The sequence below is a fragment of the Kocuria marina genome (assembly GCF_000786655.1).
GTDB classification, from domain to species: domain Bacteria; phylum Actinomycetota; class Actinomycetes; order Actinomycetales; family Micrococcaceae; genus Kocuria; species Kocuria marina_A.
This window is the reverse complement of record NZ_JROM01000039.1, coordinates 1-56480: the sequence shown is the minus strand read 5'-3', so window position 1 is coordinate 56480 and position 56480 is coordinate 1. Positions and strand designations below refer to the sequence as shown.

55 protein-coding genes (1 of these 55 running past the window's edge) are annotated in these 56480 nt (G+C 69.4%); 27 read left to right on the top strand and 28 right to left on the bottom strand.

All coding sequences use genetic code 11. The features are described 5' to 3' along the window. Positions 1–1808, top strand: partial view of an MFS transporter gene (locus AS25_RS15525; RefSeq protein ID WP_084118109.1) — the 3' portion only. The gene continues 298 nt to the left of window position 1, outside the view; the window shows 1808 of its 2106 coding nt (coding positions 299–2106); its start codon lies off the left edge, out of view; it ends in the stop codon at positions 1806–1808. Positions 1809–1884: 76 nt separating this feature from the next. Here the strand turns inward: AS25_RS15525 and AS25_RS08960 are convergent, their stop codons facing one another. Together AS25_RS08960 and AS25_RS08955 are read right to left on the bottom strand one after the other, a co-directional pair. Continuing rightward, positions 1885–2064: a hypothetical protein gene (locus AS25_RS08960; RefSeq protein WP_035964446.1), complete on the bottom strand. Its 180-nt coding sequence runs from the start codon at positions 2062–2064 to the stop codon at positions 1885–1887. A gap of 128 nt (positions 2065–2192) precedes the next feature. Then, positions 2193–3077: an SDR family oxidoreductase gene (locus AS25_RS08955; protein ID WP_035964444.1), complete on the bottom strand. Its 885-nt coding sequence runs from the start codon at positions 3075–3077 to the stop codon at positions 2193–2195. Between the two features lie 103 nt (positions 3078–3180). Between AS25_RS08955 and AS25_RS08950 the strand changes: the two genes are divergently transcribed. Further along, positions 3181–3678 (top strand): hypothetical protein, encoded by a 498-nt coding sequence (locus AS25_RS08950; RefSeq protein ID WP_052160859.1) that lies wholly within the window; start codon positions 3181–3183, stop codon positions 3676–3678. Next, positions 3672–3863 (top strand): hypothetical protein, encoded by a 192-nt coding sequence (locus AS25_RS15295; RefSeq protein ID WP_035964442.1) that lies wholly within the window; start codon positions 3672–3674, stop codon positions 3861–3863. The genes AS25_RS08950 and AS25_RS15295 overlap by 7 nt, the downstream gene beginning before the upstream one ends. Before the next feature lie 124 nt (positions 3864–3987). Here the strand turns inward: AS25_RS15295 and AS25_RS08940 are convergent, their stop codons facing one another. From AS25_RS08940 to AS25_RS08930, 3 genes are read right to left on the bottom strand one after another with little or no spacing between them, the layout of a single operon-like run. Continuing rightward, positions 3988–4614, bottom strand: coding sequence for a MarR family winged helix-turn-helix transcriptional regulator (locus AS25_RS08940; RefSeq protein ID WP_253270529.1), 627 nt, complete (start codon positions 4612–4614; stop codon positions 3988–3990). Further along, positions 4611–5282, bottom strand: a complete 672-nt coding sequence (locus AS25_RS08935; protein ID WP_035964440.1) for a CE1759 family FMN reductase — start codon at positions 5280–5282, stop codon at positions 4611–4613. Before AS25_RS08935 ends, AS25_RS08940 begins: the two co-directional genes overlap by 4 nt. 31 nt (positions 5283–5313) lie before the next feature. Then, positions 5314–6492: an LLM class flavin-dependent oxidoreductase gene (locus AS25_RS08930; RefSeq protein WP_035964437.1), complete on the bottom strand. Its 1179-nt coding sequence runs from the start codon at positions 6490–6492 to the stop codon at positions 5314–5316. A 165-nt stretch (positions 6493–6657) separates the two neighbouring features. On the opposite strand from AS25_RS08930, the gene AS25_RS08925 reads away from it, so the two are divergent. From AS25_RS08925 to AS25_RS08900, 6 genes are all read left to right on the top strand, one after another. After that, positions 6658–7137 carry a transporter substrate-binding domain-containing protein gene (locus tag AS25_RS08925; RefSeq protein ID WP_035964477.1) on the top strand — a complete coding sequence of 160 codons (480 nt, stop codon included), beginning with the start codon at positions 6658–6660 and terminating at the stop codon, positions 7135–7137. Further along, the gene (locus tag AS25_RS08920; protein WP_084118108.1) at positions 7134–8132 is read left to right on the top strand and encodes a cation diffusion facilitator family transporter; all 999 of its coding nucleotides are present in this window, start codon (positions 7134–7136) and stop codon (positions 8130–8132) included. The genes AS25_RS08925 and AS25_RS08920 overlap by 4 nt, the downstream gene beginning before the upstream one ends. Before the next feature lie 62 nt (positions 8133–8194). Next, positions 8195–8953 carry a LamB/YcsF family protein gene (locus AS25_RS08915; protein ID WP_035964436.1) on the top strand — a complete coding sequence of 253 codons (759 nt, stop codon included), beginning with the start codon at positions 8195–8197 and terminating at the stop codon, positions 8951–8953. Continuing rightward, positions 8950–10752: a 5-oxoprolinase subunit B/C family protein gene (locus AS25_RS08910; RefSeq protein ID WP_253270528.1), complete on the top strand. Its 1803-nt coding sequence runs from the start codon at positions 8950–8952 to the stop codon at positions 10750–10752. The genes AS25_RS08915 and AS25_RS08910 overlap by 4 nt, the downstream gene beginning before the upstream one ends. Beyond that, entirely contained in the window at positions 10749–12551 is a 1803-nt protein-coding gene (locus AS25_RS08905) for an acetyl/propionyl/methylcrotonyl-CoA carboxylase subunit alpha (RefSeq protein WP_035964434.1), read from the top strand. Before AS25_RS08910 ends, AS25_RS08905 begins: the two co-directional genes overlap by 4 nt. After that, a complete protein-coding gene (locus AS25_RS08900; RefSeq protein WP_035964433.1) occupies positions 12548–13210 on the top strand; it encodes a GntR family transcriptional regulator in 663 nt (220 codons plus the stop codon). Before AS25_RS08905 ends, AS25_RS08900 begins: the two co-directional genes overlap by 4 nt. 18 nt (positions 13211–13228) lie before the next feature. Here the strand turns inward: AS25_RS08900 and AS25_RS08895 are convergent, their stop codons facing one another. The 3 genes from AS25_RS08895 to AS25_RS08885 all read right to left on the bottom strand — a co-directional run bounded on the left by AS25_RS08895 (position 13229) and on the right by AS25_RS08885 (position 16886). Continuing rightward, a complete protein-coding gene (locus AS25_RS08895) occupies positions 13229–14482 on the bottom strand; it encodes an NRAMP family divalent metal transporter (RefSeq protein WP_084118107.1) in 1254 nt (417 codons plus the stop codon). A 269-nt stretch (positions 14483–14751) separates the two neighbouring features. Further along, positions 14752–15255, bottom strand: a complete 504-nt coding sequence (locus AS25_RS08890) for a DUF4870 domain-containing protein (protein WP_035964427.1) — start codon at positions 15253–15255, stop codon at positions 14752–14754. Between the two features lie 56 nt (positions 15256–15311). Next, a complete protein-coding gene (locus AS25_RS08885) occupies positions 15312–16886 on the bottom strand; it encodes a DUF3533 domain-containing protein (RefSeq protein ID WP_035964426.1) in 1575 nt (524 codons plus the stop codon). Between the two features lie 95 nt (positions 16887–16981). On the opposite strand from AS25_RS08885, the gene AS25_RS08880 reads away from it, so the two are divergent. Both AS25_RS08880 and AS25_RS08875 read left to right on the top strand, forming a co-directional pair. Continuing rightward, the gene (locus AS25_RS08880) at positions 16982–17677 is read left to right on the top strand and encodes a TetR/AcrR family transcriptional regulator (RefSeq protein WP_052160858.1); all 696 of its coding nucleotides are present in this window, start codon (positions 16982–16984) and stop codon (positions 17675–17677) included. After that, entirely contained in the window at positions 17650–18048 is a 399-nt protein-coding gene (locus AS25_RS08875; protein WP_035964418.1) for a KUP/HAK/KT family potassium transporter, read from the top strand. Before AS25_RS08880 ends, AS25_RS08875 begins: the two co-directional genes overlap by 28 nt. Before the next feature lie 92 nt (positions 18049–18140). Here the strand turns inward: AS25_RS08875 and AS25_RS08870 are convergent, their stop codons facing one another. From AS25_RS08870 to AS25_RS08860, 3 genes are all read right to left on the bottom strand, one after another. Continuing rightward, positions 18141–18803, bottom strand: a complete 663-nt coding sequence (locus AS25_RS08870) for a CPBP family intramembrane glutamic endopeptidase (RefSeq protein WP_035964416.1) — start codon at positions 18801–18803, stop codon at positions 18141–18143. A 4-nt stretch (positions 18804–18807) separates the two neighbouring features. After that, positions 18808–20265, bottom strand: a complete 1458-nt coding sequence (locus tag AS25_RS08865) for a tryptophan-rich sensory protein (RefSeq protein WP_035964415.1) — start codon at positions 20263–20265, stop codon at positions 18808–18810. Between the two features lie 300 nt (positions 20266–20565). Continuing rightward, positions 20566–21021, bottom strand: coding sequence for an Lrp/AsnC family transcriptional regulator (locus AS25_RS08860; protein WP_035964414.1), 456 nt, complete (start codon positions 21019–21021; stop codon positions 20566–20568). A 452-nt stretch (positions 21022–21473) separates the two neighbouring features. Between AS25_RS08860 and AS25_RS08855 the strand changes: the two genes are divergently transcribed. The 3 genes from AS25_RS08855 to AS25_RS08845 are packed head-to-tail and all read left to right on the top strand — an operon-like array spanning position 21474 to position 25315. Further along, the gene (locus tag AS25_RS08855) at positions 21474–22676 is read left to right on the top strand and encodes a thiamine pyrophosphate-dependent dehydrogenase E1 component subunit alpha (protein WP_035964412.1); all 1203 of its coding nucleotides are present in this window, start codon (positions 21474–21476) and stop codon (positions 22674–22676) included. After that, the gene (locus tag AS25_RS08850) at positions 22676–23686 is read left to right on the top strand and encodes an alpha-ketoacid dehydrogenase subunit beta (protein ID WP_035964409.1); all 1011 of its coding nucleotides are present in this window, start codon (positions 22676–22678) and stop codon (positions 23684–23686) included. The genes AS25_RS08855 and AS25_RS08850 overlap by 1 nt, the downstream gene beginning before the upstream one ends. 3 nt (positions 23687–23689) lie before the next feature. Then, positions 23690–25315 carry a dihydrolipoamide acetyltransferase family protein gene (locus tag AS25_RS08845; protein WP_035964408.1) on the top strand — a complete coding sequence of 542 codons (1626 nt, stop codon included), beginning with the start codon at positions 23690–23692 and terminating at the stop codon, positions 25313–25315. 114 nt (positions 25316–25429) lie between these two features. On the opposite strand, the gene AS25_RS08840 is transcribed toward AS25_RS08845, so the two are convergent. Continuing rightward, on the bottom strand, positions 25430–26494 hold the full coding sequence (locus AS25_RS08840) for a polyprenyl synthetase family protein (protein WP_035964406.1): 1065 nt from the start codon (positions 26492–26494) through the stop codon (positions 25430–25432). Between the two features lie 32 nt (positions 26495–26526). Then, positions 26527–27135: a LysE/ArgO family amino acid transporter gene (locus AS25_RS08835; RefSeq protein ID WP_035964402.1), complete on the bottom strand. Its 609-nt coding sequence runs from the start codon at positions 27133–27135 to the stop codon at positions 26527–26529. 134 nt (positions 27136–27269) lie between these two features. Between AS25_RS08835 and AS25_RS08830 the strand changes: the two genes are divergently transcribed. Continuing rightward, the gene (locus AS25_RS08830) at positions 27270–27884 is read left to right on the top strand and encodes a malonic semialdehyde reductase (RefSeq protein WP_052160857.1); all 615 of its coding nucleotides are present in this window, start codon (positions 27270–27272) and stop codon (positions 27882–27884) included. A 6-nt stretch (positions 27885–27890) separates the two neighbouring features. Here the strand turns inward: AS25_RS08830 and AS25_RS08825 are convergent, their stop codons facing one another. Continuing rightward, on the bottom strand, positions 27891–28364 hold the full coding sequence (locus tag AS25_RS08825; protein WP_052160856.1) for a MarR family winged helix-turn-helix transcriptional regulator: 474 nt from the start codon (positions 28362–28364) through the stop codon (positions 27891–27893). 17 nt (positions 28365–28381) lie between these two features. On the opposite strand from AS25_RS08825, the gene AS25_RS08820 reads away from it, so the two are divergent. The 3 genes from AS25_RS08820 to AS25_RS08810 all read left to right on the top strand — a co-directional run bounded on the left by AS25_RS08820 (position 28382) and on the right by AS25_RS08810 (position 31849). Beyond that, on the top strand, positions 28382–29914 hold the full coding sequence (locus AS25_RS08820; protein WP_052160855.1) for a CoA transferase: 1533 nt from the start codon (positions 28382–28384) through the stop codon (positions 29912–29914). Between the two features lie 128 nt (positions 29915–30042). Beyond that, positions 30043–31038 carry a type IV toxin-antitoxin system AbiEi family antitoxin gene (locus tag AS25_RS08815; RefSeq protein ID WP_052160854.1) on the top strand — a complete coding sequence of 332 codons (996 nt, stop codon included), beginning with the start codon at positions 30043–30045 and terminating at the stop codon, positions 31036–31038. Beyond that, positions 31016–31849: a hypothetical protein gene (locus tag AS25_RS08810; RefSeq protein WP_052160853.1), complete on the top strand. Its 834-nt coding sequence runs from the start codon at positions 31016–31018 to the stop codon at positions 31847–31849. Before AS25_RS08815 ends, AS25_RS08810 begins: the two co-directional genes overlap by 23 nt. Before the next feature lie 139 nt (positions 31850–31988). On the opposite strand, the gene AS25_RS08805 is transcribed toward AS25_RS08810, so the two are convergent. Both AS25_RS08805 and speB read right to left on the bottom strand, forming a co-directional pair. Further along, positions 31989–33173, bottom strand: a complete 1185-nt coding sequence (locus AS25_RS08805) for an aminotransferase-like domain-containing protein (RefSeq protein WP_035964400.1) — start codon at positions 33171–33173, stop codon at positions 31989–31991. After that, positions 33170–34207 (bottom strand): agmatinase, encoded by a 1038-nt coding sequence (gene speB / locus AS25_RS08800; protein WP_035964397.1) that lies wholly within the window; start codon positions 34205–34207, stop codon positions 33170–33172. Before speB ends, AS25_RS08805 begins: the two co-directional genes overlap by 4 nt. 214 nt (positions 34208–34421) lie before the next feature. On the opposite strand from speB, the gene AS25_RS08795 reads away from it, so the two are divergent. The 3 genes from AS25_RS08795 (at position 34422) to AS25_RS08785 (ending at position 38530) form a co-directional block, all read left to right on the top strand. Then, a complete protein-coding gene (locus AS25_RS08795; RefSeq protein ID WP_035964396.1) occupies positions 34422–35867 on the top strand; it encodes a sodium:solute symporter family protein in 1446 nt (481 codons plus the stop codon). After that, positions 35864–37597: a thiamine pyrophosphate-binding protein gene (locus tag AS25_RS08790; protein ID WP_035964393.1), complete on the top strand. Its 1734-nt coding sequence runs from the start codon at positions 35864–35866 to the stop codon at positions 37595–37597. Before AS25_RS08795 ends, AS25_RS08790 begins: the two co-directional genes overlap by 4 nt. 420 nt (positions 37598–38017) lie before the next feature. Then, positions 38018–38530 (top strand): nucleoside deaminase, encoded by a 513-nt coding sequence (locus tag AS25_RS08785; RefSeq protein WP_035964391.1) that lies wholly within the window; start codon positions 38018–38020, stop codon positions 38528–38530. A gap of 185 nt (positions 38531–38715) precedes the next feature. Here the strand turns inward: AS25_RS08785 and AS25_RS08780 are convergent, their stop codons facing one another. Genes AS25_RS08780 through AS25_RS08770 form a run of 3 tightly spaced genes read right to left on the bottom strand, consistent with a single transcriptional unit; the run spans position 38716 to position 39707 of the window. Beyond that, complete coding sequence (locus tag AS25_RS08780; protein ID WP_035964389.1) at positions 38716–38937, bottom strand: hypothetical protein; 222 nt, start codon at positions 38935–38937, stop codon at positions 38716–38718. A 16-nt stretch (positions 38938–38953) separates the two neighbouring features. After that, positions 38954–39160 carry a hypothetical protein gene (locus tag AS25_RS08775; RefSeq protein ID WP_035964387.1) on the bottom strand — a complete coding sequence of 69 codons (207 nt, stop codon included), beginning with the start codon at positions 39158–39160 and terminating at the stop codon, positions 38954–38956. 4 nt (positions 39161–39164) lie between these two features. Next, positions 39165–39707: a phospholipase A2 family protein gene (locus AS25_RS08770; protein WP_035964385.1), complete on the bottom strand. Its 543-nt coding sequence runs from the start codon at positions 39705–39707 to the stop codon at positions 39165–39167. Between the two features lie 161 nt (positions 39708–39868). Here AS25_RS08770 and AS25_RS15045 point away from each other — a divergent pair, with 161 nt between their 5' ends. Beyond that, the gene (locus tag AS25_RS15045; protein ID WP_052160852.1) at positions 39869–42385 is read left to right on the top strand and encodes an alpha/beta fold hydrolase; all 2517 of its coding nucleotides are present in this window, start codon (positions 39869–39871) and stop codon (positions 42383–42385) included. Positions 42386–42562: 177 nt separating this feature from the next. Here AS25_RS15045 and AS25_RS08760 read toward each other — a convergent pair whose 3' ends face one another. Further along, a complete protein-coding gene (locus tag AS25_RS08760) occupies positions 42563–43903 on the bottom strand; it encodes an acyltransferase family protein (RefSeq protein WP_035964380.1) in 1341 nt (446 codons plus the stop codon). A 465-nt stretch (positions 43904–44368) separates the two neighbouring features. On the opposite strand from AS25_RS08760, the gene AS25_RS08755 reads away from it, so the two are divergent. Genes AS25_RS08755 through AS25_RS08745 form a run of 3 tightly spaced genes read left to right on the top strand, consistent with a single transcriptional unit; the run spans position 44369 to position 47710 of the window. Beyond that, a complete protein-coding gene (locus AS25_RS08755) occupies positions 44369–45862 on the top strand; it encodes a sensor histidine kinase (RefSeq protein ID WP_253270527.1) in 1494 nt (497 codons plus the stop codon). A gap of 1 nt (position 45863) precedes the next feature. Next, positions 45864–46520: a response regulator transcription factor gene (locus AS25_RS08750; RefSeq protein WP_035964377.1), complete on the top strand. Its 657-nt coding sequence runs from the start codon at positions 45864–45866 to the stop codon at positions 46518–46520. An 8-nt stretch (positions 46521–46528) separates the two neighbouring features. After that, positions 46529–47710, top strand: a complete 1182-nt coding sequence (locus AS25_RS08745; protein ID WP_156960943.1) for a DUF4097 family beta strand repeat-containing protein — start codon at positions 46529–46531, stop codon at positions 47708–47710. Positions 47711–47785: 75 nt separating this feature from the next. Here the strand turns inward: AS25_RS08745 and AS25_RS15290 are convergent, their stop codons facing one another. After that, entirely contained in the window at positions 47786–48022 is a 237-nt protein-coding gene (locus tag AS25_RS15290; protein WP_253270531.1) for a hypothetical protein, read from the bottom strand. Here AS25_RS15290 and AS25_RS14260 point away from each other — a divergent pair. Beyond that, complete coding sequence (locus tag AS25_RS14260; protein WP_437123712.1) at positions 47909–48232, top strand: transposase family protein; 324 nt, start codon at positions 47909–47911, stop codon at positions 48230–48232. The genes AS25_RS15290 and AS25_RS14260 overlap by 114 nt on opposite strands. Before the next feature lie 186 nt (positions 48233–48418). On the opposite strand, the gene AS25_RS08730 is transcribed toward AS25_RS14260, so the two are convergent. Beyond that, on the bottom strand, positions 48419–49483 hold the full coding sequence (locus tag AS25_RS08730; RefSeq protein WP_035964371.1) for a 2,3-butanediol dehydrogenase: 1065 nt from the start codon (positions 49481–49483) through the stop codon (positions 48419–48421). Between the two features lie 210 nt (positions 49484–49693). Between AS25_RS08730 and AS25_RS08725 the strand changes: the two genes are divergently transcribed. Continuing rightward, complete coding sequence (locus AS25_RS08725; RefSeq protein ID WP_035964369.1) at positions 49694–50929, top strand: cytochrome P450; 1236 nt, start codon at positions 49694–49696, stop codon at positions 50927–50929. Positions 50930–51047: 118 nt separating this feature from the next. Here AS25_RS08725 and AS25_RS08720 read toward each other — a convergent pair whose 3' ends face one another. The 6 genes from AS25_RS08720 to AS25_RS08695 form a co-directional block, all read right to left on the bottom strand. After that, positions 51048–51242, bottom strand: coding sequence for a hypothetical protein (locus tag AS25_RS08720; protein WP_035964360.1), 195 nt, complete (start codon positions 51240–51242; stop codon positions 51048–51050). A 120-nt stretch (positions 51243–51362) separates the two neighbouring features. Next, positions 51363–52310 (bottom strand): NADP-dependent oxidoreductase, encoded by a 948-nt coding sequence (locus tag AS25_RS08715; RefSeq protein WP_052160850.1) that lies wholly within the window; start codon positions 52308–52310, stop codon positions 51363–51365. A 44-nt stretch (positions 52311–52354) separates the two neighbouring features. Then, a complete protein-coding gene (locus tag AS25_RS08710) occupies positions 52355–52783 on the bottom strand; it encodes a cupin domain-containing protein (RefSeq protein ID WP_052160849.1) in 429 nt (142 codons plus the stop codon). Between the two features lie 114 nt (positions 52784–52897). Continuing rightward, the gene (locus AS25_RS08705) at positions 52898–54826 is read right to left on the bottom strand and encodes a heavy metal translocating P-type ATPase (protein WP_035964358.1); all 1929 of its coding nucleotides are present in this window, start codon (positions 54824–54826) and stop codon (positions 52898–52900) included. 213 nt (positions 54827–55039) lie between these two features. Continuing rightward, on the bottom strand, positions 55040–55279 hold the full coding sequence (locus tag AS25_RS08700; RefSeq protein WP_035964356.1) for a heavy-metal-associated domain-containing protein: 240 nt from the start codon (positions 55277–55279) through the stop codon (positions 55040–55042). Between the two features lie 115 nt (positions 55280–55394). Beyond that, positions 55395–56219 (bottom strand): Crp/Fnr family transcriptional regulator, encoded by an 825-nt coding sequence (locus tag AS25_RS08695; protein WP_084118103.1) that lies wholly within the window; start codon positions 56217–56219, stop codon positions 55395–55397. Between the last annotated feature and the right edge of the window lie 261 nt (positions 56220–56480).

Below are 56480 nucleotides of genomic sequence, written 5' to 3'. Positions count from 1 at the left end.
GGGCGGCCGTGATCGTGGCCGCCGCCGCGCTGAATGTTTTCCCGCTGCTGCTCGCGGGCATGGGATTGCTGGGCTCCGGGATGGCCCTGAACCTGCAGTCCCGCTTCGCCGCGACCGACGTCGCTCCCGCGCGTACCCGCGCACGCGACCTCTCGCTCATCGTGTGGTCCACGACCGTGGGCTCCGTGGTGGGCCCCAATCTCTTCGGGCCCAGCGAGACACTCGGGCGGGTGCTGGGGCTGCCCCAGTTCACCGGCGGGTTCGTGATCGCACTGTGTGCCCAGGTGCTGGGGGCCATCGTGTACTTCATCGGATTGCGCCCGGACCCGCTCAAGGTCGCCCTGTCCCGCGGTGAATCGGTGGCCTCCACACCCAGCCCGGCCGGCGGGTTTACCCTGTTGCGCACCGTCCCCGCGGCTCGGCGCGCGGTGCTCGTGGTGGCCCTGTCCCACGCGGTGATGGTGGGTCTCATGTCCATGACGCCCGTGCACCTCACGACCCACGGGGCCACGCTGTCCGTGGTGGGGCTGACCATCTCCCTGCACGTGGCGGGGATGTATGCCCTTTCCCCCGTCTTCGGCTGGCTCGCGGACAAACTCGGTCGCGCCGCCACGGCGCTCGCCACCCCGGCGTTCGCGACCGGTGCCGCGGCAGCGCCGTCGAAGATCGCGTTCAACACCGCCGGGATCGACGCCGCCCTGGCCAACCTCGTGCGCGACGGCGCCGTGGGCGTGACCACCTCGGTCGTGGGCCCGGGCGGGACCTATCTGAGCGCCGCCGGCAAGCGGGACCTGCAGAAGGACAGCGCCCGGCCCCAGGACCGCGCGCGGATCGCCTCGATCACCAAGGCGATGATCGCGGTGCTCGTGATGCAGTGCATCGAGGCGGGGCAATGGACTCTGCGCACGACCATCGACCAGGTCACCCCGGGGCTCTACCCGGGGCGCGGCGGCGTGACCGTGGCGCAACTGATGAACCACACCTCGGGCATGCCGGACGGGATCTACTCCTTGCTCCCGGACCGGGAGTGGTACACGTGGACCATGCAGGACCTCGAGGCCGCGGTGGTCCCGTACCACTCCGAGCAGGAACTCGTGGAACTCAGCCGCAGGCTGCCGTGGGAGTTCGAGCCCGGGACCGGCTGGTCCTACTCCAACGTCGGGTATGTGGTGCTGTCCATGTTGCTCGAGGCCGCCACGGGGTCGCGCATCCAGGACCTCGTGCGGGACCGGGTGTTCAAGCCCGCCAAGATGCAGCAGTCACGGCTCGAGGAGTCCACGCTGGTCCGAGGCCGCTACCTCCTGCCGTACGGCAAGTTCCAGGCCGGGCTGGCGCCGCTGCCACTGGTCAACCCGTCCATCTTCTCCGGCGCGGGCGGGGTGTACGCGACCGCGGAGGACATCACCGACTTCACCGGCGCCCTCATGACCGGACGGCTGCTGCGCAAGGACCTCGTGGACGCCATGGTCACTCCCGTGGGCGCGGCTCAGCAGGCGCGCTACGGCTACGGTCTCTACCTCATCAACGGTCCCTGCCGCACCGCGGCGGGCACCCCCGAGGTGCTCATCGGTCACGACGGCGCCGGGTTCGGCACCCGTGCGGTGTCCTTCACCACGCGGGACGCCTCCCGCCGGATGGCCCTGGCCTACACGGGCCGCTCCTACGTGGAGGAGGGTCCGGACCCGGATGCGGCCATGAACGCCGCGCTCATCGCGGGCTTCCGTGCCACGTGCCCGACGAGCGCCCCGACCACACCGGCTTCCGGCAAGGGGCCGGCCTCCGGCGGCGCGGGCTCGCTGCGGTTGTAGCGCCGAGCAGGCCGTAGTACCGCGCCGACCGTTGTGTCACGCGGCCGTGGTTTCACGCCAAGGGGTGCATCGGGCCTCAGCGACCGGTGCGCTCCCGGTGTTTGCACCCGGGCCAGCAGCACGGGCGGCGCTTGCCCTCGTGCATTTCCTCCTCGGTGCGCCGGATCCGCCGCTGCCGGGTCTCCGGCTTCTTGGCGTCCGTCACGTTCGTCGCGTTCTCCGCGGACGACGCCGCAGTCCGGGTCGTGTCGGTCATGGTTCTTTCCCTGCGCTGTCACCTGTCGCCGTGGATCCCCGGCACGCAGCAGCGTGCCACGCAACGGATCGAAGACGTCCACTACTCAATTCATGAATATCCGGGGCGACGCCCCGCCCCCACCGGGCTCACGCCAGGTAGAACCCACCGTCCGAAGTGAGGACCTGGCCGACGATCCATGCGCCGTCGTCCGTGGCAAGCCAGCCGATGAGGTTCGCGGGATCGCTCGGCGCCCCGAAGCGGCCGAACGGGGTGCCGTCGATCAACTCCTGGATCTGACCGAGTGGACGGTCCGCGGCATCGGGGGACAGGTACCCGGTGTCCACCGGTCCGGGGTTCACGGTGTTGAGCGCGATGCCGAGTTCGAGCAGCTCCGCGGCCACGGTCGCGGTGACCCCGGCGAGCGCGGCCTTGCTCGTGGCGTACGCGACCTCGCCGCGCATGGGCCCGTGCCCCTGTCCCGAGGTCATCCAGAAAACCCGCCCCGTCGGTGCGGTGAACCTCCGCTCGCGGTCGCCCCGGATGCGTTCTCCCGGCCGCGCCGGAGCGGTCGGGGCGTCGGCCTTGAGGAGCGCGAACGCCCGGGTCAGCAGCAGCGTGGAGCGGGTGTTGGTCTGCCAGAACGCGTCCAGCGCCTCGGGGGTCATGTCCAGGATGGAGCCGTCCCCACCGCTCCTGGCGTGGTTGCACACGAGGATGTCCAGCGACCCGGTGAGCTCGCTCGCGGCATCGATGAGAGGTCGGATCCGTCCGGGGTCCCGCAGATCCGCGCCCATCTGCCCCAGCCGCGCACCCTCGGTGAGTTCGGCCCGCAATGCGCTCACGACGCCGCTCAGATCGTCCGCGCCCCATGGCTGGTCCTCGTCGTGCGGGCCGTAGTGGTGGATGAATACACTCGCGCCCAGCCGCGCGAAGGTGCGGGCAACGGCGAAGCCGATGCCGCGGCGTCGTGACACCCCGGTGACCAGCGCCGTTCGACCGCGCAGGGGCAAGGTTCCGGGTGAAGCCGTCATGAATCCAGTCTGCCAGCGCCGCTTACTGAGACCGGATCGATGGATTGTCTCAATAAGACTCCTACTGAGACAATCAGGATCAGCAGCTCCATCAAGGAGCACCATGGCCACCTCCAACTGGCCCGCGATCGGCCACGAGAGCCACCGCTGGGTCCACCGCGACCCCATGGCATCCCATCGCGCGCGGATCCGCAACATGGGGGACTTTGCCGCCACGGTGGTCCCCCGGATCTCAGCCCTGACCCCGGACCTCCCCCACGACGTGTTGGCGTCCGCGCACGATGCCACGGCCGCCATGGTGGCGTTCGATCGAGAGTCGGAAGGGCTCGCCTCGTTACCGTTCGCCGCGGTCCTCCTCCGCGGTGAGTCGGCCACGAGCTCGCAGATCGAGAATCTCACCGTCCGGGCCCGGAAGTTGTCATTGGCCGCGGTGGGCGCGCGCATCGGAGGGAACGCGGAGCTGGTGGCCCGCACCGTGAAGGCCATGCGCGCCGCCATTGCCGCGGCCTCGCATCTGGATTCCGACGCCGCGTCACGGCACCGCTGCGCGCGGTCGCCGACCTGTGCTGCTCCGAACCGGCGTTCACGGCGGGAATGGTAGAAAACCTCGCGGGCATTTCCAAAGCCACGGCCTACCGCACGGTCGATGCGCTCACTGACGCCGGGCTGTTACGACAGGAGCCGTCCATCAAGGTGCGGGGCCAGAAAGCGTGGGTGGTCCCGGCCGTGGTGAAGGCCCTGGAGGACTTCGCCGATCGGGCCGGGCGCAGGACGTTCGGCTCCTGACCCCGGAACGGCGTGATGCCGCCCCACTGCATCACAGGATCAACTCCTGCACAGCGGGGCGGCATCCTTCATGGGCGACTTCGGGATCATGGCCGCCACCAGGGCGATCCCGAGGTGGCCGGGGCTAACCCAGCAGCCCACCCACCCGGCGCATGAGGTCGGCCAGGCGAGCGGCGTCGTCGTCCTGGAGTGCGGAGAAGAAGAGCTCCTGGACGTCCCGCGCGTGGGCGGGGCGCAGTGCGCGGAAGGCGCGCAGGCCCTCGGCTGTGAGCACCGCCTCGAAGCCGCGGCCGTCGCACTCCACGCGACAGCGTTCCACCCAGCCGCGCTTGCCCAGCACACCGATCTGGTAGCTCAACCGCGACGGCGAGAAGATCAGGCGGTGCGCCAGCTCACCCATGCGCATCCGATGCTCGGGCGCGCTGTAGAGCAGCAGGAGCAACTGGTAGTCCATGAGCGAGCAACCGTGATGCTTGAGCCGCTCCTCGATCCGGGCGGTGAGCAGCGCGGTGGTCTCGAAGTAGACCTGCCACGCGTCCCAGTCCTGCCGGGACGCGTCCGAGATACCCGCACGCGCCGCATCATCGAGGGATTCCGCGCCACCGATGCATGCCGCGCCGGTGGTGTCCGCGCCGTCCGAACCCGTCACGGGCTCGGACGGCGCGGTCTCGGCTTGCGCGGTCTCGACGTGCGCGGACCCGGACGGCGCAGCCTTGGACGAAGCAACGGCGCGGGTGGCCGTGTCGCTCACGATCCCACCGAGGCCAGCAGGCTCGCGAAGTCGGGGACGTCACTGAAATCGTCCTTGACCTCGCGGCGCAGACCCGGCCGAGCGGCGTCGCCATGGGAGGCGCCGTCCGTGGAACCGGCACTGCCCTGCGAGCCCGCGAGCAGCATGGTGCCGAGCGAGGCGCCCACGCGGTCGATCCGGCGCTGCAGGTCGTTGTGACCCCAGTCCTCGGACGCCGCGTAGATGCCCAGGGGCAGCACGAGGGCCTTGAGGTAGCTCAGCAGCGGCCGCATGGCGGTGTCCAGCACGAGCGAGTGCCGCGGGGACCCGCCCGTGGCGGCGACCACGGTGGGCAGGTTCTCGAGTGCGGACTCGTCGATCACGTCGAAGAACTGCTTGAACAGCCCCGAGTAGGACGCCTTGTACGTGGGCGACGCCGCGATCAGGCCGTCCGCGGTGAGCACGGTGTCGATCGCGTCCTGCACGGCGCGCGAGGCCACGTGGGTGATCATCATGTCGGTCAGCCCGTGGGCCAGATCGCGCAGCTGGATCACCTGGATGTCCACGTGCTGCCCGGCGTTCTCGACCGTGGTGCTCGCGGCCTGGGCGATCGCCTCACCCAGGCGCGTGGTCGTGGAGTCCTCCGACAGTCCCGCGGTCACCACCGCGAGGGTCAACCGATCGGTCATGGTGTCCTTCTCTCTGACTTGGTACGTGAACTTACTTGGCGTTCTCGTGGTCGCGCTGCGCGGCCTCCGCCTGCTGTGCGCGATCCTTCGCGGCCTGCGAATCCGGGCCACCGCCGGGGATCGGGTCCTTGCCCGCGGCGTGGCGCGCCACGAGGGACTCGTGGGTGGGGGCTTCGGGCACGTGGGCCGGGCGAGCGGCGTCGAACTCCTTGCGCAGCACCGGGATGACCTCCTCGCCCAGGATGTCCATCTGCTCGAGGACGGTCTTGAGCGGCAGTCCGGCGTGGTCCACCAGGAACAGCTGGCGCTGGTAGTCGCCCGCGTACTCGCGGAAGGACAGGGTGCGCTCGATGACCTGCTGCGGGGACCCCACGGTCAGCGGGGTCTGCTCGGTGAAGTCCTCGAGCGACGGGCCGTGACCGTAGACCGGCGCGTTGTCGAAGTACGGCCGGAACGTGCGCCTGGCGTCCTGCGAGTTCTTGGCCATGAACACCTGACCGCCCAGACCCACGATCGCCTGGTCGTAGGACCCGTGGCCGTAGTACTCGTAGCGCTGGCGGTAGAAGTCCACCATGCGCTCGGTGTGCTCCTTGTTCCAGAAGATGTTGTTGTGGAAGAACCCGTCACCGTAGAACGCCGCCTGTTCCGGGATCTCCGGGGAGCGGATGGAACCGTGCCACACGAACGGCGGGACGTCGTCCAGCGGGCGCGGCGTGGCCGTGAACCCCTGCAGGGGCGTGCGGAAGCGGCCCGAGTAGTTCACGCTCTGCTCGCGCCACAGCCGGTACAGCAGCTGGTAGTTCTCCACGGCCAGCGGAATGCCCTGCCGGATGTCCTTGCCGAACCACGGGTACACGGGCCCGGTGTTGCCGCGACCCAGCGTGAGGTCCACGCGCCCGTCCGCGAGGTGCTGGACGTACGAGTAGTCCTCCGCGATGCGCACGGGGTCCGTGGTGGTGATCAGCGTGGTGGCGGTACCCAGCTGGATTTTCTCGGTCTGCGCCGCGAGGTGGGCCATGAGGATCGGCGGGTTCGCGGGCGCCACGAACGGCGGGTTATGGTGCTGGCCCGTGGCGAACACGTCCATGCCCACCTCCTCCGCCTTGCGGGCGATGGCCACGGTGGCCTTGATCCGCTCGTTCTCGGTGGGGGTCCTGCCGGTGGTGGGGTCCTGGGTCACGTCCCCGATGGTGAAGATGCCGAGTTGCATGTCGGCCTCCTTGGCTTGTGGTCCACGACGCCGCAGCGCGGGTGCCGCGGCTCCGTTCCGTCGGTCTTTCAAATTTGAACTACCTACATAATGCACCCCCGCGGAGATTTATTCCAGGGAAAATATCCGGGTGTGGCGAACGGCACTCGGGCCTACAGTGGTGCCATGAGATCACCCATCGGGCGGCTGGTCGCTCTCCTGGTCCTGGCTCTCGCGCTGGGCGGGTGTGCGGGGCATTATCCCGCGGACCCGCACGGGACACTCGAGCGCGTGACCGACGGGGAACTCCGCGTGGGTGTCTCGCACAGTCCCCCGGAGACGGATCTCGGACCCAACCCACCCACGGGCACCGAAGTGGATCTGGTGCGGCAGTACGCCGAGACCGTGAATGCTCACGTCACCTGGACTCCCGGTGGTGAGGAGGATCTGGTCAAGCAGCTGAAGAACGGCCACCTGGACCTGGTCATCGGTGGACTCACGGAGGACAGCCCGTGGGACACGGAGGTGGGCATCACTCGCGGTTACGCAGAATCCACCGACGAGTTCGGCGACACCCGGAAACACGTCATGGCGGTACGCAACGGGGAGAACGCATTCCTCTTGGACCTCGAAGCATTCCTCGCCGGCCACGGAGGCAGATCGTGAGCGCGCAACACCACCCGGTGGACGACGAGCAACTCTCGCCGGAGATCACCCGAGCGCTCACCCGGGTCGTGCGCCTGGAATGGCTCACCATCGGGACCCTCGCGGTCACGGTGACCCTTGTCTTCCTCGTGCTGGGGAACTCGCAGGCCATGAAGACGGCCTGGGTCGAGGACCTGTTGTCCTTCATCCCGCCCATTGCGTTCCTGATCGGCGTACGGATCACGCGCCGCCCGGCCACCGCGAAGCACCCCTTCGGCCATCACCGCTCCGTGGGGATGGCCCACCTGGTCTCGGCCACCGCGCTGCTGGTCATGGGGACATATCTGATCGTCGACTCGGGCAGCAAACTCATCACGGCGGAGCACCCGTCCATCGGCGGGATTCAGCTGTTCGGCACCACGGTGTGGCTCGGCTGGTTGATGATCGGGGTCCTGGTTGTCACGGGCATCCCGCCGGTGATCCTGGGGCGCATGAAGTTGAAACTCGCGACGCCCTTGCACAACAAGGTGCTCTTCGCGGACGCGGACATGAACAAGGCGGATTGGATGACCTCCGCCGCGGCCACCGCGGGTGTGATCGGGATCGGCCTGGGGTGGTGGTGGGCGGACGCCGTGGCGGCCATCGTGATCGCCGTGTCCATCCTCAGGGACGGGATCACGAACCTCCGCGCCGCCGTGGCCGGGCTCGCGGATGCCCGTCCCACCACCGTGGACAACAAGAAGCCTCACCCGCTCAACGCGGACGTGGACGCCTTCCTCCGACAGCTGGAGTGGGCGCGCGTGGGTGCCGCACGCGTACGCGACGAGGGTCAGGTGTTCCAGGTCGAGGGATTCGTGGTTCCCCGCACCCCGGACGTCGCGACTCCCGATCGGCTGGACGCCGCCCGCAAACAGCTACTGGCCCTGGACTGGAAGATTCGCGACGTGGTGCTCATCCCCGTCAACACGCTTCCGCGGGTCCTGGAGGCCGAGGAGTTCGAGGGTCATTCGCACTAGATTGTTGAACAATCCTCCCGCGTGCGGCATTCTGGAACTCGGTACTGAGACGGAGGTCACGCATGACGGTCATCGATCTGAACAGCGACGTGGGCGAGTCGTTCGGCAACTGGCACATGGGCGACGACGCCGCCATCTTCCGTTCCGTCTCCTCCGCCAACGTGGCCTGCGGGTTCCACGCCGGGGACCCGGGCACCATGGGACAGACGTGCCGGGACGCGGTGGCCGCAGGAGTCACCGTGGGCGCCCACGTGGCCTACAGGGACCTGGCCGGTTTTGGCCGACGGTTCCTGGACTGCTCCCCCACCGAACTCGCCGATGACGTGCTCTACCAAATGGGTGCACTCGAGGCGATGGCGCGCTCGGCCGGCACGACCATCGAATACGTCAAACCCCACGGGGCGCTGTACAACACGATCGTCCACCACGAGGCACACGCGCAGGCGGTCGTGGACGCGGTCAAGGCGTTCGGCGGTGACCTTCCGTTGCTGCTGCTGCCCGGTTCCGTGGCCCTGGACAAGGCCGAGCGGGCGGGACTGCGCGGGGTGGCCGAGGCATTCGCCGACCGCGGGTACACCCCCGAGGGCACGCTGGTCTCCCGCCGCGAGCAAGGCGCTGTGTTGCACGACGCCGCCCAGGTCACCGAGCGCATGATCCGCCTGGCCGAACACGGCACGCTGACCGCGGTGGACGGCTCCACGGTGCATCTCGCCGCCGAGAGCATTTGCGTGCACGGGGATACCCCCGGGTCCGCAGCCATGGCCGCCGAGGTCCGCGCGGGTCTGGAGCGCGCGGGCATCACGATCCGGTCGTTCGTGTGAGCGGCCGCGACTCGACGACGCACGGTCCGGGCGCCGCCCACGACGGCACGGGCGTGCCCTCCCCGGCCACTCCGCGAGCCGCCAACGTGACGCGGAGCGGATCCGGCGCGCCGCGCACCGCACCCCGGGACCGAGCCACCGCGCCTGCCACGTCCTCGTCGGCAGCACCCGACACGGCCACCCCGCCGCGGACGGGTCTGCGCTGGGCCGGCACGCGGGCCTTCCTGATCGAGTGCCCCTCGCTCGAGCACGTGATGCGGCTGCATGCCCACCTGAGTGCCCACCCGTACCCGGGTCAGCTCGATGTCCTGGCCGCCGCGGAGACCGTGTTGCTGACCTTCACAACTCCCGCCGCGGCGCGGAGGGCCGCGAGCGACGTCGTCGACATCCGGCTCGATTCCACCGAACCGGCCGCGGGTAAGGACGTGGCAATCGACGTGGTCTACGACGGCGAAGATTTGGCCGCCGTGGGAAAGCTGACCGGGCTCGGCGAGCGCGGCGTGATCGAGGCGCACACGGGAGCCGACTGGACGGCGGCGTTCGGCGGGTTCGCGCCGGGATTCGCGTACCTTGTGGCCGACGGCGATCCGCTCGAGGTGCCGCGCAGGGACTCGCCCCGCACTGCGGTGCCGGCCGGGTCCGTGGCGCTCGCGGGACGCTTCTCGGCCGTCTACCCCCGGCGTTCCCCCGGGGGTTGGCAGCTGATCGGTCACACGGACGCGCCGCTGTGGGACGTGGACCGGGAAGAGCCCGCCCTAATCCGACCGGGTGACACCGTGCGCTACCGGGCGGTGCGCGAACTCGTGACGGTGTCCTCAGAGACGGCACTACCCGCGTCGCGCCGGGAGCGGAAACACGCCCTGATGATCGAGGATCCCGGGATGCAGTCCCTGCCCCAGGACCGCGGCAGACCCGGCCGAGGCGACCTGGGCGTGGTGGCCTCCGGCGCGGCGGACCGCGCGTCGGCCGAGCAGGCCAACCGGCTGGTGGGCAACTCGCCCGAGGCCGCCGTGATCGAGACGCTGCTGGGTGGACTGTCGGTCACGGCCCGCGGGCACCACGTACTGGCCCTCAGTGGCGCGCCCACTCCGGCCCGGATCGAGGGACCCCTCGGCGGACGCGCCGTCACGTGCCACGCTCCGTTCGCCCTGTACGACGGCGAGCGCCTCACCCTGGGAGCCCCGGACAGAGGCCTGCGCACCTATCTGGCAGTGCGAGGTGGGATCGACGTACCCGAGGTGCTGGGGAGCCGCTCCTCGGATGCGCTCTCCGGGATCGGACCGGACCCGTTGAGCGCCGGTGACGAGCTCCCGGTTCTCAAGGCCGCCGCGGGCCGGACCGTGGGGTTGCCCGAACCGCCGGCGGTCACGCTTCCCACCCCCGGGGAGACCGTCACCCTGCGGGTGAGCCCGGGGCCCCGTGACGATTGGTTCACACCGGAAGCACTCGAGACGTTCACCTCGCGGGACTGGGTCGTGAGTGAGCAGTCCAACCGCGTGGGGGTGCGCTTCGAGGAACCCCCTGATGATCCGCCCTTCGAGGGCCCGCCGCTCGAGCGTTCCCGCGAGGGCGAACTGGCGAGCGAGGGCGTGGTGGCCGGTTCCCTGCAGGTCCCCCACTCGGGGGTTCCCGTGCTCTTCCTGGCCGACCATCCCGTGACGGGCGGCTATCCCGTGATCGGGGTCGTGCTCCCGGAGGACCTCCCCCTCGCCGCGCAGCTACCCCCGAGCAGCGCGGTCCGCTTCACGTTCACCGATCCGCCCCACCCCGCATCCGACACCGCAGGAGACACACCATGAAGAAGGTCCTGATCGCCAACCGCGGGGAGATCGCGGTGCGGATCGCGCGGGCGTGCGCGGACGCCGGCCTGACCTCGGTGGCCGTGTACTCCGAACCTGACGCCGCCGCCTTCCACGTGCATATGGCCGACGAGGCCTACGCACTGCCCGGTTCCGCCTCCGCGGACACCTACCTGCATATCGACCGTCTGCTCGCCGTGGCCTCCCGTTCCGGCGCGGACGCCGTGCACCCGGGCTACGGGTTCCTGTCCGAGAACGCGGACTTCGCGCAGGCCGTGGCGGACGCCGGCCTCACCTGGATCGGTCCGTCCGCCCGGGTCATCCGCGAGCTGGGCAACAAGGTCACCGCCCGGGCCATCGCCGTGCGCGCCGGCGCTCCCCTGGTTCCCGGCACGGACGGTCCCGTGGACGACGCCGCGGCGGCCCAGTCATTCGCCGAGGAGCACGGACTGCCCATCGCCATCAAGGCCGCCTTCGGCGGTGGTGGTCGTGGGATGCGCGTGGCCAGGACCATGGACGAGATCGACGCGGCGTTCGAGGCGGCGGTGCGCGAAGCGACGTCGGCGTTCGGGCGGGGCGAATGCTTCGTGGAGCGTTTCCTGGACAGGCCCCGCCACGTGGAGGCCCAGGTCGTGGCAGACGCCCACGGTTCCGTGATCGTGGTGGGCACGCGTGACTGCTCACTGCAACGGCGGAACCAGAAGCTCGTGGAGGAGGCCCCTGCGCCGTTCCTGACCGATGAGCAGCGCACGACGATTCACGAATCCGCGCGCGCCATCTGCCGGGAGGCCGGGTACACCGGGGCGGGCACGGTCGAGTACCTCGTGGCCCCGGACGGGCTGATCTCCTTCCTGGAGGTCAACACGCGGCTGCAGGTGGAACACCCCGTCACGGAGCAGACCGCGGGCGTGGACCTCGTGCGGGAACAGTTCCGCGTGGCCGACGGGTTGGCGCTGAGCCTCACCGAGGACCCGTCACCGAACGGGCATGCGTTCGAGTTCCGACTCAATGCGGAGGACCCGGCCCTCGGGTTCCTCCCCACTCCCGGCGCGGTGGAGGCGTTCGAGGCGCCCACGGGCTCGGGGGTGCGCATGGACACCGGCGTGCGTTCCGGGTCCGTGGTGCCCGCCGAGTACGACTCCCTGCTGGCCAAACTCATCGTGTGGGGCGAGGACCGGCAGCAGGCCCTCGTACGCTCGCGCGCCGCGCTGCGGGAGCTCGTGATCCGCGGGGTGCCCACAGTGGTCCCGTTCCACCGGGCGGTCCTGGAGGAGCCCGCGTTCACGTCCCCGGACGGGGTGGGGGTGTACACCACGTGGATCGAGGACGAGTTCACACGCAAGCTGGAGGCCTCCCCGTACGTGGCGCCCGGGGCCGGCGAGCGCACCACGGTCACGGTGGAGATCGACGGGCGCGCCCATCAACTGGGCCTGCCCGCAGACCTTGCCGCCGCCCTCCTGGGTGGCGGATCCGTCGCAGGTTCCGGGTCCGCTTCGGCATCCCGGGGCGCCGAATCGCGGTCCGGTGAGACCGCGGGAGCGGGGGCAGAAACCGGGGCGTCGTCGTCGCCCAATGCGGACTCGGCAGGAACGAGCCTGGTGGCGCCCATGAACGGGACGGTCGTGACGTGGGCCACGCAGGACGGCGCCGAGGTGGCCGAGGGCGACACCGTCCTCACGCTGGAGGCGATGAAGATGGAGACGCCCGTCCGCGCTCATCGCTCCGGCACGTTGACTCGGGCGGACCTGGCGGAGGGGTCCGCCGTGCGTAAGGGGCAGACGCTGGGAGAGATCGCGTGACGGCCGTCGAGCCGCGCGAGAACGCCCAGGCGAGTGCCCAGGCGAGCGCGCACGCGGCCCGGCAGTTGCGCGCCCGCATCTCGGACGGCCAACTGCCCCCGGGAGCGAAACTCTCGGAACAGGCCGTGGCCCGGGAGCTGGGGGTCTCGCGCAACACCTTGCGCGAGGCGTTCACCATGTTGGCGGCGGAGCGCCTCGTGGATCGGATCGCGCACCGGGGTGTGTTCGTCGCACAGCCCGACGCCGACGACGTCCGCGACCTCTACGCCGCCCGCTGTGTCTTGGAGCCGGGCACCATGCTGTGGGGTGCGCCCGATCCGCAGTCGCTGTCCCGGCTGAGCGCGCTCACCACCTCGGCGCTCGCCGCCCGGAATGCCGGGGACGTGACGGCCATGGCGGATGCGAACCAGGGCTTCCACCGGGAGCTCGTGGCGTCGTCCGGTTCGGCGGAGCTGGTCGCGGTCATGGATCGGTTGTCGGCGCGGATGCGGCTGGTGTTCCACGCGATGTCCACGGATCCGCAGTTCCACGCGCGCTACGCGGTGCGCAATACCCAGGTGCTGCGATCCCTCGAGTCCGGCGACCGTGACCGGGCCGTGCACCTACTCAGGGAGTCCCTGACCGCGGCACGGGACGAAATCCTCGCGCACCTGACCTGACGGGTCGGGTGGGCGGGATCAGGACCAGAGCTTCGCGAGGCCCGCCAGGGAGTTCCACGCGAGATACACCGTGAGCAACCAGGCGAGGACACCCACCAGGAGCAGCCACACCGGGTAGCGGTAGCCGTGCAACAGATCCCTGCGGCGCCATGCGACCCACAACAGGATGGCGAAACCGACGGGCAGGATCAGGGCGTTGAACGCACCGGCGAAGATGAGCAGGGTCTGCGGTGCTTGGCCCAGGAAGAGGTAAACCACCGCGCACACCGCGATGAAGGCCACGGTGAGCAGGTTCCGGGTGCGCGGCTTGCCCTGGGACGAGGTCACGAAGGAGATGGACGTGAACGCGGCCCCGATGACCGAGGTCAGCGCCGCGGCCCACAGCACCACACCGAAGATCCGTACACCGATCTCACCGGCCGCGGCACCGAAGGCCTCCGCCGCCATGTTGTCGCTCGTGAGGGAGACCCCGCCGGCCACCACCCCGAAGATCGCGAGGAACAACAACACACGCATCACGCACGTGACCAGGATGCCCAGCACAGAACTGCGCGTGATCTCCCGGACGCTCTCCACACCGGTGACTCCCGAGTCGATCATGCGGTGCGCGCCGGAGTACGTGATGTACCCGCCCACCGTGCCGCCGATCAGCGTGGTGATCACCAGGACGTCGATCCGCTCCGGCAACACCGTGTTCTTCAGCGCCTCCCCCACGGGCGGAGCCGCCACGATGGCCACGTACAGCATGAGCAGGATCATGACGGCGCCCAACAGCACCACGATGCGGTCCAGCGCGAGTCCCGCGCGCTTCGAGAGGAAGATCAACACGGCGATCGCGGCGGAGATCCCCCCGCCGATCTTGGGATCCAGGCCCAACATGGCGTTGAGGCCCAGACCGGTTCCCGCGATGTTGCCGATGTTGAAGACCGCACCGCCCAGGAAAACCAGCGCCGCGAGCACCGCCCCGGCACCGGGCAACACCCTCCCGGCCAGTTCCTGCGCCCGGCGACCCGAGATCCCGATGACCCGCCACACGTTCAGCTGCACGGCGATGTCCACGAGGATCGAGATCAGGATGGCGAACGCGAAGGCAGCGCCCAACTGCACCGTGAAGACGGTGGTCTGGGTGATGAAACCGGGCCCGATGGCACTCGTGGCCATGAGGAACATGGCCCCCAACAGGGCACTCCGGTGCCCGGCGGAGCGCCTGGGCGTTTTCCCGCCCCCGGTCACGGACTCGCCGGGCTGCGGGCTGGGACTGACAGAGGACATGCTTCCATCCAAGGGTTCACGTGAGCGGGGGCACATTCGTGCAATGAAGGCAGCCTATAGGTTGTTCAACAATCTGCCCAGCGAACTGTCGGACAACTGACGGCGCGGCGGCAATATCCGAGGCATCCCCAGACCATGCCCGAGATTCTGGGTAGCGAAAAGCCACTTCGGACGGACCGAAGTGGCTTCTCGATGCCTCGATTTCCCTTAACGGCTTCGCGCTGCCCCAGCAGTTGAGGAGCGGCTCACGCTCCGCGGGTGCGGCGCGCTCAGCGCAGGATCGGCAGCTGCATGGGATAGCGGTACACCACGCCCCGGCCGGCCCTGACCGCGGCCATGATGTGGCACACGAGCAACAGGACCCAGTACGCGGCGATCAGCAGCAGCCCCAGGGGCGAGAGGATCACCGTGAACAGCAGGATCCAGCCCACCAGGTTGACGAGCCACATGGTCACGTTGAAGTTGAACGCGCCCGCGGCGGCCGACCGCAGGAACGGGCTCTTGTCCTTGTAGACGAACCACACGATGAGTGGGCCCAGGAAGCCGAGCCAGCCCACGGAGACGATCGCGGCGATCGGGCCCGCGAGGTGGGTCAGCACGGCCACGGTGCGCTCGTCGTCCCGGGGCCCGGAGGAACCCGCGCGGTAGCCGTTGGGACCCTGGGCGTGCGGGCCGCCCTGCGCGTACTGCTGGCCGCGGGGGTCGGGCCCGCCGGGGCCCGTGGGTCCCTGCGAGCGGTAGTCGGGACGCGGTTGCTGCGGTTCGTAGCTCATGTCATCTCCGTGGTGTCCGAGCCGGGAAGGCTCACTGGTCGTGTCCTGGCTCCAGCCTAGGCGGAGGCGCCGTCCGGCACGGAGGGGTTATCCGCAGTCTCGGGGAGGGGTTTCTCCCTGTCGGATGCCGCGGCACGGGCGCTGTGTTTGCCGCCGCCGGCAGAGCCGCGCAGACCCACCCACTTGTCGTAGCCCCAACCGCCCAGCACACCCACGAGCAGAGCGAGCGCGAGCATGACGAACAGTCCGATGACCCCGGTGGTGAGACCGGCCTCCGGGATCGCGTCGAAGAACAGCGCGGAGCGGATGGACGTGAAGATGTGATGCAAGGGCTCGATCGGGGCGATCGCACGGAAGAATCCGGGAACCGCCTCCAACGGGACCACGGCGCCCGCGGAGGGCAGGCCCATGAAGACGAGGTAGGCCAGGCACAACAACATGCCCACGCTACCGCCCACGGAGATCAGGGCCAGGGCGATGGCCGAGACCGTGGACATCGCGAGCCACCCGAGCAGGAACACGAGCAGCCCGTGAGGAACGGGCATGCCCACGGCGGAGGCCACCCACATCATGAGCGCGGACGCGGGCAGTGCCGCGACCACGAACGTCAGCCACTTCATGAGAAAGCCCACCGGGCGGGGCAGCACGGCGCGTTCGTAGTCCTTGAAGAACGGGCCCATCTCGAAGGGCGCCATGCCCATCCGCGCATCCATGAGCAGGTTCAGGGCAACGGACCCGGAGAACCCCACCACGAGCAGGAGGATGGAGTAGTAGAAGGCGCTCATCCCCAGCGCAGTACCCTCCTGGAGGTCGTTGTACGGCTTGGAGACCATGGACACCGGGTCGGCCAGGGTCTTCTTGGCCACGGAACTGACCGTGGGCGAGAGATTCTGGGCGATCTGCTCCGCGGAGCCCTCCTGGGCCTTCTGCACCTGCTGCGCGAACTGCTGGACCTCGGGGCCGCCCTGCGCGGCTTGGCGCTGTAGCTGCTGGGATTGTTGCTGCTGGGACTGCTGAAGTTGCTGCAGCACCTGGTTGTATGCCTGTTCCTCGGCGGGAGCCACAGATTCCGAGAGCTGCTCGCCGAGCTTCTTGCTGGCCTCGCGCACGCCGGGCTCGACCGCCCCCGTGGCCAGTCGGGTGCCCAGGGAACCGGCCTGCGGGTCCGTGTAGACCGTGACCTCGGGGCGCGCGGCGTTATCCCGGGTGAGGGACCCCTCGATGAGACTCACGGTGTCCTCGGAGAAGGACTCGGGCACCACCACGGCGGCGTAGAGCTCACCGCGATCCAACTGTTCCCGTGCCTCGTCGATGCTGAGCTGCCGGAGGTCGATCTTGTCCTCCTCCGCGGCCTTGTCCGCGAACTTCTGGACGAGGTCCTTGCCCAGGTTCTCCTGGCTGGCCTTGCCGTCGGCCTGGGGCACCTCCGCGCCCTTGTCCTGGTTGACCACGGCAATGGGGAACTCCTTGAAGTGCTTGTCCGGGCTGGACAGGCCTCCCAGGTAGAGGGCGGTGCCGATCACGCCCACGGCGATGATCGCGAGCATGGGCAGCAGCCAGAACCCGACCTGGCCGAAAGGCCGTCCGAGTCGGGCCCGGAGGGAGTGGGCGGGAGCGTGTTTGGGTGTCACAGGTTTCTCCTGGCGCGAGGAATGCACGACGTGTCTGGGGGTTCCTCATCACGATACACTGATGTATCGAGATGTGAAGACGAGGCGATGGATACGTGAGCAACCAGACAGACGCACCCGCTGCACCCGCTGCGGACCTCTCGGAGGGCACGCGGCCCGTCACGAATGACCCTGCCACACAGCAGGCCGCGCGGGACAGGCGTTCCCGCAGCGCCACGCGGCTCAAACTGATCCGCAGCGCCCCGGCCGTCTTCGCGCGGCAGGGGATCGACGGCGCCTCGGTGAGCGACCTGTGCGCGGCCGCCGGTTTCACGCGCGGTGCGTTCTACTCCAACTTCGAGTCCAAGCGGGAACTCGCGATCCTCGCGTTCGAGGACCTCGCCACCCAGCTCGTGGACACCCTCGGCACGGAGCTGGACCACTGGCTCGGCTCGGGACTGGACGTAGAGGACGTGGTCACCCGCATCATCGAGGGCGTCACGGACCAGGTGGCCAACGTGAACCAGCAGGCCCTGCGCGTGGAGCTGTCCCTCGCGGCGTTCCGCTTCCCCGAGGTGCGCCAGCAGATGGCACCCATCCGCGCGCGGGTCTACCACGCCATCGAGCAGGCCCTCGTGCGGGTCGCGCAGACCCAGCGCCTGGAGTTCCTGGTCTCCCCCGGGGACGTGGCCCGCATGCTGCTCACCAGCTACTCGGGCCAGCTCGCGGACCACATGGCCATGGGCGGCTCCGGGCACGGCGCGCAGCAGGTGATCCCCACCATGTGGCTCGCGTTCACGCGCCCCGCCTGATCCCCGACCCCCTGCTCCTCGGGGTGCTCGTCCTGTTGGTGGTGTTCCGCAGTTCCGAACAACTGGCGATCGTCTACGGATTGACCGTGACGGGCACGTTCCTGCTGACCACCACGCCGTTCTTGGTCTACGCGCACCCCAACACGGTCTCCACTCCCCTCGCGCTGAGCGAGAACGCCCAGTTCAACCGGGTCATCCACGAGAAGGTGTTCATCGCGCACGGTTCCCGCCAACGTCCCGCACATGGCACCTCAGGACGCAGTCACGGTGGATCGCACGGGTGCGGAGTCCGATCACATCACCCAGTTGACCCTGCACTACGGGTTCCTGGACGACCCGGACGTCCCCGCCGGCCCGCGGATCGCGCGTGACCAGGGGGTGGACATCGACCCGGACATCGCCCCCGGAAGTCCCACAGCCGCGGGACGACCGGGGGCGATCGAACGCGAGCCGGATGGACCGGTCACACCACGAACGGCAACACGAACAACATGGTGAGCGACCAGATCAGGTGGGTCACGATCCCGGGGACCAGAGAACGCGTGCGCTCCCGCAAATACCCCACGAACGCGCCGAGTGCGGCGGCAGCGAGCGCAAGCAGGGGGATGCCGGCCAGGGAGGTGACCGCGGTGTAGGCGATCGTGGTCACGAGGATCCGGCGCCCCCGCGGGAGCACGCGCCACAGCGCGCCGCGGTAGTAGGTCTCCTCCGCGACGCCGTTGACCGCGGTGGTCAAGGCCACCATGAACAGGCTCCCCACGCGGGCGTGGTTGAGCAGTTCGTGGACGGGCCCGGCCAGGAAGGGCACGAACCGCACCATGAAACCGCCCGCGATGAACAACGCCGCCAGCAGCAGACCTCCGATCACCGCGTCCCGCAAGCCCTTGGGGGTGACCTTCCAGGGCAGACGCTCCCCCGTCATCCGCACGGCGATCGAACTGCCCATGATGTACACCCCCGCGAGAATGAAGGTCGCGGGGGTGAACCACGGGTCCCCGGCGGGGATGCGCAGGGACCACGCGAGACCCGCGGCGGCCAGGAGACCCGTGATGATCACGACCCACACCGTGCGCTTACGCGTGGCCTGGGTGACGTCCCCGTAGGGGCTGACCCGGTGCTCGCTCACGTCATCACTTCCTGCGCGGATTGAGCGCTCGAATGGTGTTGGTCAGGACGGCGGCGAACGCGGTCCAACCCGCGTACGGGCTCAGCACGGCACCCTTCTCGGGGGACACCTTAGCGCTGCGGCGTACGAGGTCCGCGCTGCTGAGTGTCAACAGGACAGACTCCACGGAGGACGCGGTGAGCTGCTTGCGGTGGAAGAACAGGAAGCTCCACCCGGCGTTGAGCACCAGGTTGGTCCCGAGCGCGGCGATGTAGGCGCGCTTGTCCTTCTCCTGCTTCTTCTCCCCGAGATCCGCGATGGACAGCGCACCCACCGCGGCGATGTCCGCGTACAGCGCCGTCCACGCCACGGGGAACAGCCAGGCCGGGGGCTGGAACCGGGGCTTGCGCAGTGTGCGGTACCACCGCGAACCGGGGTCGGTCGCCAGGGAACCGGCCACCGCCGTGGCCGCCACGGCCCCCGCGGTGGTCAGGAAGACGCGGCGCCACCGGCCGAGGTCCTCGTTCTTCACAGCGGCGCGTACCGCGTCCGCGAAGGACGTGTGCCCGCCCTCCGGGGCGCCGATGTAATCGTCCAGGTCCCGTTCGTGCAGCACGGTGTCGTGCTGGAGGCTACCGATCAGAGGCCGCGCGAGCCGGGAGCTGATGGGGGTCGCCAGCCCGATCCAGTACGCCGCGAGCTCGGCGGTGGTCACGGGCGCGGTGACGATGAAGCGCCCGGCCTTGCCCACGGCCCGCGCGTACTGGTCCAGCATGCCCGCGTACTCAATGGCGTCCGGACCGCCCACGTCGAACGTGCGGTTCACGTCCGACGGCAGGTCCGCCGCCCCCGCGAGGTAGTGCACCACGTCCGCCACGGCGATCGGCTGGATCCGGTTGCGCACCCACTTGGGGGCGATCGCACCCGGCAGTCGCTCGGAGAGGTGACGGATCATGATGAAGGACGAGGACTCGTCCCCGATCACCACGCCCGTCTGCAGCGCCGCGGTGGGCACCCCGGAATCCATGAGCGCCTGCCCCACCTCCACGCGCGAACGCAGGTGATCGGACAGTCGCTCGACCGGCTCGTCCGTGGGGTGCAGTCCCCCCAGGTAGACGATCCGCTGCACATGGGCGTCGTGGGCGGCCCGCGCGAACGTCTCGGCCATCTCCACTTCTTCCTGCACGAAGTTCTCGGAGTCGCCCATGGAGTGCAGCAGGTACCACGCGACGTCCACGTCCCTCAGTGCGCGGGCGACGTCGCTCGCGTCCGAGGCGTCCCCCTCCACCACTTCCGCGCGGCCGGGTTCGGCGCTCTGCCCATCGGGGACAACGGCGTCACCCCAGGGGAGGTCGCGCACCTTCTCCGCGCTGCGGCTGAGCAGGCGCACCCGCCACCCCCGCTGCAACAGTTCCTGGGCCACCTGGCCGCCGATGTATCCCGTGGCTCCCGTGACCAGGGCGAGCCGTGTGGTCTCAGTCATGCGAACTCCCAACCGTGAACGATCCGTGGATGACCGCGGCGGCCACCCCATCCATGTCGATCGTATGCTGAGCATCCGACGCTGAGAGAGGGGTGGGCGCGAACCGCGGCGAGTCCGGACCGCTCGGCCTGCGGTGGGGCAAATTCCGGCCACCGGATGCACTCTCAGGCACGCCGAAGCCACGAATCACCCCTGAAAGTGGCTTGGAAATGACTCAGAGTGCGCCGCGTGGCTTCACCGTGCCTCGATGTTCAGCACACGGTCGGACCTCGCCACCACGGACACCCGACGCCGGGCCCGTCACCCCCGCACGTCCACGTCCTCGAAGATCAGGAACGTCTGCGTGTCCACGACCTCCGGCATGGGCTGGATGCGGTCGAAGATCACCTCCCGCAGTTCCGCCGTGCCCCGGGCGCGCACGAGGAGCATGACGTCGAACGTGCCACCCACCAGTGCGATGTGCTGCACCTGGGGGATCTTGCGCAGCTTCACGCACAGGGACGGCCACGTGTTCTGCTTCAACCGCACCGTCACGTACGCCGAGGCCTCCAGCCCCGCCCGCGCGGGATCGATCACCGCGGTGTAGCGCAGTACCACGCCCTGTTCGTGCAACCGGCGGATGCGTTCGTAGGCGTGCGCGCGGGAGATGTGCACCTTGGCCGCGAGCGCGGTCACCGATTGCCGCGCGTCCCGCGAGAGTTCGTCCAGGATCCGGCGATCCGTGTCGTCCAGTTCGGGGCGCTCCCGCTCCGCCATCCGGTGCTCCTTCTCCTTCATCATGCCCCGCTGCCCTTCGCCACGAGCCCTTCGCCATGAACCCTGCGCGCCGTGTCCATGGGCCCCGCGGCCCTTCGTGGCGGCCCGCGCTCCGTGACCACGGGCCCATCGCCCCGTCACCGAGCGACCCGCGCCCCGTCGTCGTGAGCGCCTCGGTCCGGGGACGACGACGCTGCCGGACCGAGCGCCGTCGTCGTCTGGTCGTGAGGCGGTAGACGAAGCAGCATGACGCACGTCACTAACGACCATATTGTCCATGAGAGCGCCTCAGAATCACAGTTCGTCCACGAATTCCCCCCGGTGTGGAGACGGAGCGGGCGAATTCTTCATACTGTGCGGACGACGTGTCCGTCCCGCCCTTCGCCGCGCGCTGCCGCAGAACGAAGTGCCGGGCACCACCGAGTTCCACACAGAGAAGAAAGGGACGCACCATGAGCGAGCCCACCCCCGCCGATGGCGAATCCGCCGCCCAGGAGCACACCCCGCCCGTGAATCCGGCGGTGGAGGCCTCCAAGAACTTCGGGATCACCCCCGAGCAGTACATGCTGCCCGCGAGCAGCGAGATCCGGCTGCTGAACCCCGACGGCAGCGCGGTCCCGGAGTCCGAGCAGGGTCAGGAGCCCGGCCACGAGTACCCCATGCCGGACACGGACCGGTTGCTCACCGCGTACGAGAAGCTCGTGGTGGGCCGGCGGATCAACGATCAGAACATGGCGCTCGTGCGTCAGGGTCGCATGGCGGTCTACCCCTCGAGCCACGGCCAGGAGGCGTGCCAGGTGGCCGCCGCGCTGTGCCTCGAGGACGACGACTGGCTGTTCCCCACGTACCGCGATTCGGTGGCCGTGATGTCCCGCGGGGTGGATCCCCTGGAGGTCATGAGCACCTACCGCGGGGACTGGCACGGCGGCTACGACCCCCGGCAGTATAAGGTCTCCATCCAGGCCACTCCCCTGACCACCCAGTTGCTGCACGCCGTGGGCGTGGCCCACGCGGCCAAACTGCGCGGCGAGAACACGGTGACGCTGGCCATGTGCGGTGACGGGGCCACGTCCGAGGGGGACTTCCACGAGGCGCTGAACTTCGCGGCGGTCTTCCAGCTGCCCGTCCTGTTCCTGGTGCAGAACAACGGGTACGCGATCTCCGTGCCGCTGTCCTCGCAGACGCGCGCGCCGTCCCTGGCCCACAAGGGCGTGGGCTACGGGATGGCGAGTGAGCGCGTGGACGGCAACGACCTCGCGGCGTTGCTCTCCGTGCTGGGCCGCGGTGTGGAGCTGTGCCGCCAGGGCGGCGGTCCGCTGCTCGTGGAGGCCATGACCTACCGCATGCAGGCGCACACCAACGCGGACGACGACACCCGCTACCGCGAGCGGGACGAGGTCAGCGAGTGGGTGGCCAAGGACCCGATCACCCGCATGCAGCGCTACCTCTCCGATCAGGGCGCATTGGACGACGCCGCGTCAGAGCGGATCTCGGAGCACGCCGAGGCCATGGCCAAGCGGTTGCGCGAGGCCATGGCGTCCAAGCCGGAACTGGATCCCCAGGACCTGTTCCGCTTCGTGTACCACGAACCCACGACCCAGTTGCGCGAACAAGCCGCCCAACTGGCCGACGATCTCTCCCGAGAGGAGGCGTGATGAGCGTTTCGAAAGTCAGTTTCGCCAAGGCGCTGAACACCGCGCTCGCGGACGCCATGGAGGCGTCCCGGGAGGTCGTGGTCTTCGGTGAGGACGTGGGGACCCTCGGCGGGGTCTTCCGCATCACGGACGGATTGACCGCGCGCTTCGGCCGTGAGCGCTGTTTCGACACCCCGCTCGCGGAGTCCGGGATCATCGGCACCGCGGTGGGCATGGCCATGAACGGCATGCGCCCGGTCGCGGAGATGCAGTTCGACGCATTCGCGTACCCCGCGTTCGAGCAGGTGGCCTCCCACGTGGCCAAGATGCACAACCGCACCCGCGGCAAGCTGTCCATGCCCCTGGTCATCCGCATCCCCTACGGCGGAGGCGTGGGCGGTGTGGAACACCACTGCGACTCCTCCGAGTCCTACTACGCGCACACCCCGGGGCTGAAGGTCTTCACCCCGGCCTCCGTGACGGACGCCTACGTGATGCTGCGCGAGGCGATCGACTCGCCGGACCCCGTGGTGTTCTTCGAACCCAAGCGGTTGTACTGGTCCACCGCGCAGGTGGACCTGGACGAGCTGCGCTCGCAGTACGAGAACGGGACGTTGCCGCGCCGGGAGGGCCGCGCCGTCGTCGCCCGCGAAGGCAGTGACGCGACCCTGATCAGCTACGGCCCGTCGGTGCCCGTGTGCCTGGCCGCGGCCGAGGAAGCCGCCCGGGACGGGATGTCCGTGGAGGTCGTGGACCTGGGCTCCGTGGTCCCCTACGACGACGAGACCGTGGCCGCCTCGGTGCGCAAGACCGGGCGCGCCGTGGTCGTGGCCGAGGCCCAGGGCTTCGCGTCCGTGGCCTCGGAGATCGCCGCGCGCACCCAGGAACGCTGCTTCCACTCGCTCGCCGCGCCGGTGCTGCGGGTCACGGGATTCGACATCCCCTACCCCTCGCCGTCCTTCGAGCACCACCACATCCCGAGCTCCGAGCGCATCCTGGATGCCCTGGACGACCTGCAATGGGAGGACTGACCCGTGAGCATCAATGTGTTCAACCTGCCCGACCTGGGCGAAGGGCTCACCGAGGCGGACATCCTCCGCTGGCTCGTGGCCGAGGGTGACACCGTCACCATGGACCAGCCGATCGTGGAGGTGGAGACCGCCAAGTCGGCCGTGGAGGTACCCACCCCGTTCGAGGGCGTGGTGCACACGCTCCACGGCGCCGAGGGCGACACGCTGCTGGTGGGCCAACCGCTGATCTCCGTCTCCGACGGCATCGAGGCCCCGGAGTCCGCCGCGGGTTCCGGGTCCGACGACGACGCTCCCGAGCCCACCCACGGGGCCGGGTACCGCGAGGAGGAACTCGCGGGCACCCGCCCGTCGGCCGAGCTCTCCGTGGACGAGGCCGACCCCGAGGCCGGCGAGGACGAGTCCTCCGGCAACGTGCTGATCGGATACGGGACCTCCGCCGCGGGATCCTCCCGGCGGCGTCGCCGCAAGCGCGGCGGTCCTGCCGCTCCGGACGGCGCTGCCCCCACGGGTGCGGCCGCCCACACGCACGACGCGCTGACCGCGGCACCCCGGATGGCCCCCACGGTCGTCTCGCCGCTCGTGCGCAAGCTCGCGCGCGAACACGGCGTGGACATCACCGCGCTCGCGGGCACCGGTCCCGGCGGGCTCATCATGCGCCGCGACGTCCTGGCCGCGCTCGACCAGGTCGAGGACCAGCGTTCCCGGGCCGACGCCGCCGGGCCGGCTCCCACGGGTCTCGCCACGGCCGGTCCCGCGGCGCCGGCGCTCACGACCGGCGCACCCGTTCCGCCGCCCCCGGCACCGGGTGGAGCGGCGGCTCAGGGTGGGCCCGCGGGCGCTCCGAAGCCGCCCGCGGCGCCGGCGCCGTCGTCCTCGCCCGAGCACGGTGGTGCCGGGCAGGACGTGGACCCCCGCACGGGGTTGGGCGTGGCCGTCCGGGAGCCCGTCAAGGGTGTGCGCAAGACCATTGCGGACGCCATGACGCGCTCGCGAGGCGAGATCCCCGAGGCCACCGTGTGGGTGGACGTGGACGCCACCGAGCTGCTGCGCTTGCGCGCAGAGCTCAAGGCCGCGGACCCGCAGACCACGCCCAGCCTGCTCGCGCTGATCGCGCGGTTCACGCTGGCCGGGCTGCAGCGGTTCCCGCAGTTGAACGCGCGCATCGACACCGCGCCGGACGGATCCCGCACGATCACCCGTTTCCAGGGGATCAACCTGGGGCTCGCCGTGGAATCCGAGCGCGGTCTCATGGTGCCCAACCTGCGCAACGCGGACCGACTCAGCGCCGTGGAGCTGACGGGGGCCATGCGGGAGATCATCGACGTCGCCCGCTCCGGCAAGGCCTCCCCCGCGCAGCTGAGCGGTTCCACGTTCACGCTGAACAACTACGGGGTGTTCGGCACGGACGGGGCCACGCCCATCATCAACCACCCGGAGGTCGCGATCCTGGGGATCGGGCGGATCATCGACAAGCCGTGGGTGGTCAACGGTGAACTCGCGGTGCGCAAGGTCGCGACCCTGTCGATCGCGTTCGATCACCGCGTGTGCGACGGCGGCGCGGCGGGCGGCTTCATCCGCTTCGTGGCCGACTGCATCGAGAACCCCTCGGGGGCGCTGGCGCGGATCTGATGTTCCCGGTGCGGGGTGCGCTGCCGCTGGCACCCCGCTCTCCTGACGACGGCGCGTGGACTCCGGTCCTCGCGCCGTCGTCGTGTGTGCGGGGCGGCTTGCGCTGCGCCGGTGTCAGCGGATCAGTTCCCGCTCCGCCCAGCCCGTGAGCCGTTCCGTGAGGGACGCGGGGAGGTCCCCGGCCGTCATGGCGTCCCACGCTCGCTTGACGGCGATCTCGACCATCCGTGCCACGGCAGCGTCCGCGCCGGAGCGGGACAGCAAATCGCGGGCCTGGGCGACGTCGTCGGGCGAGGCGGCTCGCTGCACGCAGCGCGCACGGAGCGCGCGCCACGCGGGGCCGTGCGGGCCGGACTCCACAAGGCAGCCCAGCACGGTGCGGCGACCGGAGGCCAGGAACCGGGCAGGGGCGTTGTCGTCCTCCGCGCCCGTGCACGCGCTCAATTCCCCGGCGAGTGCGTGGGCGACGCCGAGCGCACGACCGGCCTGCGCGAGGGCCGTGACCTGCGCGGTCGGAGCGCCCCCGAGGACCGCACCCGCGCGCAGCGGTGCTTCGAAGCACGGGACAGCACTGCCGATCCGCAGGGCGTCGAGGACCTCCTGGCGGGAGACCGCACCCGCGCGCCGGGCATGTTCGGCGGCCATCCGATCCCCGGCGGCGGCGTGGAACGAGGCGTGGTCGAGGATGTCCAGGAGCTTGAGCAGGCGGGACTCCGGGGCATGGGACGTCGCGATCATCCGGTAGGCGCCGGACAGGGCGAGGTCGCTCGCGAGGGCGTCGTCGGCCTCACGGGCGGCATCGGTGGGGGCCGAGCGCGCCGTGGCCGCGCTATCGGGCGAGAGATCACTGGGCGTTGCGCCGCCGGGTGCCGTCTGCACGCCGTCGCGGAGCTCGAGGGACGCGCGGAGCAACTCGAAGGCGGCCGCCACCGCGTTGAGGACCGGACGGGTGGGCCGGGCCGGATAGGACTCCGCCGCGGCCATCACGAGCCCCTGTTGCAGCCCGTCCCCGGGGCCGGTCACGCGGGCCACGCATTCCCAGACGTGTTCGTAGCCGGGACTCAGTTCGGCGGCCCGGCGGCCGGAGTGTTCCAGGAAACCGCGCAGTGCCGCGGCCGGGGTGAACTCCTGGGACCTACGCCCGGTTCCGCTGCTGGTGTAGGAGGACGTGGGCGTCATGGCACCATTCCAGCACACGCGTCAATGAAGGCTCAGACCCCCGGCATGAGCGCGAGCTTGACGGCGATGAACAGCATGACCAGCCCCACACCCACGTCCACGATCCGCCAGGTCAGCGGGGTGTTGAGCACGTGGGACAGGGCGCGCGCACCCCAGCCCAGGGCGGAGAACCAGATCACGGAACCCGTCATGGCACCGGCGGCGAAGATCCAGCGGTGGTCGCCGTGCTGATTGGCCAGGTTCCCGAGCATGAGCACGGTGTCCAGGTAGACATGGGGGTTCAGCCACGTGAGGGCCAGAGTGGTGAGCACCGCGGTGCGCAGTGAGCCCCCGCCCTCCTGAGCCGCCTCGAGGGTCTGGGGTTTCAGCGCCGACTTGAACGAGAGCACCGCGAATCCCACGAGGTAGAGGACCCCGGCCCAGCGGAAGATGTCCAGCAACCAGGGCGCACGTTCGATCAGGAACCCGATGCCGGCGGTTCCCAGGGCGATCAGCACCACGTCCGAGGCGATGCAGATCGCCACCACGACGCCCAGGTGTTGGCGGCGGATACCCTGCCGCAGCACGAAGGCGTTCTGGGCCCCGATGGCCACGATGAGAGCCAGGCCCGTGAGGACACCGGGCAGGAAAGCTGTAGTCACCCGAACAAGTTACCGCCCACGTGAGCTTGCCGACATTCGGTTTACGGTGCCGTGACACAACACGTATAGTTTCTGAGGAAATTATTTCAGACGCCCGATGAACCGGGTGTCCGACGCCGTAGAAAGGACGTGCCATGACCGTCATGACCGCTGAACGTTTGGCCCTCGCGATCACCGAGGAGGATGCCGACCGTCTGTTCTTCGACGCCCGCACCGCGAACCACTTCACGGACGAGCCCGTGACCGAGGACGAGAAGCGCGCTATCTACGAGATCACCAAGATGGGCCCCACCGCGTTCAACTCCCAGCCCCTGCGCATCACGTGGCTGGAGACCCCCGAGGCCCGCGAGCGCCTGGTCCAGCACATGAGCGGCGGCAACCAGGAGAAGACCCGCAAGGCCCCGCTGACCGCGATCCTGGCCTACGACGAGAACTGGCACACCCGCTTCCCGGAGTTCCTCCCCGCGGCCCCGCAGCTGCAGGGCATGTACGACGACAACGACGATCTGCGCCTGACCAGCGGCAAGGCCAACTCCCACATCCAGGTGGGCTACTTCATCGTGGCCGCGCGCGCCGCGGGTCTGGCCGCCGGGCCCATGACCGGTTTCGACGCCGAGGCCGTGGACCGGGAGTTCTTCGCCGGGACGGGCAAGCGCTCGATCGTGGTCGTGAACCTGGGACACCCCGTGGCCCCCGCCTATGAGCGCAGCCCCCGGTTCCCCGAGGACGACGTCACCGAGACCCTCTGACCCGGGTCAGTCCCCGCTCGACTCCTGGGCCCGCGCGAGTTTGGCCAACACCGCCAGCGCGGCGTCCAGGAGGTCGAGTTCCTCGGCACTCAGTTCGGACAGCACGTCCGCGACCCGTTCGCTGCGGTGCTGATCCTCACGCGCGAGCACCTCTTCCCCCTGCGGGGTCAGCGACACCAGAACGGCCCGCGCATCGGTGGGGTCCGGATCGCGCTGCACGAGTCCGGCCTTGCTCAGCCGGTCCACGCTCTGCGTGGCAGTGGGTGTGCGCACCCCGAGGTTCGAGGCGATGCTCGTCATGCGGGCACCGCCCGGTTTGAGCATGGTCAACAGGCTGATCTGCTGACTCGTGAGTTCTCGCGCCCCCTCCATGCTGCGCAGGAAGTACACCCCTTGGCGCAGCACCGCACGCAGTCGCGCGGCGCTGCGCAGCATGCGGGCTCGACGGTCATCGTTGGCCGGAGCGTGCGAGGAGTCCATGACTCACAATCCTAAGCATGCGCGGCACGGCCTCCTCCCGCATGAACCCCGCGGAGCGGGCCCGTGTGCTTGAATCGTGGCCCACGGTTCCGGCCCCGGGAGGCAGCGGCATGCAGGAGACCCTTTCGGCCCTCGACGGGCTGCTCCCGCGCGCGAGCGACCACGCGGCGGCTGCGGTGCACGGTAGTGGCCGGTACTGGTCCGGCCCGTTGGACGTCCAGCGGCTGGCGGTCTCGGGGGTGGGCCTGGCGGCGACTTGCGCCCAGCAACTGGCCCACAGCCTCGGGCGCGAGGATCGCGTGATCACGGCGCGGCTGCCGGAGGTCATCGCGGCGTTCGGCTCGGTCTCCCACCTCCGCCTCGACGAGCAGCCCCTGCCCGGCTTCGCCCCGTGTTCCGGTTTCTTCCCCGTGGCGGACGGCTGGCTGCGCACGCACGCCAATTACCCGCACCACCGCGAGCGCCTGTTCCGTGCCCTGGACATCACGCACGACGACGCCCTCGCGCCCGCCCTCGCCCGGCTCACCGGGGAGCAGGCCGAGTCCCGGATCGTGGCCGAGGGCGGCATTGCCGCTCGCGTGGCCACGGAGCAGGAATGGCGCGCGGACGCGGCATCCGAGCCGGGGCCGTGGCTCGAGCTCACCCCGGCGGACACCCCCGTCCGACTGTTCGACCGTGCCGGTTCCGGCGCCTCGGCCCGTCCGTCCGCCTCCGGGGTCGGTCCGTCCGGTGCCGCGAAGGGTCCGTTCGCGGCACCGCGGGGGACGACGTCGCTCGCTCCCCTGGCCGGCGTGCGCGTGGTCTCCCTGACCCGGGTGATCGCGGGCCCCACGGCCGCCAAGTTCCTCGCGGCCCTGGGCGCGGACGTGCTGCGCATCGACCCGCCCGCGCTGCCCGAACTGCTCGGCCAGCACCTGGACACCGACCCGGGGGTGCGCTGTGTGTCGTGGGACCTGGCGGACCCCGCGCGGGCAGACGACCTGGCCGACGCCCTGGACGCGGCGGACGTCCTGCTCACGGGGTACCGTCCCGGTTCCCTGGCAGGTCTCGGTCTCGACGCCGCGAGCATCCGCGACCGCTTCCCCCACCTGGTCCACGTGGAACTGAGCGCCTGGGAGCCTTCCGGCCCCCGGGGCGGGCGGCGCGGATTCGACAGCATCGTCCAGGCCGCCACCGGGATCGCCCATCACTACGGTGCGAAGGACGAGCACGGGCGGTGGCGCCCCGGGGCCCTACCGGTCCAGGCCCTGGACCACACCGCGGGCTACGGCATGGCCGCCGCGGCCTGCGCCCTGATCGCCACGGGCACGGCGGGCCACGCTCGCGTGTCCCTCGAACGCACGGCGCGGGCCCTCCTGGACGCGCGCACCACCCGGACCACGCAGGACACCCATCTCACCGCCGCGACCCTGACCGTGCCCACCGAGCACGGGATGCTCGAGTACGTCCCCTCACCGGTCCGCGTGGACGGCGCTCGGCCGCCCGCGGAACCGCCGCGGTGCGAGCACGACGGCGTCAGAGGTCCCCCAGCACCTGCGCGAACCGCTTGACGCCCTCCCGGATCCGCGCGGGCGCGACACCGGAGAACGCAAAATAGGTAGGCATCCGAGTCTTTCATGTTCATTTTTTGAAACTGTCCATTTATGCTGAACGCAGTTAATAAATGAACGGAGGGACTATGGACCGAACCTTGCAAGACGCACTCGAGCACCAGCTGATGGAGTATTCCCTCCGCGTTGACGGCCCCGTCCCCCTCCGGGATCTGACACCGGAGATTCCTGCTCCACTTCAGCTGGTGCACCAGCGGGAAGCCCAGCTCTTCAATACCGTGTCCACCGACACACCCACCCTCACCCGTCTCCTGCGCTTCGAAGACCTGACCGGCGAGCCACTTCTCGTCCTCGCACCATTCGTTCACCCCCGCAGTGCACAACAACTACGGAACGCGGGAATCCGATTCCTCGACGCGGCAGGGAATGCGTATCTCAGATTCGAGGGGGTGCTCATCGATGTGCGCGGCCGTCGGCCCGATCCGTCCATCACGCTACGCACCCGCAAGGCCCGGACATCAACCAACTTATTCGCTCCCCGGCGCGCACAGGTCGTCTTCGCGCTGCTTTCCTGGCCCGCGCTGCTGGGCGCCTCAGTCAGATCAATTGCCACGGCGGCCAAGGTGTCCGTCGGACAGGCCCAATCCACCCTGGAGCTCCTGGATGAGCATGACTTCCTCGATCGCCACACCGGCAGTCTCTTGCGCCGCGAGGTACTCGCTGAACACTGGGCCGATGCCTTTGCCACGGGCCTCGGTCCCAAGACCCTTCTGCATCAGTTCCGCGGTGACCCTTCACGCATGGAACTCGACGGTCACGGTGCAATTTATGTGAGTGGCGAACAGGCGGCTCCGTGGATCAGGGATCCGGAAACAGCAACGCTGTACGTGGAAGAGTTCTCCCCCGAGATGGCCCTCACCAATCGCTGGCGGGCGGATGGGACTGCGAACATCATGGTGCGCTCGGTCTTCTGGGCCTATCCGGACCAGGATGTCGACCCCCGCTTTCCGACTGTCGCACCCCCTCTTCTGGTGTACGCCGACCTGAAATCCACACGAGAAAGCCGACAGCTCGAAGCGGCGCAGCAGATCAAGGAAAGCCATGCTCACATTTGGCACCCCTGATCCCAGGGTTCTGGATGTCGTCGGAACAGTCGTCGAGCGTCTCGAGCAGGACACGGGCGTACCACCATCCGCCGTCATGGTGGTGGGAGCCCACGCGCGGAACATCATCCATTCCGGCTTAAAACACAGCACCTCTCCTCGAGCGACCGATGATGTGGACCTCGCTCTGGCACTCTCCGGGTGGGATGCCTATCTACCCGTCACGACGACCTTCCCTCGCTCAGGCGACAGTGACATCCGGTACCGCGTGGGCGACATCCATGTGGACTTCATGCCGTTCGGGCCGGCTCTCGAAGATCCCCCCGGAGTGGTCACCCCACCGCCGCGTAAGGAGGGATGGACGGTTGCCGGCTTCCAGGATGTCTACGGCTGCGCCCAAGACGTCCGACTCATGCCGCAAGGAGACACCGTCCGGGTGCCCTCTCCCGCGGGTTATACGGCGCTGAAATTGCGGTCCTGGGCCGACCGCGCGATACGCCATGACATAAAAGATGCGCGTGATCTCGCGTTGGCGTGCCACTGGTACTCGGAATCGGACGTCGTTCACGACGAGCTCTACAGCACGCCCCACGGAAAGAAGCTGTTGGAGGACCATGGTTTCGACCAGGATCTTGCGGCCGTGGGATTGCTGTCCGCTCAGGTCGCCTCGATTCTCTCCGATCCAGTGAAAACCGACTTGGCCACCGACTTGCGGGGTTCCGACAGAGACTTGCTGGCCAGAGAGTTCACGAATGCTTCCGCGCCCCATTGGTCGGAGGACAGATCTCGGCGGCGCTCCATCATCGACACCCTGTTCTCGGCGTTCGCATGAGGCTCCCACGGGAACATGCACGACGCCGCACGGTCGTCGTGCACCGACATCGACCTCCCCAACCCCCTCGGTTGAAACCGGGTGCGCGCGATGCTTCGCCCGCCCTTCGGCGAAGCACCGCGGTGCGAGCACGACGGCGTCAGAGGTCCCGCAGCACCTGCGCGAACCGCTTGACGCCCTCCCGGATCCGCGCGGGCGCGACACCGGAGAACGCGAGCCGCACCGCGTCCGAGTCCCGACCGTCCATGTAGCACGCCGAACCCGGTACCAGGACCACCCCGTGGCCGATCGCCTCCGCGAGGACGTCCTTACCCACCAATTCGTCCGCGGTGACCCACGTGAAGAACCCGCCCGTGGGTGTGGTCCACCGTGCGGAGGACGGCATGAACTCGGTCAACGCCGCGTCCATGGCTTCCCAGCGCTCGCGGTACAGGGTCACAGCGTCGTCGAGCGCGGGCTCCCAGTGCTCGGAACCCACCCACGCCGTGACGAGGGACTGTGCCAGGTTGGACGGGTGGATCACCACGGACTCCGCGGCGATCTGCAACCGGCCCCTGACCTCCGGGGGAGCCGCGATCCAGCCGATCCGCAGCCCCGGAGCGAAGATCTTGGAGAAGCTGCCCAGGTGGATCACGTGCTCCGGGTCCATCCCGTGCATCGAGGCCAGTGGCTGCGCGTGGTCGAAGGACAGCAGCGCGTAGGGATCGTCCTCGACGATCATCACGTCCCGATCGGCGCACACTCGCACCAGTTCGCGCCGCCGCTCCACCGGCATGGTCACGCCCGTGGGGTTCTGGAAACTGGGGATCACGTACACGAACGGGACGCGCTCACCCTGCGCCGCGGCGTCGTCCAACGCGTCGGCGACGGCGCTCGGGTCCATGCCGTGCTCGTCCACGGGGACGTGACGCACGTCCACCTCGTACGCGCCGAACACGCCCAGCGCACCCACGTAGGTGGGGCCCTCGGCCAGGATCACGTCCCCGGGATCGCAGAACAGCTTGGTCACGAGGTCCAGCCCGGCCTGGGACCCGGTGGTCGGCAGGACGTCCGCCTCCGTGACCGTGGACCCGCCCCGCGCCATGAGCCGCACGCTCAGTTCGCGCAGGCCCGCGGTCCCCGCGCCGGAACCGTACTGCAGGATCTCACCGGCGCGCTCACGGATCAGCTGCGCGGCCAGATCCCCCACGGTCCCGCCCGGCAGCACGGACAGATCCGGGTTGCCCCCGGCCAGGGACACGACCGAGGGGTCCATGGCCGTCTCGAACACCGCGCGCACCGGGGAGGGCCGGAACTCCCCCGCGCGGGACGCGAACGCGCTCATCGCTGGCCCCCGTAACGGGCACCCGAAATGCCGTAGGCGGGGCCGTCCGCGGACGCGCCGGCGCCCAGGCTGATGAGCGAGATCAGCTCGTAGACCACGTGGGCCGCGGCGATCCCGGTCAGTTCGGCGTGGTCGTAGGCAGGGGCGACCTCCACGACGTCGCACGCGACGACGTCCAGCCCGCGCAGACCGCGCAGGATCTCGAGGACCTCGCGGCTCGTGATGCCACCGGCCTCGGGCGTGCCGGTGCCGGGTGCGTGGGCGGGGTCTAGGACGTCGATGTCCAGGGAGACGTACAGCGGGCGGTCCCCCACGCGCTCGCGCAGAGCCGCGACCACGGCGTCCACGCCGGAGCGCATGACGTCCGCGGAGGAGACGATCTCGAAACCGAAGCGGGCATCGTCGTCCAGGTCCTGGGTGCCGTAGAGGGGCCCGCGGGTGCCCACGTGCATCACGGCGTCCGTGTCGATGATGCCTTCCTCGAACGCCCGGCGGAACGGGGTGCCGTGGGTGTACTCGGCACCGAAGTAGGTGTCCCACGTGTCCAGGTGGGCGTCGAAGTGCAACAGCGCGATCGTGCCGTGGCGTGAGTGGGCGGCGCGCATGAGCGGCAACGCGATCGTGTGGTCCCCGCCGATCGCCACGACCTTGGTGGACTCCCCCATGAGCTCCTTGGCGGCGGTCTCGATGGACGCGATGGCCTCGGGGATGTCGAACGGGTTGCCCACGATGTCCCCGGCGTCCGCGACCTGCAGGTGGGCGAACGGCGAGTGGTTCTGCGCGGGGTTGTAGGGGCGCAGCAACCGGGAGGACTCGCGCACGTGATTCGGACCGAAGCGCGCACCGGAACGGTAGGAGACGCCCGAGTCGAACGGCACGCCCACCACGGCGATGTCCGTGTGCTCCACCTGATCCGTGCGGGGCAACCGCGCGAACGTGGCCGGCCCGGCCCACCGCGGTGTCAGGGCGGCGTTGACGGGGCCCACCCGTTGCTCACCCGCTGCATTGGTTTCGACGACGCGTTCCGGTTCCACTGCTGAACTCCTTACCTCCCGGGGATCACCCGGGGACGTGCACCGCGATTCTCGAGGCGTGGTTCCCACGAACACGGCACCCGCGGCGGCGTGAACCGCCACCGCGGTGATACTTTTTGTGACCTGGTGCATAAAACCCTAGTGCCAACCACCCCGCCCACGAACGCATCCGCTCGCGCGCGCGGACACCCCGAGTTCTGTCGAGGAGACCCCCGTGAACGTCCTGGTCATCGTGCTGTACCTGATTGCCATGGTGGTGATCGGGCTGTGGGCGGCACGCCGCGCCCGCACCGCCGCCGATTACCGGGTGGCCGGACGCCGCCTGGGGACGGGGTTGTACACCTCCACGATGGCCGCCGTGGTCCTGGGCGGCGCCTCCACCGTGGGCGGTGTGGGTCTCGGGTACCAGTACGGGATCTCCGGGATGTGGCTCGTGGTGGCGATCGCCGTGGGCCTGGGGGTGCTGAGCCTGTTCTTCGCCGCGCGCATCCAGTCGCTGAAGGTCTTCACCGTCTCCCAGATGCTGCAGTTGCGCTACGGCGCCAAGGGCGGGGCCACGGCGTCCTCCTTCGTGATGCTCGCGTACACGATCATGATCGCGGTGACCTCCACCGCGGCGTACGCGGCCATCTTCTCCGTCCTGTTCCCGATCTCCCGGCCGTGGGCCATCCTGCTGGGCGGCGCCGTGGTGATCGCGTACTCGGTGCTCGGTGGCATGTGGTCCATCACCCTCACGGACCTCATGCAGTTCGTGTTCATGACCGTGGGGATCTTCGCGATCCTCCTGCCGTTCTCGCTGGCCGCCGGGGGTGGGTGGTCCGGGATCCGTGAGCGGCTGGACTCCTCCTTCTTCGACCTGGGCGCCATGGGTCTGCAGGGGATCATCACGCAGTTCGTGATCTACGGATTCGGCATGCTGATCGGCCAGGACATCTGGCAGCGCGTGTTCACCGCCCGCTCCCCCGGGGTCGCCCGCTGGGGCGGGGTGATCTCCGCCGGGTATGTGGCCCTGTACGGCGTGGCCGGCGCCCTGATCGGCACCGCCGCGGCCGCCGTGCTTCCCACCCTCGAGATGCCGGACGAGGCCTTCGCGACCATGGCCCAGCAGCACGTCCCCGTGGGCCTGGGTGGTGTGGTGCTCGCCGCGGGCGTCGCGGCCATGATGTCCACCGCCTCCGGGGCCACGATCGCCGCGGCCACCGTGGCGCGCGTGGACGTGGTACCCACGCTGCGCGGCCTGTTCGGGGCGTCCGACGCCGACGTCGCCCGCTCCCGCTCCGAGGACGCCTCCGTCCTCAAGGACCGCGTCTACGTGGTGGTCGTGGGTCTGCTCATCACCGTGATGTCCATGCTGGTCAGCTCCACCGTGGTGGCCCTGACCATCGCCTACGACCTGTTGGTGGGCGGACTGCTCGTCGCGATCCTGGGCGGGCTGCTGTGGCCGCGCGCCACCGCGGCCGGCGCCATGTGGTCCATGGGGGTGGGGGTCGTAGCCACAGTGGCGGGCATGATGGTCTTCGGGGTGCTCGCCAACGCACCCATCTACATGGGGCTGATCGCCTCCGCAGTGGTGTTCGTGGCGGTGTCACTCATGAGCAGGCCCACCCCGTCCGACGTCAGTCAGGAATGGAACCGACGGATTCAGGAGTCCAAGGCATGAGCAACGAGAACACGGTCACCGCCGCCCCCGGGGGGTTCGAGAACCCTGCGGGGGCGGCGTCGTCGTACCCCGAGCGCACCACGGCCCGCGCCGTCCTGGAGACGCTGCGCGGCTACGGGATCGACACGGTCTTCGGCATCCCGGGCACGCACTCGCTCGAGTTCTACCGGCCGCTGCGCGAGCTGGGGATCCGCCCGATCACCACGCGCCACGAACAGGGCGCGTCCTACGGCGCGGACGGTTGGTCCCAGGTGCGCGGGCTGCCCGGCGTGGTCATCACGACCTCCGGACCCGGTCTGCTCAACTCGCTGTCCGGCGCGGCCACCGCGTACGCCGAGTCCCGGCCCATGATCCTGCTCTCCCCGGGGCGGCCCGTGGGACACGACTTCCGGGACATCGGCTCGCTGCACGAGACCAAGAACCCGTCCGCCGCGGTCAATGCGATCGTGGGCGTGTCCCGGCGCGTGACCTCCGCCACCGAGGCCGTGACCATGATCCACGACGCCATGCGCGACTTCGCACACTCCCGGCCGCGGCCCATCCACATCGAGATCCCCCTGGACATCCTCGAGGCCCCCGCGGACGTCCCCGAGTCCGCGACCGCACCCCGCCCCCTGGGCGAGCCCGCGCCGGCACCGGAGGCCGACGTCGCCGCGGCCGTCGAGGCGCTCGCCGCGAGTGAGCGCCCGGTCATCCTGGCTGGCGGTGGTTCCCTGGCCGCCGGGGAGCACCTGCTCGAGCTGGCCGAACTGCTCGAGGCACCCGTGATCACCACGACCAACGGCAAGGGAGCGATCCCCGAAAAGCACCGGCTCTCCCTGGGCGCGGACCTGCGGCTGAGCACGGCCCACGAGTTCCTGCGCTCGCGCGACGCCCTGCTCGTGATCGGCTCCAAGGTGGGCGAGGCCGAGCTGTGGGGCGGCGACATCACCCCGCAGGGGCCCGTGGTGCGCGTGGACATCATGCGCGACCAGATGCTGTGCAACCTCACCCCGGACGTCGAGGTCCCGGGCAACTCTGCCGCGGTGGTCCCCCAGTTGCTCGCGGGTCTGCGGGCGCGGGCCGACGCCGCGGGCTCGGGCGACGTCGTTGGTTCGGGCGTCGTCGCGGGCTCGGGTGAGGCGGGCGACGTCGCCGTCGAGCCGTCCGCGCGGACGGCACCGGACCTGCGCGAGGTCTTCGACGCGATGGACGAGGAGGGCCGCACGTGGGCCCCCGAGCTCGCGGCGCTCAACGAGACCATCATGGACGTGGTCCCGGACGACACCATCCTGGCGGGCGACTCGTCCCAGGTGACCTACATGGGATCCACCACGTTCTTCCGCGCACCCGTGCCCCACTCACTGCTCTACATGGGGACGTACGCGACCCTGGGCTACGGCCTGCCCGCGGCGATCGGCGCCAAGCTGGCCGCACCCGAGCGCCCGGTGGTGTGCCTCGTGGGGGACGGCGCCCTGATGTTCTCCGTCCAGGAACTGATGACCGCGGTGGAACTGGGCCTGGACCTGCCCGTGATCTGCGTGGACAACGGCGGCTACGGGGAGATCCGGCAGAACATGGTGGACCGCTCCATCCAGCCGCTCGGTGTAGACCTCGTGCAGCCGGATTGGGTGCGCTTGGCCGAGGGCTTCGGCGCCACTGGCCTCCCCGCGACCATGGACACCCTCGCGGACACGGTGCGCACGGCGCTGGAGACCAAGGGGACGAGTTTGGTGCACCTCAAGATCTGAGTGTGCCCGCCTGGGGCGCGGCCGGGTGAGGCGTGCGGCCGGACGGAGGCGCATGCTTTACCGGCTCGACCGTCACGTTGCCCTTTCCACCTCCCTGGGCATTTCTAGTGGAGCAAATGCACGCAGGGCGGCAGGAATCTGCTTCAACGGAGTCAAAGCAAAGGCGCATCCAGCGCTCGCGCCGCAATCACGTGAGTCATCCGTTGGATCCAGGAGTGGGCACCCACTGGCCGTCGCGAGGCCCGAGATCTCCTAGCTGTACAGCTAGGAGATCGCCATCGTGGACGGCCACTTGGTGGTGGAAGCGCCGTCGCGTGGAGAGCGGCGAGCTCACGGACACCGGCCAGATCCATCGCGTCTACAAGAGCGACTCCCCCTGATTCTCACCACCGCAATCTAAGACCCATGACAGGAAGCACCATGACCCCTCCCACCCACACCACCTCGGCCCCGGCCGACGCCTCCGTGCAACGCCACCTCCGCAGCGCGATCGACGTGGCCGTGCGCAACGCCTCCGAGGACGGCGGCCCGTTCGGCGCCGTCGTCGTGACCGCGGACGGGCGCGAGTTCACGGCGGTCAACCGCGTCACCGCGGACAACGATCCCACCGCCCACGCCGAGGTCTCCGCGATCCGCGCCGCGTGCGCAGCCCTGGGCACGTACGACCTCAGCGGCGCAGTGCTCTACTCGAGCTGCGAACCGTGCCCCATGTGCCTGTCGTCCTCGCTGTGGGCGCGCTTGGACGCCGTGTACTTCGCCGCGGACCGCCACGACGCCGCGGACGGCGGCTTCGACGACGCCGCGTTCTACGACTTCTTCACCGCCACCCGGGCCCAGCGGGACGAACTGCTGCCCGTGCACCACGTGGGCATCGACAACCGCACCGCACCCTTCGACACATGGGCGGCCAACGCCTCCCGCACCGCGTACTGACCCGAATCCATCCACTGCATCATCGCTAGATTCGGACACTTCGCCACCTGGTCGACGGTGGGAAAAACAGAAGATCGCCGAACCTGCGGCCACCGGCCGTGAACGGAGGCATCTGACATGACAAGCACCACGCTCCTCAGGGGACGCCGGTGTAGTAATCGTCCAGGGGGACCTCGCGCTCGGCGTCACGGGACGCGAGCACCACGGACGCCCAGGGACAGCCGCACCGGCGCGGCCATCTCCTGCTGCACCGGGTGCAGTTGACCGGGACCGCGGGGGCCGGGAGCGGTGCCCAACCCCTCGGACGTGACGACCTCCTGGCCGTCGAACGCCACGGCGGGCGGAAGGCACGCGTTGATGGAGGTCCACCGGGTGCGGTCGGTGCCGTCCGGGCGGGCCACGAGCACGGCGCACGCCCCGCCCTCAGTCCTTATTGATGAGCTTTCCGATCCCGCTGGCGGCGCACAACACGAACACGGTGCCGGCCAGGATCAGCAGGAAGAAGGGGATGGCCGGGGACGACAGGGTGGCCTCCGGGAACCAGGAAGCGCTCACGTAGGACACCCAGGCACACAGAATCAAGACTGCGCCACTGACGGCGAGGATGATTTCTCCCTTGAATTTCTTCATGGTCCTATCCCTTGAAATAGGGTGCGCCGAATGCCCTGACCATCCAGTAGTAATAACTGGCGGTGCCGATGCAGCGCTTGTGTTCGATGCCCGTGCTCACGTAGGTGCGTGTGCAGGTGGCATTCATGGCATTGCGGAATTCGCTGTCGCATTGCGCGCGGGAGCGGCCAGCGTCGCCCTCGGCCAAGTAGCACACGTCGTGGGCGTTGCAGTCGGCGTTGAACAGCGCGTTCTGGTAGCCATGGCCGGGCACGGGGTTCGAACAGCCGTTGACCTGGGCCGAGGCTCTCATGCTCACCACCCCGGGGAAGCGGTGGAGTGTCATGGTCCGGGTCGCGTAGTCGATGTCCGCGGCGACCTGCGTCTCGCTGATGCCCGCGGCGTTGGCTGCTCGCACGATCCGGGCGTATTCGGATGCGGATATCCCCATCGATTCCGCCGTTGTCGTGGTCACCGGTTGCGCACTCGTCCTGGACACCGGCTCCGATGCGAAGGAATTCGTCACGAACAGGGCGAGGAACAGCAGGGCAAGGAGCGTGATTCCCACTGTCCTGCGGACCATCCCACCTACGGCATCCATGTCGATTCTTTCGCGTGGGCGATGATGTGGACCCCAGCCTAGGAACCCCATGGTCCACGGACAATGGCCATCCGGCCACTTTCCCGGGGTAGCGCGTGCGGTGCCCGCGAGGACCATACGATGAATCCATGAGCGAGCACGCCGGCGCAGCGCTGCCCGAGCACACCGACATCCTGATCATCGGGGCCGGCCTCAGCGGGATCGGGGCGGCCTGCAAACTCCGCCACGAACATCCCGGCAAGAGCATCACGGTGCTCGAGTCCCGCGGGAACTCCGGTGGCACGTGGGATCTCTTCCGATACCCGGGGGTCCGCTCCGACTCGGACCTCTACACCTACGGCTACGACTTCCGCCCGTGGACCCGACAGAACCCCATCGCGGAGGGCTCCGCGATCCTGGACTACATCCGCGACACCGCTCGCGCCTCCGGGGTTGACAAGCTCATCCACTACCACCGGCGCGTCACCGCCGCGGATTGGTCCTCCGGGACCAGCCACTGGACCGTGACGGTCGAGCGCACCGCGCCACCCGAACCCCGCGCGGGGGCGGCTCCGAGCGACGTCGGCGGCGGCGCACCCGGGCACTCGGTTGATGGCCCGCGGCCCGAACCCATCGGCACCGGCGAGACCCAGCCGATCACCGCCACGTGGGTGTTCGTGGCCACCGGGTACTACGGCTACGACCGTCCCCACATCCCGGACTTCGCGGGGGTCGAGGGGTTCAGGGGCCAGCTCGTGCATCCCCAGTTCTGGCCCGAGGACCTGGACGTCCGGGGCAAGAAGGTCGCCGTGATCGGCAGCGGGGCCACCGCGGTGACCCTGCTGCCCGAGCTCGTCACGCGGGGTGCCGAGACCACGATGGTGCAGCGGACGCCGTCGTACATCCTGCCCCTACCCTCCCCCGGCGTGGCCGAGAAGGTGCTGTTCATGGCGCTCGGCAGGGCACGGGCGGCGCGAGTGCTGCGCCCGCTCATGGCCGCGGGGCAGAGAGCACTGTGGGTGGCGAGCAAGGCCGCGCCGCGCGTGGTGCGAGCGGGAATCGCGGCCGTGAACCGCCGTCGCCTCCCTGCGGACGTCTCCGTCCGGGAGCACTTCACCCCGCCGTACGACCCGTGGGACCAACGGCTGTGCGTGGCGCCCAACGGGGATTTCTTCGCCGCGTTGCACGAACCCAACGCCCATATCGTGACCGCGGGCATCGACCGTTTCGACGCGGACGGCCTCGTCCTGACGGACGGGCGGCGGGTGGCGGCGGACGTCGTCGTGAGCGCCACGGGCTTCGACCTGCTCATGTTCGGCGGCGCGCGCTTGAGCGTGGACGGGCGACCCGTGAACCTCCCCGAGCGGATCGCCTACCGCGGCGCCATGCTGAGCGACGTGCCCAACCTGGCCTTCGCGATTGGGTACACGAACGGGTCGTGGACGCTGAAGATCGGACTCGTGGCGGACTGGCTGTCCCGGTTGATCGCGCACACGGACTCCGTGGGCGCGGCGTCCGTGCGCCCGGTCGCACCCGAGGGTCTGCGCACGCGCCCGTTGCTGGACTTCGACGCCGGCTACGTCCAACGCTCCCTCGACCAGCTGCCCCGCCAGGGGGACACGGCGCCGTGGCGGATGGCCATGAACTACTTCGATGACCGGCGTCAGTTGTTGCGTAAGCCGGTCGTGGATCGATTCCTGCGGTTCGACGACGCCGCCGCTCCCGTTCCCGAGCAGCTGCCCGCCCTGCTCACGGGCCCCGGTGAGAGCGGTGAGGAACGCACGGTGCGGTTGGATGATGACCGCTTCATCTGCGTGCGCCTGGACGGGCCGTCCGACGGGGCGCCGCTCGTGTTGATCACCGGGCTCGCGTTCGACCTGGCCACGTGGCCCATGTCCTTCGTCCATGCCCTCGCGGATCGCGGGTACCGGGTGATCCGCCTGGACAACCGGGACGTGGGCCGTTCCTTCCGGGTGACCTCCACGCCCCCTTCGGCCCGCCGGTTGCTGCGCGGGCCCCTGCCGGAGGGGCAGTACTCCGTGGAGGACATGTCCGAGGACGTCGCGGACACCCTACGGGCGCTGGGGGTCGAGCGAGCGGATGTCATGGGGTTCTCACTCGGTGGGATGATCGCCCAGTCGTTGGCGGGCCACCACCCCGAGCTGGTGCGGCGACTCATTTCCCTGTGCTCCACCACGGGCAATCCGTCCGTGGGGACGGCCGCGACCTCCACCGCGGCGTTGCTCATGTTCCCCGGGGCGAAGACCCGGGACATGTACATCCGGGGGCGACTGGTCATGTCCCACCACCTGGCCGGTCCGGGGTTCCCCGTGGACGTGGCGTACGAACGTCAACTCGCCGCAACCCACTGGGACCGCAGCCTGGATCCGCGAGGTGAGGCCGAGGCGATGCGCCGTCAGATCGGGGCGATCCGCTCATCCGGGGACCGCACGGAGGTGCTGTCCCGGATCACCGCCCCCACGCTGGTGATCCACGGGGACAAGGACAAGATCGTGCGCCCGGACGGCGGCCCCGCCACGGCCGAGGTCATCCCCCATGCGCGCTTCGTCCGGATCCCCGGGATGGGCCACCAGGTGCACCCCATGGTGGTCCCGCGGTTGTTCGAACTGGTCATCGACCACCTGGGGGATCCGCGGGAGGGGTGAGCCTCTTCCGGCGGGGCTCCCGTGCCGAGGCGTAACTCTCAGGCCCTCCGAGGCCATGGCGTAATTTCTGGTCGCGTGGAAGCCACTTCACTCCACCCCATGTGGCCTCCGCCTGCCCACAATTCGCCGCGTGGCCTCAGCGTGCCTCACAGTGTCCAGCGCTAAAGCCGTGTGGCCTCAGCGGGCCTGGGAAGTGGGCGCTGTCTCGGCCCGCTCGGCCCGCAAGGGGACGCGGCCACTGCGCAGCAGCACCACCGCGGCCACCGCTCCCACGGCGCCGGCCACCGTCAACGGCACCGTGAGCAGTGTGACGATCTCCCACAACGGCGGCACCACGGCACACACGAGTGCCACGACCACGGCGGTATTGGACAACCGGATGGGGCGGGCGCCCCACGGTGCCGTGGATGAGGACTCGAGCCGCCGCAATACCGTGGCCACCACGAGCACCACCGCCCAACACAGGACGGTCAAGGGAATCCGCAGCCACCACCAGTCGGCGGAACCGGGGACGGGGTCGTAGCCCACGGCGAAGAACCCCACCGCCATGACCGCCACCACCACGGGCAGGTGCCACAGGTAGATGGTCAGTGCTCGCGTGCCCACCACGTACACCACCGCGCGGACCACCCGGGAGTGCATGGCCCACCGCAGCAGTGGGGAGAACACCTCCAGCAGGCACGCCTGAGCGAAGCCCAGCAGCACCATGCACACCGTGGGCGGATTGAGGTTGGTGAGCATGTCCGGAGCGTAGGACCCGGAGGCCACGCACACCCCGGACACGGCGTAGCATCCCGCGGCGAGCGCCACGAGCACCGCTCGACGCCGCGCCGCGAACCACCCGTCCGCACGGAAGAAGCCGAACTGCTGGATGAGCGGCCACACGAACACCATGTTGAGCAGCCCCAGCCACTGCCACTCGGTGGCCAGGCGCAGCAGGTCCACGGCCACCGCGCACGAGAACAGGAACCAGCACCACACCCACCCCATGCGTTCGTGCAGGTCCACGAACAGCGGCGCCAATCCCTGGCAGATGAGGTAGGCCGCCAGGAACCACAACGCCATCCCCACACCGGACAGCGCGAACGTCACGAGCTCGATCCCGACCCCCGCGGCCACCGCGGTCCCCGCGCCGAGGGCGAGCACACACCACAGCACGGCCGCGGGTTGGATCAGCCGCAGCGTGCGTTCCCGCACGTACTCGCCCCGCGCCATTGCCCGGGCCCGACGACGCCGCCACGCCCCCACCGTGGCCGTCCCGCCCACCACGAAGAACAGGGGCATGATCTGCAGGAACCACGTGGCCCACCAGTACCAGGACTGCTGGGTGGGGACCAGGACAGAGCGGATCTCCCCGGTGGCGGGATCCGCCGTGAGGGTGACCATGAGGATGTGACTGCACACCACGGTGATCACGCACCCCACGCGGGCGACGTCCACGGCGGGGTCGCGTTGGAAGTCCCCCGCGGGGACGGAAACGGCGGTGGGCCGCCCGAGGGCGCGGACGTCGTCGTTCATGGCACACACTGTAGGGCGCGCGAACGCGGAACCCCGGGCGGGCGCGCACATGTGGATCATCCGCGCCGCCGCGGCACCAGGATGGGACGCACCTGGCGCCTCACGAGACGCGCACTCGCGGAACGGACGCCGCACCCCGCAGCACGTAGCAGGCACCCTGCAGCACCCACCCCGCAACACGTAGCAGGCGCCCCGCAGACCACATCCCGCAACCCGGGGGTGCGGAAAACCCCACCCCGACTCGGTGGCCAGCTCTGGCGCGGGATCCACGGGGGTGTCCGTAGCGTGGAGGCCATGAGCACACCAGCCTCGAATCCCACACCACCGTGGGAAGCCACAGAGCCCATCCATTCGGACACCGAACTCACCCGGCCGCTTCCGTCCGCCGGATCCTCACCCGCAGACACTGAGACCACCCGGACCCTGCCGCCTCCCGGGCGCCCGGAACCCCCGCGGGCCGCCTCCGTGGCACGCCCGGCACCGGAAGGGCCGCACATCGCTCCCCGCGAGTGGCGGACCTTCTCCCTCAAAACCCTGTTCTTCGGGACCCTGGACCTCGTGGTGGACTCGGTGCTCAACACCGTGCTGCTCGTCGTGATCTTCACGTTCCTCGCGGTGGGAGCCGCAACCGTTCCGGCGCTGGGCCTGGGCGTGCTGATCCTCGCCGCGACCGTGTACGTGATGATGGGGGCGGTGTGGCTGGAACGCAGGCGTTCGGCGTCGTCGTTCGGCCTGGACATCCGGGACCCCCAGCGCCGCCGCAGCCCGTATACCGACTGGGTGCGGGTCCCGCACCAGTGGTGGCTGGACGCGAGCGACGGGTCCCTGTGGCTCGGCATGCTCCACGTGGCGCTCACGTGCGCGCTGGGCTGGCTCATGCTGTTGCCCTTCGTGGTGGGTAGCGCGGCCCTCGTGCTGACCTTCGCGCCGTGGTTCGCCCCCGAATCCTCGGTGCTGTGGCCCGCGCTGCAGAGCACCCCGCGCTGGACGCTCCCGATGCTGGGTGTCGCAGGCGTGCTGCTGAGCATCATGCTCGCGGTGCTGCTCACCTTGGCTCACCGCGGTCTGTCCGCTGGGCTGTTGCGGCTGAGCGAGGCCGCGCGACTGCGCCGTGAAGCGGACGAGCTGCAGCGCCTCGCCGAGTACGAGACCGCCGCCAAGGAGTCCGCGGTACGCGGTGCGGAGACCGAGCGCTCGCGCATCGAACGCGATCTGCACGACGGCGTCCAGCCCCAGTTGGTCTCGGTCGCCATGAACCTCTCGATGGCCGGTTCGCGCATCGACACGGATCCCGCCGCGGCCAAGGAGCTCGTGGCGGAGGCGCACAGCACCACCAAGGCCGCGATCACCGAGCTGCGTCGGCTTGCCCGCGGGTTCCACCCCGCCGTGCTGGAGGATCGGGGGCTCGACGCCGCTCTGTCCGCCGTCGCCGCCCAGGCACCCTTCCCCGTGGATGTCTCCGTGAACGTCCCCCGGTTGCAGCCGCGCACGGAGGCGGCCATCTACTTCGCGGTCTCCGAGAGCCTCAGCAACGCGATCAAGTACTCGGGGGCGCGCTCTGCGGACGTCGCAGTGTCCATCCAGGACGGCGCCGCACCGGGCACGAACATCGTGGTCGCCGGTGTGCGCGACTTCGGCCGCGGCGGCGCCCACGTGGTCCCCGGGGGCGGGCTCTCCGGGATCCAGGACCGGATCCGCTCGGCCGGGGGCAGGTTCTTCGTGAACTCGCCCGCAGGCGGGCCCACCGAGGTCATCGTGGAGCTGCCCCTCACGGGTGTTCCTCCGACGACGACGCACAGCGCCCCGCGCGCGTCCGGCACCGCCTACACCCCTCACCCCGGCCACGTCGGCGGGGTCCACGCCGCGCCCGGAACCGGTCCGACCGCGCACGGTGCGGCGGGGGCGGGAACGGGCGGAGCGGCGTCGTCGCCCGCCGGGCAGCACGGACGGGGGAACTGAGATGCGCATCGTGATCGCCGAGGACGCCGTGCTGCTGCGCGCCGGACTGGTCCGCCTGCTCACGGACGCGGGGCACGAGATCGTGGCCGAGACGGACACCGCCGAGGGACTCGTGCGGGCCGTGGAGGAGCACCGGCCGGACTTCGCGCTCGTGGACGTGCGACTGCCACCCACCTTCACCGACGAGGGGATCCGCGCCGCGGTGCTGATCCGCTCGAGCCACCCCGGCGTGGCCGTGCTGGTGCTGTCCCAGTATGTGGAGGAGCGCTACGCGTCCGAGCTCATTGCGTCCCGCCGGGAGGGGCTGGGCTACCTGCTCAAGGACCGCGTGGCGGACGTGGACCAGTTCCTGGAATCCGTGCAGACCGTGGGCTCGGGCGGGACCGTGCTGGACCCGGAGGTGCTCACCCAGATCCTGGTGCGCTCGCGGCGCCGGGAGGACATGGAACTGCTGTCACCGCGCGAACGTGAGGTCCTGTCGCTCATGGCGCAGGGGCTGTCCAACGCATCCATTGCCACGAACCTCTACCTCACCGAATCGGCCGTGGAGAAACACATCGGCTCGATCTTCGCCAAGCTGGGCGTCACCTCCGAGACCGGCAACCGCAGGGTTCTGGCCGTTCTCAAGTACCTGGGCTATTCGGACCACTCTCTTTAGGACATCTCATGAGCAATCAGAATCCCTCGCATCCCACGCCCGATCCTCACAACGCAGCCGGCCCCCGGGACCTGCCTGATCCTCGGAACGACCGTCCCGTGGGGCGCGGTGAGCGCCGCGCCTGGAACACCGCGACCGCCGTGGTGGGCGGTGTGGGTGCCCTCGCCCTGCTGCTCGGCGGGGCCGGAACCGCCACCGCGGTGGCCATGACGCAGGAGCGGGACGGTTCGTGGACGGCGTCGTCGGACGTGGAACGGATCCGGATCGACGCCCCCTCGGGCATGGTCAGCGTGAACACGAGCCCGACCGTTGATCGTGTCCAAGTGCAGTGGCACGAATCCGGATGGTCCTTGTCCGAGCGCGGCGTCATCCCATCCGTTCGCGACGGCGTGCTGCAGCTGGATATGCCCGGCCGGCCCTCTCAATGGGGTTCCGGCGTGCAGAGCGTCAGTATCACCGTTCCTCAGGACGGCCCGCGCACCTCGCTTGACCTCAAGAGCGGCACGGGAGCGGTGCACGTGAACGGCACGTATCGGGACGTGCGGGCGAGGACCGATCTGGGGTCCATCAGCGCCACGGACGTGGAGGCCGCTGTGTTCGACGCCCACGCCACCACGGGTCAGGTGCTCCTGGACGGGGTCAGCGTGAAGAACCGGTTGGACGCACACACCAACCAGGGTGGGGCGCTCGTGAACGTGCGGGGCCCGGCTCCTCAGCGCACCTCGGTCACCGCGACCAGCGGGGTTTACGGGATCTCGATGCCCGCCGCCGACTACTGGTACCCGCAGGACAGCCAGCGCGACGTCGCGGACCCGCGGCACCCCGTGACCACGACGCCGGGGTCCAACGAACGGCCGGGTGGGGCTCGTTCCTCGGGTGCGCCCACCTCTCCGGACTCTACGGGCGACGACGCCGCGCAGCCGTCCGAGGTCAGCGCGGACACGGTGTGCGCCGCAGCCCCCGAGGGCCGGCCGTGCTTGTTCGTGTCGGGTACGCCGGTGGGCGTCAATGACTACTCCTACATGCGGGAGTGGAGCCAGGGGTGGGACGAAGTGGCCCGCGAGTACGGGGAGGCGCCTCGGTCTTCCGAGCGGGCGACGGAGTCGAAACAGCACATCGACCGTGCAACGGATGCGGCCACGGCATCCCCCACGGGATCCGCCACACCGTCCCCCGCCGGCGGGAACTGAGACTCTCACTCCCGGGCGTACGGGTCCGGGAGCGGACGCCCCGCGTCACCGCTGACCAGGTGGGCGCGGGGTTTTTCATGGGCGTTTCCACGTGCCGGCGCGGTCGTGGTTGGTGACATCCTGCTGGGTGAAGGCGGCCGCCCAGGCACCGAGCTGCACGAGGCTCTGGCCAAGGCACAGGACGATCATCTGCCCTACGTGACGCTTGAGGGGGGCACGTTGATTCCCACCGATCGGGTCGCCGAACGGACGGAGGCCGGTGATCACGCCTGGTACTCGGGTAAGCACAAGAGATTCGGCGATAATGTCCAAGTCATCGCCGACTCCACCGGCTTCCCGCTGTGGACCTCCCCGGTAGAACCCGGCTCCACCCACGACATCACCGCAGCCCGGGCCCACTGCTTGGGCGCCCCGTACCCGGTCGCCGCTAAGGGTTTGCCGACTTTAGCCGACATGGGTTATCAAGGGGCTGGGATCGGGGTGCACACCCCCCTTCAAAGGCCCCCGCCTCGGGGCCGATAACCGGCCTTATGTAAAGACTTTCCTTGCAGGCTGCCCATCCGACCTTCATCCCGGGTACCTCTCCATATCCCCGCCCCTCCGTGAACATGTCAGATCACATGTCACCTGATGGGCCTACGGTCCCCGGGACTAACCCCTTCACGCGCGCGGCTGTAGTAGTAAGACACGATTTTGCCGCGGCCCTGATTAGCTCATCGAGACCAGGATCTTTACCTCGCTGTCTTTGTTCGTGATGAGCCGCTTGAATCCTTCCTCGATGATCTGGTCCGCGCGGATGCGGCTGGTGATGAACGGTTCCAGGTTCACCTTGCCTCTTTGGACCAGCTCGATCGCATCAGCGTGATCATTCGCGTATCCGACCGAGCTGCCCATCTCGCGGTCCTGCATGGTCAACTGCGCCGTGATATCGAGTTGAACCGGCTTCGAGTGGATTGCCACGACTTCCAGCCGCCCTCCGGCGCCCAGCACCTCCAGCAGCTGGTCCATCACAACACCAACACCTGCGGCGTCGAACGCCAACTCAGCCCCAGCCCCACCGGTGTGGGAGGCGACCACTGCATTCAAATCCTCACTCGTGGGGTCAACGACAACGTCGGCGACCCCGGTCGAAGCGGCCATCTCACAGCGACCCTTCGACACCTCACTGACGATGGTCTTCACGCCCTGGGCTTTCAAGACGGCAGCCACGAGCAGGCCGATCGGTCCGGCCCCACCGATGACCGCAGTCTGACCGCTTTGAGCCCTAGCGTGCTTGACCGTGTGAACGGCCACAGACAACGGCTCGATCATCGCGGCCTGATCCAGAGGCATCTCACCGACAGGGTGCACCCAGCACCGCTCGACGACGATGTGCTCACTGAGCCCGCCACCGCGGCCGGAAATGCCGATAAAGCCCATTTTCTCGCAGAGGTTGTAGGCACCCTTCTGGCAAGCCGGACACGTCCCGTCCACCATCAGCGGTTCCACCACCACAGAATCACCAACCGACAAACCCTCAACGTCATCCCCGAGCTCTTCCACCACTCCCGAGAACTCATGGCCCAGGACCACGGGGAGGGTTTCACCGGAGATGGGATGCGGCTTCTCGGCTGTTGGAGCCGGTGGAATCGGCCCGTCCTCGTACAGGTGCAGATCACTGCCGCAGATTCCGTTGTATGCAGGCTTGATCTTCACCGTGCCCGGCCGTAGCTGAGGCTCCTCGATCTGCTCAATGCGCAGGTCTTCCTTGCCGTAAAACAGAACTGCCTTCATCGCACTCTCCTTCCGAGGTCCCACTCCAACGTAGCCACTGGCACGGAATCCGGTAAGCCCTCCAGGCTGAGACATGGTTGTAGTGAAGCATCCTGGGTTTGGCAGGAGGAGAGTCCCTGAGGTAGCCGAAAGGTGTAGTTGCCCAGTGAACTGCCTCACATGTACTGGGAGGGAGTTCCTGACTCAGATGGCCCATGCCAGGATGGAAGCATGACGGAGCACATGCCGAGCGACGAGATCATCCCCGACACGGACCCGGTCACTGGTCCCGTGGTGGCGCCGGAGCCTGCCACGGATCCCGTCCAGTCCGATTGGAACCCGCGGGGCCCGCAGGTCCGTCGCAACCCCGTGGCCGCCTACGACGAGCTGCGCTCACGCTGTCCCGTAGCCCGCGACACCAGTGGTGCTTGGACGCTGTTCACCCACGCTGACGTCACCGCCGCCGCGCTGGACCACGAGAGCTTCTCCAACGCGGTCTCCCGTCACCTCCAGGTGCCCAACGGTCTTGACGGTCCTACCCACACGGCCTTCCGCGCCCTCGTGGAGCGGTACTTCACCCCTGAGCGGATGAGCGCCCTGGAGCCGGTGGTGCAGCGGGTCGCCACCGACCTGGTGGGCCAGCTCGAGGTCCCCAGCCCGATCGACGCCGTCGAGATCGGCTCCCGCTTCGCGGTGCGGGCACAGACGGCCTGGCTGGGGTGGCCTGCAGGCCTGGAGGAGGATCTGCTGCAGTGGATGCAGGACAACCATGCCGCCACCCGCTCCCGAGACGCTTCTCGCACCGCGGAGGTCGCCCAGCGCTTCGACGCCATCATCCGGTCCCTGACCGACGTCCGCCGTGAGGCCGGCGACGACGCGCCCGATGACGTGACCACCGAGCTCGTGCGTGCCCGGGTTGATGGGCGGGAGCTCACCGACGAGGAGATCGTCTCGATCCTGCGCAATTGGACCGGCGGGGACCTGGGATCAATGGCGTTGTGCACCGGCGTGGTACTGACTTATCTGGCCGACCATCCCGAGTTGCAGGACCGGCTGCGTTCGGAGGTGTCCGACCGGGAGTTCGACGCGATCCTCGACGAGATCCTGCGGATCGACGACCCGTTCGTCGCCAACCGCCGCATCACGACGGAACCCGTCACAGTCGGTGGTCGAGAACTGGCCGCTGGTAACCGGGTGCTCCTGAACTGGACCTCCGCCAACCGTGACCCGCGGATCTTCGGCGACCCGGAGGCGTTCGACCCGGTCGGCAACGCCCCGTACAACCTGGTGTACGGGATCGGCAAGCATGTGTGCCCCGGCAGGCCCCTGGCGACCCTCGAGCTGCGGGCACTGACCCGCGCCGCCCTGGCGGCGACGGCCGCGATCGAACCCGACCCGGACCGGCCGCGGCAACGCGAACTGCCACCGGTCGGCGGTTTCGCCACCGCCCCGCTGCGCCTGCGGTGACGCCTCCCGCCCTGGCGGGAACACCGACCCTGTGTCGGGGTGGAGGCATCTGCCTCTCCCCGGCCGGGGCCGAGCACCCGTAGCTCCTCGGGACGCCCGAGCAGTCAACCCCTGGGGTCTAGTAGTTCTGGGGCGGGTCGGAGGCGGGGAAGGAATCGCGTGCCCACCCTTCGACCCTCGCTTCGTCCCGGTCGTACTGGGCGGCGGCTGTTTCCGCGTTCTTGATCAGCTGCTGGAGCTGGACGGGTTCGACGCTGGTGCGCGTCGCCGTGGCGATGCGGGGGCTCGTGGTCGGACTGGTCTTCTGGCGCATGGGATGTTCCTTCCGTATGTTAGACCGGCTCTCTCGCGCCCCGCCTCAAGATGGTTCGACAGGTGCTGGTGTGGCGGCCCCCGTCAATGGGCTGGGGCCGCCACACTGGCGCCCTTGTTCTCACCGCACGAGGCTCCGGGCGTGCCCAGGATCAGCACACGGGGTGGGTTCGAGGACGATCTTGCCGGTGGCGTGGCCGGTCTCGACCTCGGCGATCGCCCGTCCTGCTTCTGTCAGGGGGTAGCAGGCGGTGACGTGGGGATCGACGAGTCCGTATTCGATGACCTCGGTGATCTTTTCCATCGCCTCCTGGGTGCGTTCCAGTGCCGCCCCGCCCAGTTCTGTGGCGGTCGTGGCGTCGGCCGCGGAGATGATCCTGGTCGGATCGGCAACCAGACCAACAACCTCGCGCAGGGCCTCACCTCCGACGAGGTCGACGATAAGGTCCACCCCCTCGGGGGCGACCTCGCGGACGCGGTCGGCCACGCCCTTCCCGGAGGGAACGAAGGTCGCCCCAGTGGATTCGACGATCTTGCGCTTGGACTGGCTGGCGACCCCGATGACGGTGAACTGGTGGACGGACCCGATCTGGGCGGCCATCAGTCCCACCCCGCCGCCGGCGCCGAGGATCAGCAGCCTCTGGCCGGGGTCGAGTTCGATCTGGTGGGTGGCGTCATAGGCGGTGGCCGCAGCCACCGGGATGGTCGCCGCGTCGGCGAAGGAGATCTCCTCGGGCTTGGCCACCGCCTCGGCCGCCCGCACGAGGGTGTGCTCGGCGAACCCGCCGTGGCCGTCGGCGACGGGGCCGAGGACCTCGTCACCGACCGCGAAACCCTCCACGCCTTCCCCGAGATCGGTCACGACGCCGGAGACCTCCCGGCCCATCGGGGCCGGCAGCTCCCGGTCCCGCCCCAGTGCCCCGGAGCGGATCTTCCAGTCGACGGGGTTCACCCCGGCGGCCCGAACCTCCACGGCCAGCTCGCCCGGGCCAGGCTGCGGGGCGGGCCGATCGAGGAGCTGTTGGGTCTCAGGACCGCCGAAGTCGGTGAACACGTAGACCGTGGACATGGTCTTCCTCGTTTCTTCTCTAGAAGGTGTGGACGGGTGCGGGCTCAGGTGGTCGGGGATTCGTCCCGGCCGGCGGCCTCGGCCGCGTCCGCCTCCTCCTTGGTGGCGTAGGCGGCTTCGGCGGCGTGCTCGGGTGGGCTGTAGACGGTGTAGAGCACCAGGGGCTCATCCCCGGTGTTGCGGAAGTTGTGCCGGGCCCCGGCCGGGACCGCGCACTGGTCACCGGCCTCGATCGGATGCGTGTGCCCGTTCAGGTCGGCTTCCCCGGTGCCGGCGACGAAGGTGAGGATCTGATCGGTGTGCTCGTGAACCTCCTCACCGATCTCACCACCGGCGGGGATGGTCATGATCACGATCTGGGAGTGTTGGCCGGTCCACAGCACCCGGCGGAAGTCGGGGTTGCGGCCGGCGATGTCGGCGATGGTGAAGTGCTCAATGTTGCCCTCGATGGTGAAGTGCTCTTGCGCGCTCATGATGTTCCTCCTGCAGTGATGGTGGTTTTTCTGCCCGGGGCTGGGCAGGACTGGTGGTGCGTTCCGCCCCGTGGCGGGCGGTCCTGGGGTGGGGCCGCCCGCCACGGTGGTGTCCTAGGACCGGGAGGTCACCCGGTTCGTGGTCGGGACGGCCGGTGTGGTGGTGCGGGTGGGGGTGGTGTCCTGGGTGCGGCGCAGCAGGCGCATGGCGTTGGCGATCACGACGAGCACAGAAGCCTCGTGGACGAGCATCCCGATCGACATCGTGACCCCGCCGGCGAAGACCCCGGCCAGCAGCAGCACCACCGTGATCAGGGCGACGGTGATGTTCTGATGCATCACGGTCACGGTGCGCTTGGCCAGCCCGATCGCTTCGGGCAGCTTCAGCAGGTTGTCGCCCATCAGGGCGATGTCGGCGGTCTCCACGGCCACGGCCGAGCCGGCCGCACCCATCGCCGCGCCGATGTCCGCGGTGGCCAGGGCGGGGGCGTCATTGACGCCGTCACCGACCATGGCCACCACGTGGCCCTCCTGCTGCAGCGCCGCCACCGCCTCGAGCTTGTCCTCGGGCAGCAGCCCGGCACGCACCTCGTCGACGCCGGTGACGTGGCCGATGGCCTGGGCCACCAGCGGGGCGTCACCGGTGAGCATGACGACCTTCTCCACCCCCGCCTCGTGCAGCCGGGCAACCATCTCGGCCGCGTCGGAGCGGACCTGGTCGGCCACGGCGAGCACCCCGGCCACGGCGTCATCGACGGCCACGATCATCGGGGTCCGCCCGGCCGCGGCCAGCTCCTGAGCCGCAGCTGCAGCCTTCGGGTCGGTGATGCCGTACTGCTCCAGCAACGCGGCGTTGCCGATCAGCACCCGCACCCCGTCAGTGGTCGACACGATGCCCTTGCCCGGGACCGGGTCGACCGCCTCGGGAACCGCCGAGGCGCCCACGCCCTCGGCCGCAGCGGCGTCGAGGATCGGGCGGGCCAGGGGATGCTCGGAGCCAGCCTCCGCGGCCGCGGCCCAGCCCAGCACGCCCGCGCGGTCCAGCGCCGGGTCCAGCACGACCACGTCGGTCAACTGCGGGCGGCCCTCGGTGAGCGTGCCGGTCTTGTCGACGGCGACGGCGGTGATCTTCGCGGAGGTCTCCAAGAACTCCCCACCCTTGATCAAGATGCCGTTGCGGGCCGCGCGGCCGATGCCGGCCACGATGGCGACCGGGATGGAGATCACCAGGGCACCGGGGCAGCCGATGACCAGCAGGGTCAGGGCGAGCACCACGTCCCCGGTGATCAACCCGGCAGCCAGGGCCAGGACCATGATCGCGGGGGTGTACCAGGTGGAGAACCGGTCGATGAACGCCTGGGTGGCCGCCTTGGCGTCCTGGGCCTCCTCCACCCGGTGGATGATCCGCGCCAAGGTGGTGTCGGCACCGATGCCAGTGGCCAGCACCTGCAGGAACCCGCCGCGGGAGACGGTGCCGGCGAAGACCTGATCGCCCTCACCTTTCTCCACCGGGATGGACTCGCCGGTGATGGAGGCCTCGTCCACGGCACCGGTGCCGGCCACGACCTGGCCGTCGACGGGAACCTTGGCCCCGTTCTTGACCAGCACGATCTCACCCATCACCACATCCGCGGCCGGAACCTCCACCTGTTCCCCGCCACGGAGTACGACGGCGGTGTCCGGGGCGACCGCAACGAGCTCGGCCAGCGCCGAGCGGGTCTTGTTCAGGGTGGTGGACTCCAGGGCATGACCGACCGCGAAGAGGAAAGTCACCGCGGCGGCCTCCCAGTAATTGCCGATGATGACCGCCCCGATCGCGGCGACCGCCACCAGCAGGTCGATCCCGACCGTGCGGGCGGCCAACGCCCGCACGGCCTTGACCACGATCTGGTAGCCGGCGACGACGGCGGCGGCGAGCATGAGCACATCCGCCCACAGGACCGAGCCAGCAACCTCGGACGCTGCGAACGAGGCAAGGATCAGCACCCCCGCAACCGCGGGGATCGCCCACCGGCCGTAAATCCACCTCTGCACCCTGTTCATGATGTCCGTCCTTCCTGGTAACCGTTCTCGCCCCTGATGGGAGCTTGTTCACGACGCTACGCACAGCCCACGGACCCGAACATGTCGGGGATCAATCAACCGCACGATCGCAGGAAGGGCCAATGAGCGCCGGCTCGGCGGGCAACGAAGAGCGCCGCTGCCGTGACCTCCTGGGGAGGTCCCGGCAGCGGCGCGGGCTGTGGGTGCGGCGGGTCAGAAGGCGGCGGGGCGGGCGGTGTAGCCGGCCTTGGCAACAGCGGCGACGATGTCCTCCACACTCACGTGGGCAGGGTCGTGGTCGACCTCGATGCGGGCCGAAGCGAAGTGGACCTTCACCGCGTCGACGCCCTTCAGACGCCCGACGCGCTTCTCGATCTTGGCCACGCAGGAGGGGCAGGAGAAGCCCTCGGCGCGCAGGACCGTGTGAGTGGTGGTGGCTGTGGTGGTGGTCATGGTGATGGTTCCTCTCCCTGTTGTGGAGTACTCACCTCATCGGGTGTGTCTCCAACCTACGAAGGACCGGGTCCTCGGACCATGACGGGCGTCAATCAACCGCGAAGCTCGGGGGTCAGGCCTCCGCTCCGGCGATCTCCGCCAGCCAGCGCGGGTCACGCACGGCAGTCCAGCGGCGGCCGGCGTCGATGACACCGTCCTTGCGCCACCGGCTCATCACCCGGGAGACGGACTCCGGGGTCGACCCGGTCATCCCCGCCAGATCCGCCCGCGACAGCGGCAGCTCGATCAAGGTCCCGCCCTCGCGGGCGGGCTCCCCGAACTTCTCCGCCAGGCGCAGCAGGACCGCCGCCAGTCGCTCGGCCACGGTGCCCGTGGACTGCCGGGTGACGTCGGCGCGGGCCTGGGCGAGCAGCGCTGTGGTGTCCTCGAGCACCCGCAGCCCCACCTCTGGGTGCTCGCCGAGGATCTGGCGGAACGCATCGTCGCCGATCCGCAGGGCGCACACGGTGGTCAAAGCCTCGACAGTCTCGGCGTAGGCTTCCTGGCCGAGGGTGCGCAGCCCGCCGAACAGGTCTCCCGGCCCCAGTAGCTCCACCACGACCTCTTGCCCATTCGGGGCGGTCCGGTAAGCCTTGGCCCGTCCCGCGGCTACGAGGTAGAGGTGCTCAGCCGGTGCGCCCTCGACGTGGAGCGCGTCCCCCTCAGCCCAGGACAGGGAGGTCATCCTCCGGTCGATGTCGGCCAGCTGCTCCTCGACCAGCCCGGCGAACATCGGTGTCCGGGACAGCACCCGCATCCGCACCGGCGCCGGACAGGCGTGGGGCTGCGCGCAGGTCGACCGCAACGGGATCCGCCGCCGAGCAGACACCGGGGTAGCATCCGGGGACATCCGCGCCGGCGACCCCTGCAGGTCCTCGCCGTGGGAGGGGGTGCTCATGCCGTTCCCTTCTAGCCAAGTGGGCGCGACGGTACCAGGGATGGGTCGCTCACCTGATCACCGGATCACGTCGTTCTGATTCCACCGTACGCCCACAGCATTCGGCGCCCCACCGGCTTCCCGGCTTCATGAACCCCGGCACGCGTCAACAACATGGCTTCTTCCCTAGGTGTAAGAGGCCATGACGTTATTGACACGGGCCGGGACGCGTGAGGCCGGGGGCTTCTCGCCGCAGGCAGTGTGCGGGCGGTGGTAATTATA

Coding starts and splice junctions, on each gene's coding strand:
- AS25_RS08960 (WP_035964446.1), bottom strand. CDS start 2,064: ATGACCGACACGACCCGGACTGCGGCGTCGTCCGCGGAGAACGCGACG.
- AS25_RS08955 (WP_035964444.1), bottom strand. CDS start 3,077: ATGACGGCTTCACCCGGAACCTTGCCCCTGCGCGGTCGAACGGCGCTG.
- AS25_RS08950 (WP_052160859.1), top strand. CDS start 3,181: ATGGCCACCTCCAACTGGCCCGCGATCGGCCACGAGAGCCACCGCTGG.
- AS25_RS15295 (WP_035964442.1), top strand. CDS start 3,672: ATGGTAGAAAACCTCGCGGGCATTTCCAAAGCCACGGCCTACCGCACG.
- AS25_RS08935 (WP_035964440.1), bottom strand. CDS start 5,282: ATGACCGATCGGTTGACCCTCGCGGTGGTGACCGCGGGACTGTCGGAG.
- AS25_RS08930 (WP_035964437.1), bottom strand. CDS start 6,492: ATGCAACTCGGCATCTTCACCATCGGGGACGTGACCCAGGACCCCACC.
- AS25_RS08925 (WP_035964477.1), top strand. CDS start 6,658: ATGAGATCACCCATCGGGCGGCTGGTCGCTCTCCTGGTCCTGGCTCTC.
- AS25_RS08915 (WP_035964436.1), top strand. CDS start 8,195: ATGACGGTCATCGATCTGAACAGCGACGTGGGCGAGTCGTTCGGCAAC.
- AS25_RS08905 (WP_035964434.1), top strand. CDS start 10,749: ATGAAGAAGGTCCTGATCGCCAACCGCGGGGAGATCGCGGTGCGGATC.
- AS25_RS08895 (WP_084118107.1), bottom strand. CDS start 14,482: ATGTCCTCTGTCAGTCCCAGCCCGCAGCCCGGCGAGTCCGTGACCGGG.
- AS25_RS08890 (WP_035964427.1), bottom strand. CDS start 15,255: ATGAGCTACGAACCGCAGCAACCGCGTCCCGACTACCGCTCGCAGGGA.
- AS25_RS08865 (WP_035964415.1), bottom strand. CDS start 20,265: ATGACTGAGACCACACGGCTCGCCCTGGTCACGGGAGCCACGGGATAC.
- AS25_RS08860 (WP_035964414.1), bottom strand. CDS start 21,021: ATGGCGGAGCGGGAGCGCCCCGAACTGGACGACACGGATCGCCGGATC.
- AS25_RS08855 (WP_035964412.1), top strand. CDS start 21,474: ATGAGCGAGCCCACCCCCGCCGATGGCGAATCCGCCGCCCAGGAGCAC.
- AS25_RS08850 (WP_035964409.1), top strand. CDS start 22,676: ATGAGCGTTTCGAAAGTCAGTTTCGCCAAGGCGCTGAACACCGCGCTC.
- AS25_RS08840 (WP_035964406.1), bottom strand. CDS start 26,494: ATGACGCCCACGTCCTCCTACACCAGCAGCGGAACCGGGCGTAGGTCC.
- AS25_RS08830 (WP_052160857.1), top strand. CDS start 27,270: ATGACCGTCATGACCGCTGAACGTTTGGCCCTCGCGATCACCGAGGAG.
- AS25_RS08825 (WP_052160856.1), bottom strand. CDS start 28,364: ATGGACTCCTCGCACGCTCCGGCCAACGATGACCGTCGAGCCCGCATG.
- AS25_RS08820 (WP_052160855.1), top strand. CDS start 28,382: ATGCGCGGCACGGCCTCCTCCCGCATGAACCCCGCGGAGCGGGCCCGT.
- AS25_RS08815 (WP_052160854.1), top strand. CDS start 30,043: ATGGACCGAACCTTGCAAGACGCACTCGAGCACCAGCTGATGGAGTAT.
- AS25_RS08810 (WP_052160853.1), top strand. CDS start 31,016: ATGCTCACATTTGGCACCCCTGATCCCAGGGTTCTGGATGTCGTCGGA.
- AS25_RS08805 (WP_035964400.1), bottom strand. CDS start 33,173: ATGAGCGCGTTCGCGTCCCGCGCGGGGGAGTTCCGGCCCTCCCCGGTG.
- AS25_RS08790 (WP_035964393.1), top strand. CDS start 35,864: ATGAGCAACGAGAACACGGTCACCGCCGCCCCCGGGGGGTTCGAGAAC.
- AS25_RS08785 (WP_035964391.1), top strand. CDS start 38,018: ATGACCCCTCCCACCCACACCACCTCGGCCCCGGCCGACGCCTCCGTG.
- AS25_RS08775 (WP_035964387.1), bottom strand. CDS start 39,160: ATGAAGAAATTCAAGGGAGAAATCATCCTCGCCGTCAGTGGCGCAGTC.
- AS25_RS15045 (WP_052160852.1), top strand. CDS start 39,869: ATGAGCGAGCACGCCGGCGCAGCGCTGCCCGAGCACACCGACATCCTG.
- AS25_RS08760 (WP_035964380.1), bottom strand. CDS start 43,903: ATGAACGACGACGTCCGCGCCCTCGGGCGGCCCACCGCCGTTTCCGTC.
- AS25_RS08750 (WP_035964377.1), top strand. CDS start 45,864: ATGCGCATCGTGATCGCCGAGGACGCCGTGCTGCTGCGCGCCGGACTG.
- AS25_RS08745 (WP_156960943.1), top strand. CDS start 46,529: ATGAGCAATCAGAATCCCTCGCATCCCACGCCCGATCCTCACAACGCA.
- AS25_RS08730 (WP_035964371.1), bottom strand. CDS start 49,483: ATGAAGGCAGTTCTGTTTTACGGCAAGGAAGACCTGCGCATTGAGCAG.
- AS25_RS08725 (WP_035964369.1), top strand. CDS start 49,694: ATGACGGAGCACATGCCGAGCGACGAGATCATCCCCGACACGGACCCG.
- AS25_RS08720 (WP_035964360.1), bottom strand. CDS start 51,242: ATGCGCCAGAAGACCAGTCCGACCACGAGCCCCCGCATCGCCACGGCG.
- AS25_RS08715 (WP_052160850.1), bottom strand. CDS start 52,310: ATGTCCACGGTCTACGTGTTCACCGACTTCGGCGGTCCTGAGACCCAA.
- AS25_RS08710 (WP_052160849.1), bottom strand. CDS start 52,783: ATGAGCGCGCAAGAGCACTTCACCATCGAGGGCAACATTGAGCACTTC.
- AS25_RS08705 (WP_035964358.1), bottom strand. CDS start 54,826: ATGAACAGGGTGCAGAGGTGGATTTACGGCCGGTGGGCGATCCCCGCG.
- AS25_RS08700 (WP_035964356.1), bottom strand. CDS start 55,279: ATGACCACCACCACAGCCACCACCACTCACACGGTCCTGCGCGCCGAG.
- AS25_RS08695 (WP_084118103.1), bottom strand. CDS start 56,219: ATGAGCACCCCCTCCCACGGCGAGGACCTGCAGGGGTCGCCGGCGCGG.